55 protein-coding genes and 1 tRNA gene (2 of these 56 running past the window's edge) are annotated in these 56344 nt (G+C 70.1%); 23 read left to right on the forward strand and 33 right to left on the reverse strand.

Going from position 1 to position 56344, the window contains the following annotated elements:
- The 3 genes in view from L3Q67_RS11010 to L3Q67_RS11020 are tightly spaced (at most 36 nt apart) and all read right to left on the reverse strand, a layout consistent with a single transcriptional unit that may run on beyond the window.
- A protein-coding gene (locus L3Q67_RS11010) for an FUSC family protein (protein ID WP_499189413.1) crosses the window boundary here: on the reverse strand, positions 1 to 611 show its 5' portion. The gene continues 583 nt to the left of window position 1, outside the view; 611 of the gene's 1194 nt are visible here — the first part of the coding sequence; its start codon is at positions 609 to 611; the stop codon falls past the left edge of the window.
- Positions 612 to 639: 28 nt separating this feature from the next.
- On the reverse strand, positions 640 to 2730 hold the full coding sequence (locus L3Q67_RS11015) for a helix-turn-helix transcriptional regulator (protein ID WP_499189414.1): 2091 nt from the start codon (positions 2728 to 2730) through the stop codon (positions 640 to 642).
- Positions 2731 to 2766: 36 nt separating this feature from the next.
- Positions 2767 to 3840 (reverse strand): serine hydrolase domain-containing protein, encoded by a 1074-nt coding sequence (locus L3Q67_RS11020; protein WP_499189415.1) that lies wholly within the window; start codon positions 3838 to 3840, stop codon positions 2767 to 2769.
- Between the two features lie 46 nt (positions 3841 to 3886).
- On the opposite strand from L3Q67_RS11020, the gene L3Q67_RS11025 reads away from it, so the two are divergent.
- Positions 3887 to 4660, forward strand: a complete 774-nt coding sequence (locus tag L3Q67_RS11025) for a sporulation protein (RefSeq protein ID WP_499189416.1) — start codon at positions 3887 to 3889, stop codon at positions 4658 to 4660.
- A gap of 25 nt (positions 4661 to 4685) precedes the next feature.
- On the opposite strand, the gene L3Q67_RS11030 is transcribed toward L3Q67_RS11025, so the two are convergent.
- The 3 genes from L3Q67_RS11030 to L3Q67_RS11040 form a co-directional block, all read right to left on the reverse strand.
- Entirely contained in the window at positions 4686 to 5852 is a 1167-nt protein-coding gene (locus tag L3Q67_RS11030) for an SMP-30/gluconolactonase/LRE family protein (RefSeq protein ID WP_499189417.1), read from the reverse strand.
- 90 nt (positions 5853 to 5942) lie between these two features.
- On the reverse strand, positions 5943 to 6896 hold the full coding sequence (locus tag L3Q67_RS11035; protein ID WP_499189418.1) for a PALP domain-containing protein: 954 nt from the start codon (positions 6894 to 6896) through the stop codon (positions 5943 to 5945).
- Complete coding sequence (locus L3Q67_RS11040; protein ID WP_499189419.1) at positions 6896 to 7534, reverse strand: helix-turn-helix transcriptional regulator; 639 nt, start codon at positions 7532 to 7534, stop codon at positions 6896 to 6898. The genes L3Q67_RS11035 and L3Q67_RS11040 overlap by 1 nt, the downstream gene beginning before the upstream one ends.
- A gap of 110 nt (positions 7535 to 7644) precedes the next feature.
- Here L3Q67_RS11040 and L3Q67_RS11045 point away from each other — a divergent pair, with 110 nt between their 5' ends.
- A complete protein-coding gene (locus L3Q67_RS11045) occupies positions 7645 to 8088 on the forward strand; it encodes a DUF4262 domain-containing protein (RefSeq protein WP_499189420.1) in 444 nt (147 codons plus the stop codon).
- Here L3Q67_RS11045 and L3Q67_RS11050 read toward each other — a convergent pair.
- Complete coding sequence (locus tag L3Q67_RS11050) at positions 8082 to 8837, reverse strand: hypothetical protein (protein ID WP_499189421.1); 756 nt, start codon at positions 8835 to 8837, stop codon at positions 8082 to 8084. The genes L3Q67_RS11045 and L3Q67_RS11050 overlap by 7 nt on opposite strands.
- Positions 8838 to 8884: 47 nt before the next feature.
- Here L3Q67_RS11050 and L3Q67_RS11055 point away from each other — a divergent pair, with 47 nt between their 5' ends.
- Complete coding sequence (locus tag L3Q67_RS11055) at positions 8885 to 9394, forward strand: DUF2020 domain-containing protein (protein WP_499189422.1); 510 nt, start codon at positions 8885 to 8887, stop codon at positions 9392 to 9394.
- Between the two features lie 166 nt (positions 9395 to 9560).
- A complete protein-coding gene (locus L3Q67_RS11060; protein WP_499189423.1) occupies positions 9561 to 10013 on the forward strand; it encodes a DUF6918 family protein in 453 nt (150 codons plus the stop codon).
- Positions 10014 to 10079: 66 nt separating this feature from the next.
- Here L3Q67_RS11060 and L3Q67_RS11065 read toward each other — a convergent pair whose 3' ends face one another.
- The gene (locus L3Q67_RS11065) at positions 10080 to 10802 is read right to left on the reverse strand and encodes a hypothetical protein (RefSeq protein WP_499189424.1); all 723 of its coding nucleotides are present in this window, start codon (positions 10800 to 10802) and stop codon (positions 10080 to 10082) included.
- A 92-nt stretch (positions 10803 to 10894) separates the two neighbouring features.
- On the opposite strand from L3Q67_RS11065, the gene L3Q67_RS11070 reads away from it, so the two are divergent.
- Together L3Q67_RS11070 and L3Q67_RS11075 are read left to right on the forward strand one after the other, a co-directional pair.
- Positions 10895 to 11446 (forward strand): peptidylprolyl isomerase, encoded by a 552-nt coding sequence (locus L3Q67_RS11070; RefSeq protein WP_395906088.1) that lies wholly within the window; start codon positions 10895 to 10897, stop codon positions 11444 to 11446.
- Positions 11447 to 11494: 48 nt separating this feature from the next.
- Positions 11495 to 12475, forward strand: a complete 981-nt coding sequence (locus tag L3Q67_RS11075; protein WP_499189425.1) for a rhomboid family intramembrane serine protease — start codon at positions 11495 to 11497, stop codon at positions 12473 to 12475.
- On the opposite strand, the gene L3Q67_RS11080 is transcribed toward L3Q67_RS11075, so the two are convergent.
- Positions 12458 to 12886, reverse strand: coding sequence for a PH domain-containing protein (locus tag L3Q67_RS11080; RefSeq protein WP_499189426.1), 429 nt, complete (start codon positions 12884 to 12886; stop codon positions 12458 to 12460). The two genes, L3Q67_RS11075 and L3Q67_RS11080, sit on opposite strands and share 18 nt — an antisense overlap.
- A gap of 66 nt (positions 12887 to 12952) precedes the next feature.
- The gene (gene crgA / locus L3Q67_RS11085; RefSeq protein ID WP_209663390.1) at positions 12953 to 13219 is read right to left on the reverse strand and encodes a cell division protein CrgA; all 267 of its coding nucleotides are present in this window, start codon (positions 13217 to 13219) and stop codon (positions 12953 to 12955) included.
- Between the two features lie 141 nt (positions 13220 to 13360).
- Here crgA and L3Q67_RS11090 point away from each other — a divergent pair, with 141 nt between their 5' ends.
- The gene (locus L3Q67_RS11090) at positions 13361 to 14224 is read left to right on the forward strand and encodes a class E sortase (protein ID WP_499189427.1); all 864 of its coding nucleotides are present in this window, start codon (positions 13361 to 13363) and stop codon (positions 14222 to 14224) included.
- The gene (locus L3Q67_RS11095; protein ID WP_282772830.1) at positions 14224 to 14379 is read left to right on the forward strand and encodes a hypothetical protein; all 156 of its coding nucleotides are present in this window, start codon (positions 14224 to 14226) and stop codon (positions 14377 to 14379) included. Before L3Q67_RS11090 ends, L3Q67_RS11095 begins: the two co-directional genes overlap by 1 nt.
- 15 nt (positions 14380 to 14394) lie before the next feature.
- Here the strand turns inward: L3Q67_RS11095 and L3Q67_RS11100 are convergent, their stop codons facing one another.
- Positions 14395 to 15711, reverse strand: a complete 1317-nt coding sequence (locus L3Q67_RS11100; RefSeq protein ID WP_499191499.1) for a ferredoxin--NADP reductase domain-containing protein — start codon at positions 15709 to 15711, stop codon at positions 14395 to 14397.
- 146 nt (positions 15712 to 15857) lie between these two features.
- Between L3Q67_RS11100 and L3Q67_RS11105 the strand changes: the two genes are divergently transcribed.
- Positions 15858 to 16499, forward strand: coding sequence for a type 1 glutamine amidotransferase family protein (locus L3Q67_RS11105; RefSeq protein ID WP_499189428.1), 642 nt, complete (start codon positions 15858 to 15860; stop codon positions 16497 to 16499).
- 105 nt (positions 16500 to 16604) lie between these two features.
- Here the strand turns inward: L3Q67_RS11105 and pknB are convergent, their stop codons facing one another.
- The 7 genes from pknB to L3Q67_RS11140 all read right to left on the reverse strand — a co-directional run bounded on the left by pknB (position 16605) and on the right by L3Q67_RS11140 (position 26132).
- Positions 16605 to 18575 carry a Stk1 family PASTA domain-containing Ser/Thr kinase gene (pknB, locus tag L3Q67_RS11110; protein ID WP_499189429.1) on the reverse strand — a complete coding sequence of 657 codons (1971 nt, stop codon included), beginning with the start codon at positions 18573 to 18575 and terminating at the stop codon, positions 16605 to 16607.
- On the reverse strand, positions 18572 to 19921 hold the full coding sequence (locus L3Q67_RS11115; protein ID WP_499189430.1) for a serine/threonine-protein kinase: 1350 nt from the start codon (positions 19919 to 19921) through the stop codon (positions 18572 to 18574). Before L3Q67_RS11115 ends, pknB begins: the two co-directional genes overlap by 4 nt.
- A 4-nt stretch (positions 19922 to 19925) precedes the next feature.
- Positions 19926 to 21395 (reverse strand): penicillin-binding protein 2, encoded by a 1470-nt coding sequence (locus L3Q67_RS11120; RefSeq protein ID WP_499189431.1) that lies wholly within the window; start codon positions 21393 to 21395, stop codon positions 19926 to 19928.
- The gene (locus L3Q67_RS11125) at positions 21392 to 22840 is read right to left on the reverse strand and encodes an FtsW/RodA/SpoVE family cell cycle protein (RefSeq protein ID WP_499189432.1); all 1449 of its coding nucleotides are present in this window, start codon (positions 22838 to 22840) and stop codon (positions 21392 to 21394) included. The genes L3Q67_RS11120 and L3Q67_RS11125 overlap by 4 nt, the downstream gene beginning before the upstream one ends.
- On the reverse strand, positions 22840 to 24279 hold the full coding sequence (locus L3Q67_RS11130) for a PP2C family protein-serine/threonine phosphatase (protein WP_499189433.1): 1440 nt from the start codon (positions 24277 to 24279) through the stop codon (positions 22840 to 22842). Before L3Q67_RS11130 ends, L3Q67_RS11125 begins: the two co-directional genes overlap by 1 nt.
- Positions 24276 to 24746, reverse strand: a complete 471-nt coding sequence (locus L3Q67_RS11135; protein ID WP_499189434.1) for an FHA domain-containing protein FhaB — start codon at positions 24744 to 24746, stop codon at positions 24276 to 24278. The genes L3Q67_RS11130 and L3Q67_RS11135 overlap by 4 nt, the downstream gene beginning before the upstream one ends.
- A gap of 102 nt (positions 24747 to 24848) precedes the next feature.
- Entirely contained in the window at positions 24849 to 26132 is a 1284-nt protein-coding gene (locus L3Q67_RS11140) for an FHA domain-containing protein (protein WP_499189435.1), read from the reverse strand.
- A gap of 133 nt (positions 26133 to 26265) precedes the next feature.
- On the opposite strand from L3Q67_RS11140, the gene L3Q67_RS11145 reads away from it, so the two are divergent.
- Positions 26266 to 26348, forward strand: a tRNA-Leu gene (locus tag L3Q67_RS11145).
- Between the two features lie 374 nt (positions 26349 to 26722).
- Here the strand turns inward: L3Q67_RS11145 and L3Q67_RS11150 are convergent.
- The 7 genes from L3Q67_RS11150 to L3Q67_RS11180 form a co-directional block, all read right to left on the reverse strand.
- A complete protein-coding gene (locus L3Q67_RS11150; RefSeq protein ID WP_499189436.1) occupies positions 26723 to 27514 on the reverse strand; it encodes a hypothetical protein in 792 nt (263 codons plus the stop codon).
- 11 nt (positions 27515 to 27525) lie between these two features.
- Complete coding sequence (locus L3Q67_RS11155; protein ID WP_499189437.1) at positions 27526 to 27870, reverse strand: hypothetical protein; 345 nt, start codon at positions 27868 to 27870, stop codon at positions 27526 to 27528.
- Positions 27867 to 28499 (reverse strand): hypothetical protein, encoded by a 633-nt coding sequence (locus L3Q67_RS11160; RefSeq protein WP_499189438.1) that lies wholly within the window; start codon positions 28497 to 28499, stop codon positions 27867 to 27869. The genes L3Q67_RS11155 and L3Q67_RS11160 overlap by 4 nt, the downstream gene beginning before the upstream one ends.
- 37 nt (positions 28500 to 28536) lie before the next feature.
- Positions 28537 to 30663, reverse strand: a complete 2127-nt coding sequence (locus L3Q67_RS11165) for a serine/threonine-protein kinase (RefSeq protein ID WP_499189439.1) — start codon at positions 30661 to 30663, stop codon at positions 28537 to 28539.
- 105 nt (positions 30664 to 30768) lie between these two features.
- Positions 30769 to 31590: a hypothetical protein gene (locus L3Q67_RS11170; protein WP_499189440.1), complete on the reverse strand. Its 822-nt coding sequence runs from the start codon at positions 31588 to 31590 to the stop codon at positions 30769 to 30771.
- Positions 31587 to 31892 (reverse strand): hypothetical protein, encoded by a 306-nt coding sequence (locus L3Q67_RS11175; RefSeq protein WP_395906024.1) that lies wholly within the window; start codon positions 31890 to 31892, stop codon positions 31587 to 31589. The genes L3Q67_RS11170 and L3Q67_RS11175 overlap by 4 nt, the downstream gene beginning before the upstream one ends.
- Positions 31893 to 31938: 46 nt before the next feature.
- Positions 31939 to 32313: an FKBP-type peptidyl-prolyl cis-trans isomerase gene (locus L3Q67_RS11180; protein ID WP_209663373.1), complete on the reverse strand. Its 375-nt coding sequence runs from the start codon at positions 32311 to 32313 to the stop codon at positions 31939 to 31941.
- 169 nt (positions 32314 to 32482) lie between these two features.
- Here L3Q67_RS11180 and L3Q67_RS11185 point away from each other — a divergent pair, with 169 nt between their 5' ends.
- The 3 genes from L3Q67_RS11185 (at position 32483) to L3Q67_RS11195 (ending at position 37486) form a co-directional block, all read left to right on the forward strand.
- Positions 32483 to 35290, forward strand: a complete 2808-nt coding sequence (locus L3Q67_RS11185; RefSeq protein WP_499189441.1) for a penicillin acylase family protein — start codon at positions 32483 to 32485, stop codon at positions 35288 to 35290.
- A gap of 90 nt (positions 35291 to 35380) precedes the next feature.
- Positions 35381 to 36346: an SGNH/GDSL hydrolase family protein gene (locus L3Q67_RS11190; protein ID WP_499189442.1), complete on the forward strand. Its 966-nt coding sequence runs from the start codon at positions 35381 to 35383 to the stop codon at positions 36344 to 36346.
- 87 nt (positions 36347 to 36433) lie between these two features.
- The gene (locus tag L3Q67_RS11195; RefSeq protein ID WP_499189443.1) at positions 36434 to 37486 is read left to right on the forward strand and encodes a trans-sulfuration enzyme family protein; all 1053 of its coding nucleotides are present in this window, start codon (positions 36434 to 36436) and stop codon (positions 37484 to 37486) included.
- 38 nt (positions 37487 to 37524) lie between these two features.
- On the opposite strand, the gene L3Q67_RS11200 is transcribed toward L3Q67_RS11195, so the two are convergent.
- Positions 37525 to 38577 carry a patatin-like phospholipase family protein gene (locus L3Q67_RS11200; protein ID WP_499189444.1) on the reverse strand — a complete coding sequence of 351 codons (1053 nt, stop codon included), beginning with the start codon at positions 38575 to 38577 and terminating at the stop codon, positions 37525 to 37527.
- A 4-nt stretch (positions 38578 to 38581) separates the two neighbouring features.
- Positions 38582 to 39334: a FadR/GntR family transcriptional regulator gene (locus L3Q67_RS11205; protein ID WP_499189445.1), complete on the reverse strand. Its 753-nt coding sequence runs from the start codon at positions 39332 to 39334 to the stop codon at positions 38582 to 38584.
- Between the two features lie 86 nt (positions 39335 to 39420).
- Between L3Q67_RS11205 and L3Q67_RS11210 the strand changes: the two genes are divergently transcribed.
- Genes L3Q67_RS11210 through L3Q67_RS11245 form a run of 8 tightly spaced genes read left to right on the forward strand, consistent with a single transcriptional unit; the run spans position 39421 to position 47812 of the window.
- On the forward strand, positions 39421 to 40914 hold the full coding sequence (locus L3Q67_RS11210) for an ABC transporter substrate-binding protein (RefSeq protein ID WP_499189446.1): 1494 nt from the start codon (positions 39421 to 39423) through the stop codon (positions 40912 to 40914).
- Complete coding sequence (locus L3Q67_RS11215) at positions 40911 to 41858, forward strand: ABC transporter permease (protein ID WP_499189447.1); 948 nt, start codon at positions 40911 to 40913, stop codon at positions 41856 to 41858. The genes L3Q67_RS11210 and L3Q67_RS11215 overlap by 4 nt, the downstream gene beginning before the upstream one ends.
- Complete coding sequence (locus L3Q67_RS11220; protein WP_499189448.1) at positions 41855 to 42661, forward strand: ABC transporter permease; 807 nt, start codon at positions 41855 to 41857, stop codon at positions 42659 to 42661. The genes L3Q67_RS11215 and L3Q67_RS11220 overlap by 4 nt, the downstream gene beginning before the upstream one ends.
- 4 nt (positions 42662 to 42665) lie before the next feature.
- Positions 42666 to 43415: an ABC transporter ATP-binding protein gene (locus L3Q67_RS11225; RefSeq protein WP_499189449.1), complete on the forward strand. Its 750-nt coding sequence runs from the start codon at positions 42666 to 42668 to the stop codon at positions 43413 to 43415.
- Positions 43412 to 44170 (forward strand): ABC transporter ATP-binding protein, encoded by a 759-nt coding sequence (locus L3Q67_RS11230; RefSeq protein ID WP_499189450.1) that lies wholly within the window; start codon positions 43412 to 43414, stop codon positions 44168 to 44170. Before L3Q67_RS11225 ends, L3Q67_RS11230 begins: the two co-directional genes overlap by 4 nt.
- Entirely contained in the window at positions 44167 to 45603 is a 1437-nt protein-coding gene (locus L3Q67_RS11235; RefSeq protein WP_499191500.1) for an aldehyde dehydrogenase family protein, read from the forward strand. Before L3Q67_RS11230 ends, L3Q67_RS11235 begins: the two co-directional genes overlap by 4 nt.
- Positions 45604 to 45626: 23 nt before the next feature.
- The gene (locus L3Q67_RS11240) at positions 45627 to 46409 is read left to right on the forward strand and encodes an SDR family NAD(P)-dependent oxidoreductase (RefSeq protein ID WP_499189451.1); all 783 of its coding nucleotides are present in this window, start codon (positions 45627 to 45629) and stop codon (positions 46407 to 46409) included.
- 17 nt (positions 46410 to 46426) lie between these two features.
- The gene (locus tag L3Q67_RS11245; protein ID WP_499189452.1) at positions 46427 to 47812 is read left to right on the forward strand and encodes an amidase; all 1386 of its coding nucleotides are present in this window, start codon (positions 46427 to 46429) and stop codon (positions 47810 to 47812) included.
- On the opposite strand, the gene L3Q67_RS11250 is transcribed toward L3Q67_RS11245, so the two are convergent.
- From L3Q67_RS11250 to L3Q67_RS11275, 6 genes are read right to left on the reverse strand one after another with little or no spacing between them, the layout of a single operon-like run.
- Positions 47760 to 48992 carry an MFS transporter gene (locus L3Q67_RS11250; RefSeq protein WP_499189453.1) on the reverse strand — a complete coding sequence of 411 codons (1233 nt, stop codon included), beginning with the start codon at positions 48990 to 48992 and terminating at the stop codon, positions 47760 to 47762. The two genes, L3Q67_RS11245 and L3Q67_RS11250, sit on opposite strands and share 53 nt — an antisense overlap.
- Before the next feature lie 43 nt (positions 48993 to 49035).
- Positions 49036 to 50310 carry an aspartate aminotransferase type Ic gene (locus tag L3Q67_RS11255; protein ID WP_499189454.1) on the reverse strand — a complete coding sequence of 425 codons (1275 nt, stop codon included), beginning with the start codon at positions 50308 to 50310 and terminating at the stop codon, positions 49036 to 49038.
- 24 nt (positions 50311 to 50334) lie between these two features.
- Positions 50335 to 50718, reverse strand: a complete 384-nt coding sequence (locus L3Q67_RS11260) for a DUF4276 family protein (RefSeq protein ID WP_499189455.1) — start codon at positions 50716 to 50718, stop codon at positions 50335 to 50337.
- 42 nt (positions 50719 to 50760) lie between these two features.
- The gene (locus tag L3Q67_RS11265) at positions 50761 to 51786 is read right to left on the reverse strand and encodes an AAA family ATPase (RefSeq protein WP_499189456.1); all 1026 of its coding nucleotides are present in this window, start codon (positions 51784 to 51786) and stop codon (positions 50761 to 50763) included.
- 25 nt (positions 51787 to 51811) lie between these two features.
- Positions 51812 to 52666 (reverse strand): HpcH/HpaI aldolase/citrate lyase family protein, encoded by an 855-nt coding sequence (locus L3Q67_RS11270; protein WP_282769551.1) that lies wholly within the window; start codon positions 52664 to 52666, stop codon positions 51812 to 51814.
- On the reverse strand, positions 52663 to 53721 hold the full coding sequence (locus tag L3Q67_RS11275; RefSeq protein ID WP_499189457.1) for an HpcH/HpaI aldolase/citrate lyase family protein: 1059 nt from the start codon (positions 53719 to 53721) through the stop codon (positions 52663 to 52665). Before L3Q67_RS11275 ends, L3Q67_RS11270 begins: the two co-directional genes overlap by 4 nt.
- 106 nt (positions 53722 to 53827) lie before the next feature.
- Here L3Q67_RS11275 and L3Q67_RS11280 point away from each other — a divergent pair, with 106 nt between their 5' ends.
- Together L3Q67_RS11280 and L3Q67_RS11285 are read left to right on the forward strand one after the other, a co-directional pair.
- Positions 53828 to 55897: a serine/threonine-protein kinase gene (locus tag L3Q67_RS11280; protein ID WP_499189458.1), complete on the forward strand. Its 2070-nt coding sequence runs from the start codon at positions 53828 to 53830 to the stop codon at positions 55895 to 55897.
- Positions 55894 to 56344: the 5' end (the start) of a serine/threonine-protein kinase gene (locus L3Q67_RS11285; protein ID WP_499189459.1), read on the forward strand. It continues 1736 nt past the right edge of the window; 451 of the gene's 2187 nt are visible here — the first part of the coding sequence; the start codon lies at positions 55894 to 55896; the stop codon falls past the right edge of the window. Before L3Q67_RS11280 ends, L3Q67_RS11285 begins: the two co-directional genes overlap by 4 nt.

Here is a 56344-nt window from a genome sequence, read left to right on the forward strand (position 1 = left end):
ACATCGCTGAGCAGATCGCACAGGGAGTGCGCGAGCGTGTGGATGCCGTGTTCCGCGCTCCGGTACCGCATCGGCGGCAGGATCAGCAGGTTGACCAGCACACCGGTGCCGCAGCCGAGGACCACGAGCAGGATGATCTGGCCCAGCTGGGTGAACCGCTCCACTTCGGTGCTCGCGGAAACATAGGTGGAGAAGGCGAAGAACGCCGCCGTCACCACCTGCGAACCCTGCGAGCCGAGTGGCCGCCAGCGGCCGATGAGCAACGCGGTCACCGTCATGAGCACGAAGGTCACCACGCCCGGCCCGGCGAGCAGCCCGAGCACCAGTTGCAGCGCCACCCCGGCGGCCACCGCGCCGACGTACCGCAACGACTGCACGAACGACTGGTACACGGTCACCTGCATGATCAGCACCGCCGAGAACGGCGCGAACGCCGACGACCGCGCGTGCATCAGGTCGTAGGCGATCACCCACGAAACCGTTGCCGCGAGCGCACTCTTGCCGATCAGCTCGAGCGTGTGCCGCTCGTGGCTGTCCGACTTCGCTCGTTCGAACCACTGCCTGGTGCGCGCGACGAGATCCTGCCGCGCAACCGTCGTCCGCTGCGCCATGCCCGGCGGCTACCCGCCGCGGAGTCGATCAACCGCGACCAAGATCCAGCGCACGGAGCTGCGAGCGGGTGGAGATGCCGAGCTTCGGGTAGGTCTTGTACAGGTGGTAGCCGACCGTGCGCGGGCTCAGGAACAATCGCGTGCCGATCTCGCGGTTGCTCAAGCCGTGGGCGGCGAGTCGCGCGACCCGGAGTTCCTGGTCGGTGAGGGCGGCACCGGTTCGGGGTCGGCCGCCGCCGGTGGGGCGTAGTTGGGCTTCGGCGGCGGCGGCCCAGGTCGCGGCACCCAGGCGAGTGAAGGTTTCCAGTGCCGAGCGCAGGAGCGGCCGGGCTTTCGAGGGACGCCGGGTGCGGCGGAGCCATTCCCCGTGCAGGAGTTGGGTTCTCGCTTGCTCGAAGGGGTGATCACCGACGAAGGATTCCGCGTCGCCGAAGAGTTTGCCCGTGTCGTCATCATCGGAAAGCAGGGCGCGGCTGCGCGCCAGGCGGGCGTGCACCAGCGGTGACGTGGTGCGGTCGGCCCACGGGCGCCAGGCTTCGAGAGTCCGGCGTGCCTCGGCCGGATCGCCCGCGCGCACCAGGGCTTCGATCAGGTCGGCGGTGGCCAGGCGCGCCACCTGGTGGTGGGTGATCGACGACAGGTGTTCCGCCGCGGCGTCGAAATTCCCGTTCGACAGCTCGAAAAGGCCGGCCGCCCAGGTGGCGCGGGAGGCGGCGAGGTGGTTGTGCAGCGGGACGGCCAGGTCACGCGCGGCGGTCGTCTCGCGCAGGCAGGCGACGGCCGAACCGCGCGCGGCGGCCAGCAGCGCCAGAGTCGCGTGGAAATCGGCTCGCCGTACCCGCTGACCGGTGTCCTCTGTGGACCGAATACCTTCCTCCGCGCGTGCCTGCGCCCGGTCCCAGTGACCCAGGTCGAACTCCAGCTCGGACAACCACAGCATCGGCAACGTCAGAACCGCGTGCATCCCGTTGACCGCGAACTCGTCCAGCGCCGAACGGCCGAAGTCGTAGGCCTGCCGCGTGGACGGTCCCGACATGCTCAGCACCAGTGGCCAAAGCCATTGGTGTGCATCGCTCGTGCGCAGGCTCGAAGGTGCGGCGGCACGCAGGCGCCAGGGATCCGCGGTGTGGGCGTCGGCCGACAGCGAGGTCAGGCGAGCGAGCAGTCCGGCGTACTCGCCGAATTCGGGATCGGTGAAGCGCGCGGCGATGGGCTCCAGCGGCAGTCCGGCGTGGTGCGCGGCGGCCGCGGCCATGAACAACAAGCCGGGATCCGGGCCCGCGCGCAGCAGGTGGTCGTGTGCGGAGAGCTGGTCACCGTCGCCGAGGGCGATCAGGCCGTGCAGGCGGTCGAGCGTCCGCGCGACAGCCGGATCGTGTCGCTCCGGAGTGGCCTCGGCGACGAGCGTGCGGGCCAGTTCGGACTGGCCCGACTTCCAGGCGAGGTACGCGGCCGCGGCCGACCGGCGTTGGCGTTCCGGCTCGTGGGACAGCCGGGCGGCGGCCCGCAGAACCGTTGCGGCGGAGGCGATTCCCCCGCGCCGGGCGGCGTCGGCCGAGTGCGCTTCGAGCCGGGCCGCCAGTGATTCGTTGGGCAGGACCTCCGGCTCGGTCAGGATCGCTTGGTACGGCAGGCCGGGCAGCACCAGCGACGGCAGTCCGGGATTCCAGCCTTCCCGGGCGGTCAGCACGATCGCGACCGACGAAACCCGGCGTGCCGCGAACAGCAAGGCCGCGATCGACGACTGGTCCCAGAGATCCACATCGTCGACGGTGACCAGCAGCGGCGAAACCGACTCGAACAACCGCAGCACCGCCGTGTACAGCACAAGATCCGTGCACGGCGAATCGAGTGAACCCAGCGCCGTGTGGATCGCGTCCCGGTGCGCGGGAGCCAGCGACCCGGCTTCCGGCGCGAGCGGGCCGAGCAACTGGTGCAGTCCGGCGAAGGCGATCGTCGACTCCGACGCCGTTCCGTACGCGGACAGCCGCCGGAAGCCGTCCGCCCGGATCGACTTCAGCAGCGCGGACTTCCCCGCGCCTTCGACCACCAGAGCACCACCGCGCCCGGCGAGCAGGGCGTCGATCGCGGCCAGTTCGCGTTCCCGTTCCAGCAACACGCGGTCGACGGTAGCCAGTGCCCGCTGAGGACGGGCTCAGTCGAGCGACTGCAGCACCAGCGCGCGGATCAGCGGGTAGTAGCGGCGGGTCTGATCCGGCGCGTGCGTCAGGAAGACCACGCCCAGGTCCTCGGCCGGATCCGCCCACCAGTAGGTGCCGCCGGCGCCCGCCCAGGTGAACTCGCCGGGCGAACCGGCGGTCGGCCCGCCCGCGACACCCCGCCGCACGGCCACGCCGAGCCCGAAGCCGTAGCCCGGTTCCATGCGCCGCAACCAGGATTCGTCGGTGCCGGGCGGCAGTTGGTCGGTGGTCATGAACTCGCGGGTCTTGCGGTGGAGCAGTTCGCCGTAGCCGAGCAGCGCGCCGATGAACCGCAGGTAGTCCGGTGCCGTGCCGACCAGACCGGCGCCGCCGGAGTCGAAGCGGGCGCGGGACAGATCCGGAATGGCCGTGGGATCGAGAGCACGGGCGAACCGGCTTTCGTCGGAAACGCCGAATGCCGTGTCATTCATGCCGACCGGTTCGAAAACCTGCTCACGCAGGTAATCACCCAGCCGCCGGCCGGTGATGCCTTCGATGATCCGGCCGACCAGATCGAGACCCCAGCCGTAGTGCCACACCTCGCCCGGCTGGTGCAGCAGCGGCAACGGCGCGAGCCGGTCGACGAATTCCTCACCGGTGAAGGAGGTCATGCCGTCGCCGATGGCTTCGGTGTACAGCTCGTGCACCGGGCTCGAGCCGAGCATGCCCTCCACCATGCCGGAGGTGTGCCGCAGCAGGTCGAGCACGGTCGGCTGCCGCTTCGCGGGTGCGCCGCCGACCTGCCGATCCGCCAGCGCGGGCAGCAGTTCCCCGACTGGAGTGTCCAAAATGAGCAGTCCGCGTTCGTACAGTTTCAACGCGCCCGCGGTGACCACCGGTTTGGTCATCGACGCCAGCCAGAACAGCGTGTCCGTGGTCATCGGCGTGCGGGCCACCGGATCGCGGTACCCGAACGCCTCCAGGTACACCGTCTCGCCGCCGCGCAGGATGCCGACGACGGCACCGGGCATCCGGCCAGCCGAAATCTCCGCGTTCAGCGCACGCTCGATCACGTTGGTACGACACATGCCGACGATCATGGACACCGGGCGCGGAAATCGGAAGACTCGCGGCATGTTCAAAAAGCTGCTCGCCGCCGTCGGAGTGGGCGGAGCCGAGGTCGAGACCGAATTGTTCACCCCCGGTGTACAGCCGGGTGGGGTGATCGAGGGGGCCATCCGGCTGCGTGGTGGCGAAGTGCAGCAGGAAATCCCCGGTGTGGTGATCGAAATGGTCACGCGCGTGGAGCACGAGGTGAACGACCGCGAGGTCGACGCCCACCGCACCTTCGGCCGCACCGACGTCCGCCGCAACGTGCCACTCGGCCCGCGCCAGACCATCGAGCTGCCGTTCCGGCTGCCGGTGCCGCTGGAAACGCCGATCAACTTCTACGACAACCGGCAGCTGCACGGCACCATGGTGGCCGTCCGGACCACGCTGGAGATCGCCGGCGCCATCGACGCCACCGACAACGACCCGATCGGCATCGGCGCGCTCCCCGCGCAGCACGTGCTGCTGGCCGCGGTGGAGAGCCTCGGGTTCCAGCTGCATTCGGCGGACGTCGAGTCCGGGCACCTGCGCGGCACCCGCCAGCGGCTGCCGTTCTACCAGGAGATCGAGTTCCGCGGTTCGCCCCGCTACCCCCGGCTCAAGCAGCTCGAGGTCAGCTTCGTGGCCGGGCCGGACGGCATGGACGTGGTGGTCGAGGCGGACAAGAAGGCCGGGCTGCTCAGCAACGGCCGCGACCTGGTCAATCTGCTGCGGGTGGACTACCACACGATCGGCCAGGTCGACTGGGCCGCTGAACTGCACCGGATCGTCGAGCCGATGGGAAGTGGCTGGCTTTAATCTTCTTTTTCGGGCGTCCCCGGCTCTAAGACACTGCGTCGGTCAGGCAGGAAAGCTTGGCGCGGTTCGGTTTGTCGGCTCCGACTTCACCGCCGGTCGGCGGGAAGTTGTCGCGGCGGCCGCCGTCCGAATGCGCCAGGCAGAGCTTGCCGCCGGGCAGCAGCACCGGGCTGGTCGGGAACTCCAGCGGCCCGGTGTTGCGCAGGCGGGTCGCCGGGTCGGGGGCGTTGCGGAAGTACTCGACCACCTTGCCGCCGGTGGTCACCACGGCCACCGAGTTGCGCTCGTTGACCGCCACCCACACGTTGCCGCGCTGGTCGAGCGTGATGCCGTCCGCGCCTTCGAGGTACGGGTGGGCGACCTTGATGTTGTCCAGGCACAACGTGTTCGGCGTGAACGTGGTGTCGCAGCCGGTGGCCGAGCGCAGGTCGCCCTTCGAGTCGAGCGAAACGCGCCAGAGTGCGCCGCGAGCGGTGTCGGCGACCAGCAGTGAGCCGTCCTTGGCGAACACCAGTCCGTTCGCCACCAGGTGCTGGGAGCCTTCGGTGTTCGCCGCGGCGCGACCGGTCGGCGTGATGGTCACGGTGCCGGGCGGCAGCGCTCGTACGTCACGGCCGACCCCGCCGACGCCGTCGACCAGGTTCACCTCGTTGGCGATCGGCTGCACGCGGAACACTTCGGCGGGCACACCGTCCTTGCCCGCGCGCCAGACGCGGCCCTGGCCGGTGGTCCCGTCGGAAATCCACAGGTTGCCCCGGCGGTCGAACGCGACGCCGTTCGCACCCGGCACCCCCGAGGCGAACACCTCGGCGGCGGGCGGCTGCTGCTCGTCGGGGGTGAACGCGTAGACCTTGTCCGCGTTCGCCACGTACAACTTGCCCGCGGAGTCGAAGGTCAGCCCGGCCGGACTGCACGGCGACGGCAGCGTGCCGACGATCTTCGCTTCGCCGCCCTGAGACGGCACCTTGAACACCGGGCACGACGGGTTGCCGCCGCGGCCGGGGGAGTACAGGTTGCCGTGCTGATCGCTGGTCAGGCCTTCGAGCCCGAGCGGATTGGCGAACACGGTGGTGAACTGGGCGTCAGGATTCGGGACGACCTGGCCGCCGCCGGGCTTTTCGCCGACGGCCGCGCCGCCGAGGGTGACCGCCGCGGCGGCCATGGTGGTCAAGAGGACAAGACTTCGTCGCATGACGAGCCTCCACGTCTCGGGGGACCGGACTCCCTGCTTAGGCCCCGGGAGTGGATCGGTCAAGCCCACCGGCACCCTCGGCGGACGTGGTCAGGTCCGCAGCAGGGCGGCGAACCGGTCCGCCGCGACGTTCCCGCCGGACAGGATCACGCCGACCCGTTTGCCGGGCAGCCGCACCTGCTCGGCCAGCAGCGCCGCGACCGCCGCCGCGCCGCTCGGTTCGACGACGATCTTGGTGCGCTCGAACAGGAACCGCATGGCGTCGAGGATCTGCTCGTCGGTGACCGTGACGATCCGGCGGACGTGCTTGCGGTTGATCTCGAAGTTCAGCACGCCGGGCGAGGGCAGCGCGAGACCGTCGGCCACGGTTTTCGGCACCGGCACGGAGATCAGTTTTCCCGCTTCCAGGGACTGTTTCTGGTCGTCACCGGCTTCTGGCTCGACGCCGATCAGTTCGAGTTCCGGCCGCCGCGCGCTCGCCACGGTGGCCGCGCCCGCCATCAGCCCGCCGCCGCCCATCGGGGTGATGAGCGCGTCGAGATCCGGGCATTCGGCGAGGAATTCCAGCGTCGCGGTGCCCTGGCCGGCGATCACGTGCGGGTGGTCGAACGGCGGGATCAGCGCGTACCCGTTGTCGTCGGCCAGTTTCTCGCAGAGGGCGAACCGGTCTTCGGTGTAGCGGTCGAACCGGCGCACCTCGGCGCCGTAGCCGAGCACAGCGTCCACTTTGGACTCGGGTGCGTCTTCCGGCATCAGGATGGTGGCCTTGGTATCGAGCAGGCGCGCGGCCAGCGCCACGGCCTGGGCGTGGTTGCCCGAGGAGTGCGTGCACACGCCCGCGGCCAGTTGATCGCTGCTGAGCTGGGCGATCGCGTTGTAGGCACCGCGGAACTTGAACGCGCCGACGCGCTGGAAGTTCTCCGCCTTCAGGAAAACCTCGGCGCCGGTGCGTGCGTCCAGCGTGCGCGAGGTGAGCACCGGCGTGCGGTTGGCCTGGCCGGCCAGTCTCGCTGCCGCCGCTTCGACGTCTTCGATGGTGACCATCAGTTCTCCCCGGATTTCCGTATTTCGGTCAGGTAGCTGTACGCCGACGCGCGGGAGATCCCCAGCGCGGCGGCCACTTCGGGCATCGCCTTCTGCAGGCCGAAGACCCCGCGCTCGTCCAAGGCGCGGAACAGTTCGAGGCGCTCGGCGCGCGAAAGCCGGTCCACCGGGCGGCCGAGCTTGAGTTCCTCCGCCTGCACCACCGCGCGGACCAGTTCGGTGACGTCGTTGGTGAACGTGGTGGTGTCGTCGGGGATCGCATCCAGCGCGGAGAGTTCGCCCAGCAGCACCGCGGTGTGCCGCAGTTCGGTGATGTCGACGTTGACGCACAACGCGCCGAAGACCTCGCCGGCCTCGTCGCGCAGCAGCATGGTCGAGGACTTGACCAGCCTGCCGGAGGCGGTGCGCGTGACGTAGTTGACTTGGTCCTCGGCGTTCTTGCCGCGGGCGAGCAGGCCGAGGCCGATCTCGCTCATCGCCCCGCCGACCGCCCGCTCGGTCACCTTGCCGGCGACCGCGATCACGGACGCGTCCCGCCTGCGGTAGTCGTGCAGCACCACCTCGCAGTTCGGGCCGAAGGTCGCGGCGAGCCCGTCGAGCACGGGTCGCAGGGCGTTGAGCACGGCGTCGGCAGTCACTTGGACAGTATGTACAGCTTCTGGACGCATTGTCCAGTGAGCTTGCGGAAACTGTCGGTGGCACGCGGTAGTATCGAACAAAGGTTCGAAGCTGATTCCGGGGGTGCGTCTTGAACAACACCATTCTCGACGAGGACGACCGCACGTGGGAGTTCATCCGGATCTCCGGATGGGCGGTCAAGTACGTCCAGGGCTGGGCGGCCGACGGCCCGCCCTTCGGCTACACCGTGGGCCTGAGCGCGGTGGACCACCCGGAGCTGCTCATGTTCGGCTTCGGCGCCGAGAACACCGCGCTGATGCTGGACGAACTGGCCGCGCGGGTGGTCGGCGGCGAGCGCCTGCACGCGGGCAAGCTGGTCGCCTTCGACGAGCGGATCCACCGCGCCACGCTCGTCCCGGTGCCCGATTCGCGGCCGTACCTTCTCGACGCCAACCGGTTGTTCCGCTCGCCGGTGCCCGCCCTGCAGGTGGTCACCGATGATCGGCGCGGCTACTTCCCTTGGGAGGAGGGGTATTCACTGCCGGTGAGTCGACAGCCGCTGCTCGGTCAGTAGCCGCGCGGGGGCTGGCCGTACCCGGGCTGCTGCGGCGGGTACGGCTGCTGCGGCGGGTGCTGGGGGTACTGCTGCGGCTGGCCGTACTGCGGTTGCTGTTGGGGCGGGTACGGCTGCTGCGGTGGTTGTTGCTGCGGCGGGTATTGCTGCTGCGGTGGCTGCTGGCCGGGGCCCTGCTGGCCGGGGCCCTGCTGACCGTGTTGGCCCTGTTGGCCCTGCTGGCCGTAGCCCGGCTGCTGTTGCTGCCACTGCAGTTGCTGGTAGGCCTCACCGGGCTGCGGGAAGGTGAAGAACACCTTGGCCTTGATCGAGCCCTGCACCGCGGCGCCCCAGACCCTGCTGCCGGTGAAGGTGTGCATCTGCCCGCCGGTCAGGTCGACCGCGACCATGCGCGTGTCCGCGCCGTACTGCACGCTCGGTTTCGCCGTGGCGGCCTGGATCGCGTCCGGGTACACCCGTTCGCCGACCAGACCGGCGATGACGATCGACGCGGCGGTGAAGCCGACGGTGCCGACGACGTTCGCGCGGGCGTGCTGCGTGGCGTGCCCGGTGAAGTCGTGCAGGGCCGCGGCGGTGACGTCCGCCAGCGGAGCGGCGACCACCGCGTAGTTCATCGTCGACATCATGATCGACTCGGTGAACAGGCCGAGCACGGCGTTGACCGGGCCGATCTGGATCTGCCGCAGCTGACCGCCGGACCGCTGCACGCGTTCCGCGACCACGCCGAGGTACTGGTCAGGGGTGAGCACCTGCTCATACTGGCAGAGTCCGGCGGTTCTGGTTGACTGACCGGGCTATGCGCCCACACGTCTTCGCCGCCGCCGTGGTGCTCGCGCTGTCGTCCGGTTGCGCGCCACCGGCTCCACCACCAGCGCCGCCCACCACTTCCGCCGCGCCCGTGGCACCCGCGGCACCCGAACCGGCGGCGGACGGCAAGTGCCCGTACCTCGCGGAAACCGCGGTGGAGAAGGCGAACGGCCAGCGGGTGTCGAAGGTGCGGTTGTCCGCCGATCAACCGCCCACCTGCTTTTTCTACGCCCTGAACGGAAAACTCCAGCTCACCGCGCGCGTCTACGCCGGTGAGCCCGCGGTGGCCAAGGCCGTTGTCGACCAGGCGGCCCCGATCGCCACCTCGAACCCGGCCGACCAGCCGGCGGGCTGGCAGGGCGGTTCGCAGCCGGACGGCGAGGGCGCGGTCTACGCGGTGGCCAAGGGCGGCAACGCCGTCGTGGTCACCACGAACCAGGGGCAGACGGTGAAGGCCCGCGAAGTGGCCAAGCAAGCTATCGCGGCACTGGGGTGGTGAGCAATACGGGTTCCCACTCACCGGCGCAACTTGATCTTGTATTACCCTGGCCGCCACGCGCAGGCGTCGAGGACTCGCGCACAGTCAGCCGGAAACGTCGGTCGCTACCGGGCGTGAAGGCTGGACACACAGTCGGTTAATTCGATTCAATGAAGGATATGAAGCCGTGGCTGAAACCCTGAAGGAAATCCTGCTTGACTCCGGTCGTCGTCCGGCTGTCGTGACCGACCTGCAGACCCTGGTGGACGAAGAGGTCTCGGACAAGGGCGGTGTCTCGGGCGCGGTCGTCAAGACCGGCTACGCGGCCGTCAAGAAGATCAAGCCGGGCATCATCCCCGCCGCCGTCGACACCCTGCTCGACGACTTCGCGGCCGCGCTCGAGCCGTTCTACGGCGACTACAAGGCCAAGGGCGGCGCCGACTTCGGCACCTACCTGTCCGGCCGCTCGGACGAGGCCGCCGACGCGCTGCTGGGTGTCACCGACGCCCGTGCGGAGAAGAGCAGCCGCGACAGCATCAAGAAGGTCTACGGCAAGCTGCGCCCGAACGGCAAGAAGAACGTCGAAGAGGCCCTGCCCCGCCTGGGCAAGCTGATCGACAAGCACGCCGCCACCGCGTGACTCGCTGACTGAGCGATAGAGAGGGCCCCCGGGAAACGTCCCGGGGGCCCTCTTGTTCGTGGAGCGTCAGTTCTTCTTCTCGGTGCCGGAGGTCCGCTGGGCCTGCTGGCCGTTGGCCCCCTGCGCCTTCGGAGTGGCGGTCTTGCCCTGCGCCGGGGTCGGCGCCGGGGTGGGTGCGGGCTTCGGTGCCGGTGCCGGTGCCGCGGCCTTGGGCGCCTCGGGGGTGGTCGAGGGCTTGGGAGCCTGCGGCTTGGTGCCGCCGTCCCCGCCGGTGCGCGGCGGAGCGGGGGCGATGGGCGGTTCGGGCTTGGAGCGCAGTGCGAGCGCGGCACCGGCCGCCACCACGGCGATCCCGATCAGCCACGGCCACTTGCTGCGCTTCTTGTCGCCCTTGGCGGCGATCTTCGCCTCGATCAGCGCGGCCCTGAAGTCCTTCTTGGCGGCCTTGAAGTCCTTCTTGCCCCGCCGCTTGGACTGCCCAGCCGACTTGGCCGCCTTGATCGCGGCCTTCTTGGCCTTGCGGCCCGGCTTGCGCATCTCGGCGATGCGCTCGGCGGCCTCCTTGCGGGCGGACTGCGAAGTGCGCGCCAGGTCCTTGCCGGTCTTCTTGGCCTGCTTGGCCAGCTTCTTGCTGGCCCGGCGTCCTTCCTTGCGTGCCACTTCGGCGCCTTCGGCGAGCCGGAGCTCGGCCACCTGAGCGGCTTGGGTTCCGGCTTCTACAGCGCGCTTGCGTGCCGTGGACAGCCCGGTCTTCACCGACTCACCCACCGCTTCTGAGGCCCGGGTCATGGCCTTCACCTTCCGTCGATTCGTCTGGCATCTGTCTGGTTCCCCTTAACCTATCGTGCCCCTTTTCCGCGGATCCCGCCGCAGATGGCACGATTGGCCCCGTGACCGAAAGCAACGGATCCCCCGCCGGTGGCGCGCGCAAGGCGACGCTGCACACCAACCAAGGCGACATTCACCTGAACCTGTTCCCCGACCACGCGCCCAAGACGGTGGCGAACTTCACCGGCCTGGCCGACGGCAGCAAGGACTACACCCAGCCGAACGCGAAGGGCGAGAACTCGGGCCCGTTCTACGACGGCTCGATCTTCCACCGCGTGATCGACGGCTTCATGCTCCAGGGCGGCGACCCGACCGGCACCGGCCGCGGCGGCCCCGGCTACAAGTTCGGCGACGAGTTCCACCCGGAGCTCCAGTTCAACAAGCCGTACCTGCTGGCCATGGCGAACGCGGGCCCCGGGACCAACGGCTCCCAGTTCTTCATCACCGTCTCGCCGACCACCCACCTGAACTTCAAGCACACCATCTTCGGTGAGGTGGCCGACCAGGAGTCGCGCAACGTGGTCGACCAGATCGCCCGCACCGCGACCGGCCCGGCGGACCGCCCGCTGAACGACGTGGTCATCGAGCGCATCTCGCTGGGCTGAGCTCACAGCGCTGAAGCAGGGGGTGGATGCGGGTAAGTTGGACACATCGTGACTCAGCCCCCGTATCCCCCGCCTTCAGGGCCCGCGTACGAGCAGGCCCTGCCCGCCTGCTGGTGGCACCCCAAGCGGCAGACCGGTCTGCGCTGCGTCCGCTGCGACCGGCCGGCCTGCCCGGACTGCCTGCGGGAGGCCTCGGTCGGCTCGCAGTGCGTCGACTGCGTCCAGGCCGGGCAGGTCCACGACCGGACGCAGCGCAAGCAGTACGAGGCCGCCGGGTATGGCGCCCGCACGGTGGCCGGTGCCCGGGTCCGCAAGCCCGTCGTGACGCCGGTGCTCATCGCGGTCAACGTGCTGGTCTTCATCGCCACCGTGGTCCAGACGGGCAACCCGATGAACAACTCGGGTGCCGACCTGATGACCCAGGGTTCGCTGTGGCCCTACGGCATCACCTTCTTCGACGAGTGGTGGCGCCTGGTCACCTCCGGCTTCCTGCACTTCGGCCTGCTGCACATCGCGATGAACATGCTCGCGCTGTGGGTGCTCGGCCGGGACATGGAGACGCTGCTCGGCCGCGGCCGGTTCCTCGCCGTCTACTTCCTCTCGCTGCTCGGCGGCTCGGTGGCGGAGTTCGTCTTCGGTGACGTCGGCCAGCCGACGGTGGGTGCCTCCGGCGCCATCTTCGGGCTGATGGGCGGCGTGCTGATCGCGGTCTTCCGGCTCAAGCTGAACCCCACCATGGCGCTGGTCACCATCGGGCTGAACCTGGTGCTGACCTTCTCCATCCCGAACATCTCGTTCCTCGGCCACCTCGGCGGCTTCGTGATCGGCGCGGTCGCGGTGGCGGCGATGGTTTACGCGCCGCAGGTGAACCAGCTGCGCTACCAGGTCATCGCGCTGGTGCTGATCGCGGTCGCGCTGGCCGCGATGATCCTGGTCCGGGACGCCCAGCTCGGCGATCAGGTGTGCGGGGTCGTGCGCGGCAGCGGCGAGATCGTCTGCGAGGACCCGGTCTCAGCTGCGAGCTCGTAGCGCGCTGAGAACGTCGAGCACGTCGCGAGGATCGGTGCCCAGTTCCACCCAGCCCAGCACCAGCAGGTGCGGCGGGATGTCCTCGCACTCGATCTCCAGCGTCGGCACCTCACGGCCGAGCCGTCGGGTGTTCACCAGCCGGACGCGGACCTGGGACCACGCGAGGCGGTGGTCGCCGGTGAGCGTGCGCACCCGGACGCCGTGCGCGTCCGCGCTCAGCTTCGGCCGGATGGCGCTCCCGTTGGCCGCGAAACCGGCCAGTGCGAGCGCGGCGACGCCGAACAGCACCGGGCCCGCGCGGTCGCCGGAGAAGCCGGTGAGCACGGCGGCGGCGGTCGCCAGGGCGGCGAGCAGCCAGCCGACCCCGACGAGCGCTGGTCTCGGCGCCCAGCTTGCCGACTGGTTATCCACAGGGCTTATCCACACTGGGGACTAGTCACACTGGTGTTATTCGCTGTCAAGCCGCCACTCGGCCGATCAACGCCACTTCATCGTCATGAGCAGACCGGAGATCATCAGCGCGAAGCCGATGGCGAAGTTCCAGTTGCCCAGCTCGGTCATGAAGGCGATCTTGTCGCTGGCGAGGTAGTTCACCACGAGCCAGGCCAGCCCGAGCAGCATCAGGCCGAACATGACGATCTTGTAGATCAGGGGGGACGGACCGGCTGCCCGCACCTTGACCGGCGTGCGCCGGTCGGTGGGCGGGGTGTAGGCGGTCTTCTTGCGGACCTTGGACTTGGGCATCGGAGTCCTCGCTGCTCATGGGCTCGTTCGGGTGGCCGGTGCGCAACCAGGGCCACCCCGACACGTTAACGTAATCGGGGCCGGGCAAGAACGGGGGACGACTACTCCGTCCGGCCGAGATTTGGCGCGAAGGGAGCCCCTGTGGCGGTGTCCGACGGCGAGCGCGAGCTCGTCGGGCCCGATTCCGGCCCGGTCAGGACGGCCGAACGCGCCGATCCCCGCTGGCGAACCGGCGTTCGCACGGTCGGTGAAGTTTTGATAACGCTCGGTATCGTCGTGCTGTTGTTCGTCACTTACGAGCTGGTGGTGACCGACTGGTTCTCCGCCGAGAAGCAGGCCGACGCCGAAGCCTCGCTCGACGGGCAGTGGGCCGACCCGCAGCGGCAACTGCACCTGGACCCGGCGGACGGCCAGGCTTTCGCGCGCCTCTACATCCCCGCGTTCGGCCCGGACTACCGCTTCACCATCCAGGAGGGCGTCGGCGCGGACGCGCTGGAGGTCGGGCCGGGGCACTACAAGGACACCGCGTGGCCGGGTGAGCCGGGCAACTTCGCCGTCGCCGGGCACCGGGTCGGCAAGGGCGCCCCGTTCAACGACCTCGACCTGCTCGAGTCGTGCGACGCCATCGTGGTCGAGACGGCCACCGACTTCTTCGTCTACCGGATGCTGCCGAAGCAGGACGAGCTCGCGGGCTGGGCCGAGGGCCGCGGGCGCGACGCGAAGTGCGCCGGCGTGCCCACGCTGCGGGACGTGCCGGACTACGAGGAGACCGTCGGCCGCCGGATCGTCAGCCCGGACCGCGGGGACGCGGTCGCGCCGGTGCCGTACCGCGCGGACAGCCTCACCTCACCCGCCCTGCGCGCGCCACTGGTCACGCTGACCACCTGCCACCCGCAGTTCTCCGACCGGGAGCGGCTGATCATCCACGGCGCGCTGGTCAAGCAACTGGCCAAGGCGCCGGGCGCGGGCTATCCGGAACTGCTCAAGGCGATCGGGGAGGCCTGATGTACGGCTGGATCTGGCGGCGCCTGCCCGGCCCGTTCGCGGTGCGGGCGACCACCGCGGTGGTGCTGGCCCTCGCGGTGGTCGCCCTGCTGATGTTCGTGGTGTTCCCGTGGCTGGAACCGCTGCTGCCGTTCAACGACGTGGCGGTGCAGTAGCCCGTCAGCCCGTCGTCAGCCGCGGGAGACGCGCAGCATCTCCTCGCGCTCGACCACCTTCACCCGCTCGCGGCCCTGCGGCTCGCCGAGCGAGCGCTCGTACGCGTCGAGCCTGCCCCAGCCGCCCCAGGTGGTGAAGGGGACGCCCCGGTCGGTCAGGAAGTCCATGATCGCGTCGGGTTCGTTGCGGCTCGCGCCGGTGAGCGTGTCGGCGTCGGCGAGCAGGCTGGCGATGGTCTCGGCCGCGTCGCCCTTGGTGTGCCCGATCAGGCCGACCGGGCCGCGCTTGATCCAGCCGGTCACGTAGACGCCGGGGACCTGGTTCTCGTCGATGTCGAGCACGCGGCCCGCCTGGTTCGGCACGGTGCCGGTGAGGTGGTCGAACGGGATCTCGGCCAGGTGCGAGGAGAGGTAGCCGACGGCCCGGTAGACCGCCTGGACGTCCCAGTCGTGGAAGACGCCGGTGCCGCGCACGTTGCCGTCGCCGGTGAGTTCGGTCCGCTCGGTGCGCAGGCCGGTCACCCGCCCGTCGCCGAGCACCTCGGCCGGCGAGTGGAAGAAGTGCAGGTGCAGCCGCTTGGGCCGGTTGCGGGAGTCGCGGATCGCCCACTCCTGCAGCGTCTTGACCACCATGTCGACCTGCTTCGAGGAGCGGATCGCGGACATCGAGCCCTCGTCGAACTCGATGTCCTCGGGGTCGACGATCACCTCGACGTTGGGCGAGTGGTCCAGCTCGCGCAGCTCCAACGGGGTGAACTTGGCCTGCGCGGGCCCGCGGCGGCCGAACACGTGCACGTCGGTGACCGGGCTGGCCTTGAGCCCCTCGTGGACGTTCGGCGGGATTTCGGTGCTGAGCAGCTCGTCCGCGGTCTTGGCGAGCACCCTAGCCACGTCCAGCGCCACGTTGCCGACGCCGAGCACGGCCACGCTGGTCGCCTCGAGCGGCCAGGTGCGCGGCACGTCCGGGTGGCCGTCGTACCAGGAGACGAAGTCGGCGGCGCCGTAGCTGCCCGGCAGGTCGATGCCCGGGATGTCGAGCGGGCGGTCGGCCGAGGCGCCGGTGGAGAAGATGACCGCGTCGTAGAACTCGCGCAGCTCGTCCAGCTTGAGGTCGGTGCCGTAGTCGACGTTGCCGATCAGCCGGATGCCCGGGCGGTCGAGCACCTTGTGCAGGGCGGTGACGATGCCCTTGATGCGCGGGTGGTCGGGTGCCACGCCGTAGCGGATCAGCCCGAACGGCGCCGGCATGCGCTCGAAGAGATCGATGTGGGTGGGTGTATCGGACTTGTCCAGGATGTCGGCGGCGTAGATGCCGGCCGGGCCGGCGCCGATGATCGCCACACGCAGTGGACGGCTCAATGCACTACCTCGTTCGAGTCGCAGATGGGTCTACGCTTCCACGGTAAGGTGAGCCGATCCTAACTTTCACTGTGATCTGGCGTACCCGTCCACCATGCGGACGCCGCTAAGCTGACGGCATGCGCGTGCTCGTCGTCGACAACTACGACAGTTTTGTCTACAACCTGGTCCAGTACCTGGCCCAGCTCGGCGCCGACTGCACGGTCTGGCGCAACGACGTGGTGGACACCACCAAGCTCGGCGAGTTCGACGGCGTACTGGTCTCTCCCGGCCCGGGTACCCCCGAACGCGCTGGTCAGAGCATCGAGGTGGTCCGCGAATGCGCTTCGCGGGACCTGCCGATGCTCGGGGTGTGCCTCGGCCACCAGGCCCTCGGCGTCGCCTTCGGCGCCACGGTCGACCGCGCGGAGGAACTGCTGCACGGCAAGACCAGCCGCGTCGACCACTCGGGCTCCGGCGTCCTGGCCGGCCTCCCCAGCCCGTTCACCGCGACGCGATACCACTCGCTGACCGTGCTGCCCGACACCATTTCGGATGAGTTCGAGGTCACCGGCAAGACCGAGTCGGGCATCGTGATGGGCATGCGCCACCGCTCCCTCCGGCTCGAAGGCGTCCAGTTCCACCCCGAATCCGTCCTCACCGAAGGCGGCCACCGCATGCTCGCGAACTGGATGGCCACCGCGGGCCACCCGGTCGCCGACGTCACCGTGCGAAACCTCGAATCCGCCACGCGCGCCCTGCAAAAGGCCGCCATCGCCTGACCAGCGAGCGCGGCTTCAGACGCCGAACGCTATGAATGGGGCATTACTTGCATTGAACGCAAGTAATGCCCCACTCATAGCACTCAGTCGCGGGGGCGGAGGGGGCTAGCTGCCGCCGGGGATGCCGGGGATGGAGGGGCCGCCTGGGCGGTTCAGCTTTCCGACGAACAGGGTGATCGTCTGGTCCTTGGTGATCGTGGAGCCGCCGGAGGGGTCGGTGTTGGTGACCCGGCCATCCAGGTCGTCGTCGTTCACCTCGTCCTCCAGGGTCACCAGCTGACCGCTCCAGCCGGCTTCCTTGAGCGCCTTCTTCGCCTGCTCCAGGGTCGCGCCCTGCACGTCCGGCATGGAGAGCTGCTCCTTGGCCCCGGTCGAGACCTCCAGCGTGATCGAGGTGCCCTCGTCGACCGTGCCACCGACCGGGTTCTGCGCGATGACCTCGTCCTTCGGCTTCTCCGAGGTGACGTCCTTGCGGTTCACCTTCAGGTTCAGCTCCTCCAGCGCCTTCTTCGCCTCGCTGAACTTCTTGCCGACCTGGCTCTGCGCGAGCACCTGGTTCGGCCGCTTCCCCACGGTCAGCTTGATCGAGGTGCCCTGCTCGGCCTCGACGCCCGAGCGCGGGTTCTGCTCGATGACCTTGCCGTACTCACTGGGGTCCCTGGTCTCGACCTCTTCGATGTTCGTGTCGATCTCGAAGCCGGCCTCCTTGGCGGCGTCGGACGCCGGGCCCTGCTCCTTGCCGACCAGGTCGGGCACCTTGACCTTCTGCGGCGCGGTGCCGATCTGCACCTTCACCACCGAGCCCTTGGCCACCTCGACGCCCACCTGCGGGTTGGTCGCGACGACCTTGTTGATCTGGTCGCTGTTGCACTGCGACGTAGTACCGGCCTGCGGTGCCTTGCAGATGACCGGTTCCTTCTCCGGCTGGAGGCCCGCCGCGCGCAGCGCCTCGAACGCGTTCGCTTCCTGCTGGCCCTGGACCGACGGGATCGCGACGAGTTCCTTCTTCTCGTCGAACACGCCGGCGAGGTACATCATCCCGGCCACGAGCAGCACCCCGACCACGGCGAGCGCGGCGAAGATCTTGTTGCGCTTGCTGCGTCTGGCCCTGTCCTCGGCGTCCGCGTCGTAGCCGTCACCGGCGTACCCGTCGTCGTCGTAGGCGGCGGGCGTGCGACGGCTGTTCATCACCTGCGTGCGCTCGTCCTCCGACATCACCATCGGCGCGAGCGGGTGCTGGCCGGACAGCGTGCGGACCATGTCCGAGCGCATCTCGGCGGCCGACTGGTACCGGTTCGCCGGGCCCTTGGCCAGCGCCTTGAGCACCACCGCGTCCAGCTCCGGCGACACCGCCGGGTTCACCGACGACGGCGGGTTCGGGTCCTCCCGCACGTGCTGGTAGGCGACCGCGACCGGCGAGTCACCGGTGAACGGCGGCTCCCCGGTGATCAGTTCGTACAGCACACAACCGGCGGCGTAGACGTCACTGCGGGCGTCGACCGACTCCCCGCGCGCCTGCTCCGGCGAGAGGTACTGGGCCGTGCCGATCACCGCGGCGGTCTGCGTCATCGCGGCCTGGCCGTCGTGGATGGCGCGGGCGATGCCGAAGTCCATCACCTTGACCGCGCCGTTGGCGGTGATCATCACGTTGGCCGGCTTCACGTCGCGGTGCACGATGCCGTGCCGGTGCGAGAAGTCCAGCGCCGCGCAGACGTCGGCCATCACCTCCATGGCGCGCTTCTGCGTCATCGGACCTTCGGTCTTGACGATGTCGCGCAGCGTGCGCCCGGAAACGAACTCCATCACGATGTAGGGGAGCGGACCGTACTCGGTCTCCGTCTCACCCGTGTCGTACACCGCGACGATGGCGGGGTGGTTCAGCGCGGCGGCGTTCTGCGCCTCGCGCCGGAACCGCTCCTGGAACTGGGGATCCCTGGCCAGATCGGCGCGCAGGATCTTGATGGCGACCTCGCGGCCGAGGCGGACGTCGTGCCCATGGTGGACCTCGGACATGCCGCCGTAGCCGAGCGTGTCGCCGAGCTCGTAACGATTGGAGAGCAGTCGGGGTGTGCTCATCGGTGCGTGCCGTTCCGTTCCATCCATGTTGGGTCCATCATCCCTGGCAAGCCGTCGTCTCCGGGTGAACGCACGGAACCCTCCGTCGCGTTGTCTCCGTCCTCGATCTGACCCGGCCCCGGTTGGGGCGTGTGGTGCGGCGGCCCCTCGCTGGGCTTCGCCGGCCGTTGCACCGTCGGCTCGTACCCCGGTTCACCCACCGGTTCGCTGGTCTCGACGTTCCCCGACGGTGTGTCGCGCCCGGAGCCGCTGAGCAGCTTCGGGATCACCAGCGCGGCTGTCACGAGCACCGCGACGACCACCAGTGCCAGCAGGATCCACAACCCCGTGTGACTGCGCCGCCGCGGTGGGACCATCGGCCCGACGCCGGTCGTCGGGCCAGGTGGAAGCGCCGGCGGCGGTACCGGCTGCAGTGCCGGGTGCGATACGGGACCTACCGGCGCGTGCGAGTTTACCGGCATCTGCTGCCCCGCGGCCTGCGCGTAGGCGGAGGCGAGCCCGATCGGCGGTGGCAGTGGCCGCCCGGCGCGCACCGCGGCGGCGGCGTTGGCGAACTCGCCGCCGTTGTTGTAGCGCTGCCGCGGGTCCTTGACCAGCGTCGCTTCGATGAGCGCGCGCAGACCGGGCGGCACGTCCGGCGGCAGCGGCGGCGGGATGTCGCGGATGTGCATCATGGCGACCGTCACGGCGTTCTCCGACAGGAACGGCCGGTAACCGGTGAGGCACTCGAACCCGCAGACCGCCAGCGAATAGACGTCGCTGGCCGGTTCGGCGTCCGCACCGAGCGCCTGCTCCGGCGCGATGTAGTGGGCGGTGCCCATCACCATGCCGTTGCGGGTGACCGGCGCCGCGTCGGCGGCCTTGGCGATGCCGAAGTCGGTCAGCTTCACCTGGCCGGTCGGGGTGACCAGGATGTTGCCCGGTTTGACGTCCCGGTGCACCAGCCCGCGCTCGTGCGCCGCCTGCAGCGCGCGCCCGGCCTGCTCCAGCAGGTCCAGGGTGAATTCGGGGGAGAGCCGTCCCTGCTTGGCCAGGATGGCCGCCAGCGGGTCGCCCTCCACCAGCTCCATCACCAGATACGCGATGCTCAGCTCGTCGGCCACGGTCTCGCCGTAGTCGTGCACCGCGGCGATGCCGGCGTGGTTGAGCGAAGCCGTGGTCCTCGCCTCGGTGCGGAAGCGGTGCAGGAACTCCGCGTCCCCGGAGAGTTCGGCCTTGAGCACCTTCACCGCCACGGTGCGGTCGAGCCGGGTGTCGCTGGCCTGCCAGACCTCACCCATGCCGCCGACCGCGATCCGGCTGGTGAGCCGGTAGCGCTCGGCGAGCAGCTGACCCGTGGACAGCATCGGCTCATCCACCCCCGAGCGCGGCGGCGATGGCGGCGCGGCCGATCTCGGCGGCCACCGTGCCACCGGTCGCGGCCAGGCCGCGGTCACCACCGGACTCGACGATCACCGCGAGGGCGATCTTCGGGTCGTCGGCCGGCGCGAAGGCGGTGTACCAGGCGTGCGGCGGGGTGGCCTTCGGGTCGTTGCCGTGTTCGGCGGTCCCGGTCTTGGAGGCGATCTTCAGCGCGTCGTTCTTGCCGCCGCCCTTGGTGTTGGCTTCCGAAGCCAGCATCATTTCGCGCAGGATGCCCGCGTTGCTCGCCGACATCGCGGGGTCGTCGGTCAGCTCCTCGGGGTTGAACCGCTCCATCTCCGAAAGGTCCTGGGCCAGCAGCGACTTGATCAGCTGCGGCTTCATCACCGTGCCGCCGTTGGCCACGCCCGCGGACAGCAGCGCCACCTGCAGCGGCGTCAGCCGGACGTCGCGCTGGCCGATGCCGCTCTGGTACAGCTGCGGCTTGCCCGCCAGGTCACCGAGGCCGGAGGGGGCCACGCGCATCGGCACGGTCAGGTCGGCCTGGCCGATGCCGAACTTCTCCGCGGTGTCGGTCAGCTTGTCCTTGCCCAGGTTGCCGGCGATCTCGGCGAAGGCGGTGTTGCAGGAGTAGGCCAGTGCGTCCTTGAGCGTGCTGCCCTGGCAGGTGGCGCCGCCGAAGTTCTCCAGGTCGGCGCTGGTGCCGGGCAGTTTGACGTTGGCCGCGGTGGTGATCTGGCTGTCCGGCTTCATGCCGTTTTCGAGCGCGGCGGCGGTGGTGACGATCTTGAAGGTGGAGCCGGGCGGGTAGGTCTCCGAGATGGCCCGGTTCAGCATCGGCTTCGTCTTGTCGGCGTCCAGCGCCGTCCAGGTCTTCTCCTGCTCCTTGCCGTCGTGCGAGGCGAGCCCGCCCGGGTCGTAGGAGGGGGTGGAGACCATGGCGAGCACCTCGCCGGTCTTCGGGTCCAGCGCCACCAGCGCGCCGGTGTAGCCCTTCTTCGTCATGCCCTCGTAGGCGGCCTTCTGCACGGCCGGGTTGATGGTCAGCGCCACGTTCCCGCCCCGCGGGTCGCGGCCGGTGACCATGTCCGAGAGCCGCCGCACGAACAGCCGCGGGTCGGAGCCGTTGAGCACCTCGTCCTGGGCGCGTTCCATGCCGCCGGCGCCGTACCGGATCGAGTAGAAGCCGGTGACCGGGGCGAACATCGGGCCCGCCGGGTAGGTGCGCAGGAACTTGTACTTGTCGTCGGTCGGCTCGACCCCGGCCAGCACCTGGAGGTTGGACGCCGCGATGATCTTGCCGCGCTGGCGGGAGTACTCGTCCAGCAGCACGCGGGCGTTGTGCGGGTCGGTGCGGTAGTCCTCGGCCTTGATGAACTGCACGTAGGTGGCGTTCACCAGCAGCAGCAGCAACATCACGAGCATGGTCACGCCGACGCGGCGCAGTGGTGTGTTCATTTCGGACGCTCCACCATCACCGTATGAGCTTCGGCCAGCGGCGCCTGCTGTTGCGGGCGCGGCTTCACGCTGGTCTGCGGGCGGCGGGCGGCATCGGAGATCCGCAGCAGCAGCGCGATCAGGATGTAGTTCGCCAGCAGCGACGAACCACCGTAGGACAGGAACGGGGTGGTGATACCGGTCATCGGGATCAGCTTGGTGACCCCGCCGACGATGACGAAGAGCTGCATCACGATGGCGAAGGACAGGCCACCGCCGAGCAGCTTGCCGAAGGTGTCGCGCACGGCCAGCGCGCTGCGCATGCCGCGCATGGCCAGGATCAGGTAGACCATCAGGAGCGCGCAGAGCCCGATGAAGCCGAGCTCCTCGCCGATCGCCGCGGTGATGAAGTCGGTGCTCGACGCGGGCACCATCTCCGGCCGCCCGGCACCGAGACCGGTGCCGCCGATGCCCCCGGTGCCGAGCCCGAACAGCGCCTGCACGATCTGGTAGCCGTCGCCGGTCGGGTCGGCGAACGGGTCGAGCCAGTTCGCCACGCGGGTCTGCACGTGGGTGAACAGCTGGAAGGCGATCAGCGCGCCGCCGATGAACAGGCCGAGGCCGACGATCACCCAGATGATCCGCTCGGTGGCCACGTACAACATCATCAGGACCACGCCGAAGAACAGCAGCGAAGTGCCGAGGTCCTTCTCGAAGACCAGGATGCCGAGGCAGGCCACCGCGGCGATCAGGATCGGGCCGAGGTCACGCGCACGTGGCAGCTCGATGCCCAGCACCCGCTTGCCCGCGACCATGAACAGGTCCCGTTTCGACACCAGGAACGACGCGAAGAAGATCATCAGCAGGATCTTCGCGAACTCGCCGGGCTGGATCTGGGCGAAACCGAGCCGGATCCAGACCTTGGCCCCGTTGACCTCGGACATCGAGCTGGGCAGCACCGCGGGTAGGCCCAGCGCGATGATGCCGACCAGGCCGAAGGTGTAGGCGTACTTGGTGAGCGTGCGGTGGTCCTTGACCAGTAGCAGCACGGCGAGGAACAGCACCAGCGCGATGACCGTCCACATCACCTGCTTCGGTGCTTCCGGCGAGAACTCGCGGCCGAGCTGGAGCGCCCGTTCGGTCAGCGCCAGGTCGATCCGGTAGATCATCACCAGGCCCAGCCCGTTGAGCAGGGCCACGCAGGGCAGGATCAGCGGGTCGGCGTAGGGCGCCCACCGGCGCACCGCCAGGTGCGCCACGGTGAGGATGGCCATGTAGGCCAGCCCGTACCAGAGGATGGCGAGGCTCAGCTCCTGCTCCTGGTTCGCCTCCACCAGCATGAACGCCGCGGTCACGATGAACGAGGCGAAGCCGAGCATGGTCAGTTCCGTCCCGCGCCGGGTCGGCAGCTCACGCGGGGGATTGGTGACGTACTGACCGGCGGGATCGGAGGTGGGCTGGGCCATCAGCGGACGCCGCCCGTGGCGAGCCGGCAGTCCACCCCCGGGCGATCCGGACTCGGGGTTTCCACCGGCGCGGAGGACGGTTCGACCGGCGGCGCCGAGGACGGCGGCGGCTGGACCGGGGTCTGCTGCTGCGCGCCGAAGCCGCCGATCAGGCCGCCACCGGAACCCGGGACCTCACCCGGGATCCCGCCGCCCTGGCTCGGGGGCTCGGGGCAGATCGGCAGCCGCTTGTCCCACAGCGAGTCGATGTAGTCGCGGGCCGCGGCCAGGCTGTCCATCCGGACCCCGTTGCGCACGTCCTCGCGGGGCGCTTCCTGCAGGTCGGACAGCAGCAGCCGGTCGCACAGGTTGGCGCCGGGCGCACACGAGTCCTCCACCTGCTCCTGCAGGTCCAGACCCAGCACGCTGCCGGAAACCCCCTGGTAGATGACCACCTCGTCGCCTCCGCCCGCGCCCACGTAGTACTGGCTCAGCACCCAGTACCTGGTCGCGATGGTGCCCGCGGCGAGCACGATCAGCACGAGGATCAGCACGCCGAAGACGCGGAACAGCTTCCGCCGCCGGGCCTTCGGAGCCGGGGGCGGGGCGGAGTCCTGGCGCCGCGGCTGGGGCGGGGGCGCGGTCAGCGCCCTGGCCCGCGCGGCCGGGGAGTCGCCCTGGTGGTTGTAGTCGTCACTGCCGTCGCCCGCGGCGCCACCGACGATCGGCGCGTTCTCGCCGTAGTCGACGTCGACCACGTCGGCGATGATCACCGTGACGTTGTCCGTGCCGCCGCCCTTGAGCGCCAGCTCGATCATCCGGTCCGCGCAGTCCTGCGGGTCCGGGATGCGCATGGCCTCGGCCATGGTCTCGTCGCTGACCATGCCGGACAGCCCGTCGGAGCAGACCAGGTAGCGGTCGCCGGCGCGGGCCTCGCGCACGGTCAGGCTGGGCTCCACCTCGTGCCCGGTCAGCGCCTTGAGCAGCAGCGAACGCTGCGGGTGGGTGGCCGCTTCCTCTTCGGTGATGCGGCCCTGTTCGAGCAGTTCGTTGACGAAGCTGTCGTCGCGGGTGATCTGGGTGAACTGCCCGTCGCGCAGCAGGTAGGCGCGGGAGTCGCCGACGTGCACCAGGCCGAGCCGCGAACCGGAGAACAGCACCGCGGTGAGCGTGGTGCCCATGCCGTCCAGGTCGGGGTCGTTGGCGACCAGCTCGGCGATCGCGCCGTTGCCGGCGGCGACCGCGTCGCGCAGCTGCGAGAGCAGGTCGTCACTGGGTTCGTCGTCGTCCAGCGGGGCGAGGGAGGCGATGACGACCTTGCTGGCCACTTCACCGGCGGCGTGCCCGCCCATGCCGTCGGCGAGCGCGAGCAGGCGGGGGCCGGCGTAGACGGAGTCCTGGTTGTTGGATCGCACCAGGCCACGGTCACTGCGGGCCGCGTAGCGGAGGACGAGGGTCATGGGCGAAGCTCGATCACCGTCTTGCCGATCCGGATGGGGACCCCGAGTGGAACTCGGAGGGGTGCTGTGACCTTAGCCCGGTCGAGGTAGGTCCCGTTCGTCGAGCCCAGATCTTCCACGTACCAGTCTTCCCCACGCAGTGATAGGCGAGCGTGCCGGGTCGAGGCGTAGTCGTCGTCGAGCACCAGCGTCGAGTCGTCGGCCCGCCCGATCAGGATCGGGCGGCCGTCCAGCGCGATCCGCGTGCCGGCCAGTGCGCCGTGCGTGACGACCATCTGCCGGGGCACCTTCCCGCCACGCGGTGGCTTCTTCTCCTTGTTCTTGTTCCGGCGCAGGCTGGGCAGCGCCACCCGCAGGCCCGACGCCGCGTAGAGGTCGGAGCGGACCACCCGCAGCGCGGCCAGCACGAACAGCCAGAGCAGGACGAGAAATCCCACCCTGGTCAGTTGGACGACCAGCTCTGGCACCTTGTGTGTCAGCTCCTCAGTACGGCTTCTTGCGGCGACGACGGTACGTCGCAACGCTCCCGCGGACTCTCATTCTGCGGGAGCGCTCGGACGGGGCCTACGTCAGCCCTGGGTGCGGAACACCAGAGACGAGTGACCGACCCTGATCACGTCGCCGTCGGCCAGCTGCCAGGTCTGCACCGGGGTGCCGTTCACCGTGGTCCCGTTGGTGGACCCGATGTCGGCCAGCGTGGCGCTCTGCCCGTCCCAGGTGATCTCCAGGTGGCGCCGGGAGACCCCGGTGTCCGGCAGCCGGAAGTCGGCGTCCTGCCCGCGGCCGACCACGTTACCGCCCTGCTTGAGCGAGTAGGTGCGGTTGGACCCGTCGTCGAGCTGCAGGCTCGCGGCGAGCTGGCGGTTCGGGCTCTGCGTGGCAGGCGGCTGGTAGCCGGCCTGCGCGTACGGGTCCGGCGCGGCGGGCTGGCCGTAGGCCTGCTGCTGGCCGCCGTACTGGTCGTACCCCGGCTGCTGCTGTCCGGCGTACCCGCCCTGGTCGTAACCGGGTTGCTGACCGGCGTAACCGCCCTGGTCGTAGCCAGGCTGGCCACCGCCGTAGCCGCCCTGGTCATAGCCGGGCTGCTGCTGTCCGGCGTACCCGCCTTGGTCGTATCCGGGCTGGCCACCGCCGTAGCCGCCCTGGTCATAGCCGGGCTGCTGCTGGCCGCCGTAACCGCCCTGCTCGTAGCCAGGCTGCGGCTGGCCACCGGCGTAGCCGGCCTGGTCATAGCCGGGCTGACCGCCGCCGTAGCCACCTTGGTCGTAGCCGCCCTGCTGCTGGCCGCCGTAGCCGGCCTGGTCGTAACCGGGCTGGCCCTGCTGTCCGTAGCCGTACTGGCCCTGCTGGCCGTACGGGTCACCCTGGTCGTATTGGCCGTAGCCGGGAGGCTGGCTCATTGCTGGGTCTCCTGCGTTGCTGGGTCGTGCTGACCGTCCAGGACTTCCGTTGCCGGGGGCCGTGATCTCGCTGGCCTTGACATCGGGATCGACGGACGAGCGTGTCTTGAACTGTCCAGTATGCAGCGCCTCGGTGCGCTCGAGCGAAACTACGACGTCACCATAGGTGTCCCACCCCTGCTCGGCGAGATGCTCCGCCACCGCTTCGGCGAGCACACGGGTGACGCGCTGTTCGTCACCGGCCATGCGGTCGTGGTCGGTCGGGCCCAGCGACACGATGTAGTGGTTGGGCGCGAGCTCACGGCCTCCGGCCAGCTCACGAACGTTGTCCTCACTCTCACGCTCCAGTGCCTGCGCCACTTCCTGAGTGACGACATTGCCACCGAACATGCGCGCGAAGGTGTTGCCAACCAGGCCCTCCAGGCGCCGATCAAAACGCTTAGCGCGGCCCACCGGGCAAACCCTCCCCTCACGCGTCTGTGCTTCCGCACCGATCCTATCCGGGTGCGGGCTGTTCTACACGGCCCCCGGTGAAACCGCCGCAGACGGCCTGATAGGCTGCTCTCGCTGTCGCAGTGAACCACTCGGGCGAGTGGCGGAATGGCAGACGCGCACGGTTCAGGTCCGTGTGTCCGAAAGGACGTGAGGGTTCAACTCCCTCCTCGCCCACTCTGTTCAAGGCCCCCGCGAGCTTCGCCGCGGGGGCCTTTCCCGTTGTCCTTCCTTTGTTGGGGGGCCGAGCCCCCCAAACCCCCTGCGGTGCGAGCTTCTGCTGACCCAGCGTGGTTCTTTGCGTGATCACCAGCGACGTTGTGGGCGGGCTGTCTTGTATGACGGCCGGTGTGTGGTGGGTTGCGTTGTGTGGTTGTTCGGGTGGTGGCTCTGCCTGGTGGGCGTTGTTCGGGGGGTGGCTCTGTCTAGTGGGCGCTGGTCGGGTTGTGGCTCTGCCGGTGGGCGCTGGTCGGGTTGTGGCTGGTCGGGGGTTGATCGGTGTTTGGGGGCGTGGGTTTGCGGGCGGGTGTGGGGTGAGTCATAGGTGTGGGTCAGAGGTTCAGGCGCCAGTGGGAGCGGTCGTGGTCGGAGATGGAGCCGTCGCCCAGGTCGGTGGTGGTTTTGGGCCAGGTGGTGCCCAGGTTGGCGAGGCTTTCGGTGAGGGCGGCCTGGGCGTCCTTGGCGGTCTGGAACTGGGTGAGCAGGCCGTCGACGGCGGCGGTGAGCAGGTCCAGCAGCTCGCTGAGCACCGCCGACACCAGGGCGATGACCCCCAGTGCGCCGCCGAGGGGGCCGCCGACGGCGGCGGCGCCGACGATGCCGAGCACAGCGGTGACGCAACTGGCGTAACCGAGGCCCACCGCGGTCCAGAAGCTTTCGACGGCGTTCGCCATGCCGCGCAGGTTTTCCCGCAGTCCGGCGGCCAGATCCGCGACCTCGTCCAGCTTCTTCTGCTGCACCGGGATCAGCTGCCGGTACGCCGTGGCGCCGTCGCTGTGCCACCGGTGCGCGGCGGTCAGCTTGCCCAGTTCGTCGTCGGAGATGGCGGAGACCTTGGTGTTGACCAGCTCGCTCCAGCCATCAGCGGCTTCGCGCAGGGTCGACGGCGAGCCCATGTTCGTGAACCACGGTGCGGCCTGGTCCTTCAGCTGTTTGATCACCTTCTCCAGCGCGACCAGCTGGTTCTTGGCGGGCTGGAGCAGCTTCTCCAGCAGGTCGGGGAACTGCCCGATCTGCTTGCGCACCTCCCGGACGAAAGCGTCGAGCTCCTTCTCCAGCTTCTCGCGGTAGGCACAGGCCTCCCGCAGCACGCGATCCACATTCGGCGTCACCAGCATGTCCATCGGAAGGCCCCTCAGTAGTACTTGTGGAGTTCGTGCAGGTGGTCGCGTTCGTCCGCCTCGTAGGCGTTCGCCGCCTTGCGCAGGTTGGCGGCGATCGTGCCGAAGTAGACCTCGGCCTGGGTGAGCATCCCGGCGAGCTGCTTCCTGGCGGCTTCCAAGTCTTCGTCGAGGCCGGTGGGCGCGCCGACGTAGCCGAGCGCGCCTTCCTTCAGCGCCAGGCCCTGCGCGGACTGACGCGGGGTGGCGAGCAGTTTCGCCGCGTGGTCCCAGACGCCGGCGTCGTGCCGGAGGTCGCCGAGCGCCACCTGGATGTCGCGCGCGCTCGGCTTGTTCGGGTCGAACTTCTCCGCGGTCACGCCGACGGTCCCTTCGCTGGCAGGAGGCCGACCCGGCGCAGCAGCGCCTGCGGATCGGCGGTGAGGGCACGCAGTTCGGCGACGGCGGAGGTCCGCGGACCGTGGATCAGTTCGCTGCCGTCGTCCTTGCGGCGCAACTGGGTCAGCACGTCGCTCAGTTCCTCTTCGATCTCGGCGTTCGGCGCACTGCGTGCCCACTTCGCGTCGATTTCGAATTCGCGGACCTGACCGTGGACGCTGGATCCGGCGGCGTGCCCGCCCCGGCTGTCCACCCACTCCGGCCGGTCGTCGAAGGCCGCGATCTGACGGGCGAACGCGTCGAGATCGGCCTGCACGGCGTCGAGCAGGCGCAGCGCGTCGGCCGGGGTGATCGGGCTCTGGTCCGGATCCGGGTGCACCGGTTCGCGTGCGGGTGCGGTCACGGTGATCGCCGCCGTCTGCACCGCGGTGAGCACTTCGGTGTGCAGCGAGCGCGGGTCGATCCGCTCCCGCCAGTCCGCGGCCAGCCGCACCCGGTCGCCGGTGACCGTGACGAGCGCCTCCTGGCGCACCGGCTCCGGCACGGCTGCGGGTTCGTCGCCGTAGTCCCACGCATCCGTGAGGCTCCAGCCCTCTTCTTCGTCCCTCATGGCAACTTCCCCCTCTTTTCAGTCGGTTCAGGCGGTGTCAGCCGGTGATGAACCACGAATTGCCGCGCCACTCCAGGGTGAAGCCCTTCGGGTCGACGCCGGTGATGTTCGCCAGCGCGGCCTGCGGCGCGTGGATCCGGGTCGGGCCGTCCTGCCGGAGCTTGGCCGGATCGACCTTCGCGTTCCTCGCCTCGGTGATTTCCTGCGGTGTGAGGTAGTCGAAAAGCGCGGTGAACGCCTCGACGCAACTGGCGAGGTCGCCTTCCGATTCCCACGCGGGCTTGCTGATTTCGCACACCACTTCCAGGTCCTTCGCTGCCGTGGCGTGGAAGTACCGCTCGAGCACGATCGCCGCGCCCTCGGGCGTCTGCGGCACCGATTCGCCACCCGCCGCCGGTTTCGAGGAGCTCTTCGGCGGCGCCTGCGTGGCGGGCACGGTGCCCGGCGGCAGTTTCGCGGCGAACGCCGGGCCGAGCAGGTCGGCGAGTTCGGCGTAGGGCACGGTCACTTCGCGGACCCCGCAGGTCCGCCCGAGGTTCACCATCAGGTCGAGGCCGTCGGCGGCGGCGATCGGCTGCACGACCGGTGGCGCGCTGCGGACCGCCCGGAAGCTGTCGGCGGAGAACGGTTCCACGCCGGGGCAGTCGGCGATCCGTCCGGCGATCCGCTCCTGCAGTCGTTGTGCGCCGGAATCGGTGACGTCGGCGAAGAAGTCCGTGATCTCCACGATTTCGCCGGTTTCCAGGTCGACGGTCACCGACATCGGCGCCACACTCGCGTCCGAGCCGGGCGTGCTGAAGTCGTGCCTGAGCGAAACCAGCCGCGGTCCCCGCAGCCGGAATTCGGCGGTGCCCTTCGAATTCGGGGAGGAGTTCGGGCCGTAGGAGGTGAGCAGGTAGCCGCCGAACCGTTCGTCCGGGTTCCGCAGTGCTTCGTTGACCTTGCGCTCCACGTCCGCGTTCGGCAGCCCGGTCACCTGGCCGTGCTGGACCTCCACCGAGATCGGCGTGCCTTCCACGTCCCTGGTGGTGGTGCGGATGGCGAAATCGGGGCCGGGTTGCGCGGGCGCGGCGATCGGCGTGGGTTCCGGCGGCGGTGGCGCGTCGCCCTGGTTGGCGATGACCACCGCGGCGCCGGCCCCGGCGAGCACTGCCAGCGTGGCCAACCCGGCGACCACTTTCGCCGTGGTGGTACCGAGAACCGCCTTGCCGGCGCCCGCCCCGACGGTGGCCGCGGTTCCGCTGCCCGCCATCGCACCGGTGGCCGGCGCGAGGTGCGCGGCGGCCGCCAGCAGAGCCACCGGCGAAAGCGCCATCACCGCGGCGGCTCGACCGGCCAGCCGCGCCAGGCCGCGGTTTTCCCAGTCGTCGCCGTAACCCGCGCGGGCCGCACGCTCCACTTCGGACACGAACTCGGCGGCGTTGCCCGGCCGCTGCTCCGGTTTCTTCGCCATGCCACGGCGGATCAGCTCGCGGATCGGTTCCGGCGCCTGGCCGAACGGGATCGGCGCGTACTCGTGCAGATCCCGCAGCACGGTCGAATCGTCGGCGGCGTACGGCCGTTCCCCGGTGACGGACTGGAAGAACACGCAGGTGGCCGCGTAGACGTCGGTCGATGGCGTGGCGACGGAGTAGGACCACTGCTCGGGCGCCATGTACGCGGGCGTGCCCGCCGGGACGCCGGTGGACCCGGCCAGCACGGCCAGGCCGAAGTCGACCAGCTTGCTCTGCCGGTCGGCGCCGACGAGCACGTTGTCCGGTTTGTAGTCGCGGTGCACGGTGCCGACCGCGTGCGCGGCGGCGAGCCCGAGCAGCGAGCCCTTCAGCACGGCGAGCGCGGCTTCCGGTTCGAGCGGCCCTTCGGCCAGCACCGCCTTCAGCGACACCCCCGGCACGGCCTCCATCACGATCGCCGCGCCCTCGGGCCGTTCGACGAATTCGTGCAGCCGCGCGACGTGCGGGCTGATCACCCGCGCGGCCTGCCGGGCCTCCTCGCGGAAGCGGGCCACGTGCTCGGGATCCCCCAGGTGCCGGGCGAACAGGTACTTGATCGCCACTTCGGTGCCGGACTGGTCGTGCCGCGCCAGCACCACGCGCCCGAACGACCCTTCGCCCAGCCGCGCCAGTTCGGTGAATCCCGGCAGCATCCAGTCCGGTGATGTCATGTAAAGCCCCCTCGATCAGGCACGTGTGACAGTGCTCAGCCCCTTGTCACATGTGACGCACCGAAGGTACTGCCGGATCCCTCGCGGAACAAGGTTCTTCACACGTCAGGTGCCCTTGCGGAACCGTTCGGTCAGTTCGAGGCCCTGCACGCGGCCGATCTCCGGGTCGCGGGCGAAGTGGCGGATCAGCTCGTCGCGGCGCACGTCGACGGTGGATTCGACCAGGTCGGCGTACCCGGCCGCGGCGGATCGGGCGCGGCGCCGGCTGGTCAGGGCCAACGCGACGCCGACCACCGCCGACGGCCACCACCACGCCCCGAGCGCCAGGTAGAGCAGCGACCAGCCGCCCAGCGCGCAGGCGGCGTCGAGCCGGGCGCGCGCGGCGGACAGCGGCTCGCGCATGGAATCCGGCAGCAGGAGCCAGAGCCGCGGCCAGGTGCCGGCCAGATCGAGCCCGTAGTCCTGCCGGACGCGGACCGCGGGCGCGCACAGCCGGTCGCCGATCCAGGTCGGGCAGATCGGCGGGCTCAGCGCGAGGCGGTTGCGTTCTTCGTTGTGTTCGCCGTCGTTCAGCGCGTCCCACCGCTTACGGCGGCGGGCGGTCAGCGAAGTGGCGAGCGAGCGGCCCAGCCGGGACCACTGCCCGGTGAGCAGGTTTTCCACGCCGCCGCCGAGCGCCTGTGCGAGATAACCGGCCGCCGCGGCGGCGGCCACCACGAGGATCGCCACCAGCAACGTTCGCGTGGTGCCGTCGGACCACCCCGACAGCCGGGCGCCGATCGTGCCGAACTCGGCCCACCGCGCGTGCCCCAGCAGCGCGGCGACCACGGCGAAGCCGGTGAACACCAGTCCCGGCACGGCGAGCAGGGCCAGCCAGCGCTCGGCGGCCTTCTTGCCGAATTCGGTGACCAGCGTGGTGACGATCATCCGTCGGCCACGAAGCGCAGATCCCGCTCGAACAGCGGGCAGACCGGCAGCTCGTCTCCAGCGCGGCGGTAGACGACCCGGCCGCATTTGCCGGTGGGACAAAGGAAAGCGCCGCTGACGCCGGTGGACGGGCCGTACACCTCGGTCATCTGGACGCCGGGGCCGAGTAGCTGGGAAACCTTCGCGTCGACCGGTTTCCCGTCGCGCGCGGCGAGCACCGCCTGCTCGACCAGAACCCGATCGCCGTCCTTGAGCCGTCGGCGCAGTTCGGGCAACCGGGTGCAGAACTCGGTCAGCAGCACGGTCGGAAAGCCTACCGCGCCGCTGACCGCCGCCGAAGCGGAAAGCTCAGCGCACGCCGACGAGGTCCACCACGAAGATGAGGGTCTCGCCCGGCTTGATCTTGTCGCCGGCCCCGCGGTCGCCGTAGCCCAGGTGCGGCGGGATGGTCAGGCGGCGTCGCCCGCCCACCTTCATCCCGGCCACGCCCTGGTCCCAGCCGGGGATGACGTAGCCGGCGCCGAGCGGGAAGTCGAGCGTCTGCCCGCGGTTCCACGAGGCGTCGAACTCCTCCCCGGTGGAGTACGCGACTCCCACGTAGTGCACGGAGACCGTGCTCCCGGCCTGCGCCTGGGGACCGTCGCCCTCGGTGAGGTCGACCACCGTCAGCTCGGCGGGCGGGGCCCCTTCCGGAGCGTCGACCTCGGGCTTCTCCAGTGCCATACCGCGTTCCTCCCTGTTCGTTCGAAGAGGACCCACCGTAGGCGATGGCCGCGGGCCGCGCCGGAGGTGGCGATACTCCGTCGGGACGACACAATGTGAGAGGTATTCACAAACCCGCCTCCGCCTGCGTACCGTGCTGCACGTCACACCGTCGAAGGGAGCCGGTGGCATGCGCCGACGCATCGGGACGTTCATCGGGCTGGGGGCGCTCGCGGCGACCCTGGTGGTCGTGCCACCGCAGGCGGTGGGCCAGGCGCCACCGCCGATCGACTACTGCCATGGCCAGTGCGGCGACATCCTGCCGCCCGGCCAGAACGGCAACGCCACGCTCGCCGGCATCCTGGCGCACCGGGTGCTCGGCACCCGGCCCGCGCATTCGGCCGACCAACTCGGCAAGTACGCCGACCTCGGCGCGAACTACCGCGGCCTGACCACCGAGACCATCGGCAAGTTCTTCAACGACGCCTCCTTCGGCGTGCCCGCGGGCCAGGTGGAGAGCACCATCAAGCCGCGGTCCGACGTGACCATCGTGCGGGACAAGGCGACCGGCGTCCCGCACATCACCGGCACCACGCGGTCCGGCACCGAGTTCGGCGCCGGGTACGCCGCCGCGCAGGACCGGCTGTGGCTGATGGACGTGATGCGCCGCGTCGGCCGGGGCCAGCTGTCCTCGTTCGCCGGTGGAGCCGAGGGCAACCGCGAACTCGAGCGCCAGTTCTTCGCCAGCGCGCCCTACACCGAGGAAGAACTGCAACGCCAGATCGACGAGGTGAAGAACTCCGGCCCGCGTGGCGCGCAGGGGTACGCCGACGCGGCCGCCTACGTCGAAGGCATCAACAAGTACATCAGCGAATCGCACTCCGGCCGGTACTTCCCCGGCGAGTACGTGCTGACCGGGCACATCGACGCGATCACCAACGCGGGCAAGATCGAGCCGTTCAAGCTGACCGACATGGTGGTGCTGTCCGCGGTGGTCGGCGCGCAGTTCGGTGGCGGTGGCGGCGGCGAGGTGCAGGCCGCGATCGCGAAGCTGGCGATCCAGGAGCGCTACGGCGTCGAGCAGGGCGAGGAGGTCTGGCGCAGCCTGCGGTCGGAGAACGACCCCGAGACGGTGTACACGCTGCACGAGGGTCAGAGCTTCCCGTACGGCAAGACGCCGGTGAACCCGCAGGGCGCGGCCATGCCGGAGCCGGGCTCGGTCAGTCCACAACAGACGGTCTTCGACGAGGTCGGCGGCCAGGGCGCTTCGGTGAAGCCCGCCGCACCCGCGGCGCAGGAACCGGCCCGCGACATGTTCGCCGACGGCGTGCTCCCGGCGGATCTGCTGAGCGAGAAGCACGGCATGTCCAACGCGCTGGTGGTCTCCGGGCAGCACACCGCCAGCGGGCACCCGGTCTCCGTGTTCGGCCCGCAGACCAGCTACTTCGCGCCGCAACTGCTGATGCTCCAGGAACTCCAGGGCCCCGGCATCAGCGCGCGCGGTGCTTCGTTCGCCGGCGTCAGTCTCTACGTGCTGCTCGGGCGCGGCCAGGACTACGCGTGGAGCGCGACCAGCGCGAACCAGGACATCATCGACACCTACGCGCTGGAACTGTGCGATCCCTCGGGCGCCCCGGCGACCAAGGAGTCGAACGCCTACCTGTTCAACGGCCAGTGCACGCCGATGGAGATCATCGAGCGCAAGAACTCGTGGAAGCCGACGCTCGCCGACGGCACCCCGGCCGGGTCGTACACGCTGCGGGCCTTCCGCACCAAGTACGGGCCGGTGACGCACCGCGCGATCGTCGAGGGCAAGCCGGTCGCCTACGCGGCCCTGCGCAGCAGTTACTTCCACGAGGTCGACGCGCTGCTCGGGTTCCAGGAGTTCAACGACCCCGGCGCGGTGAAGTCCGCCGCCGACTTCCAGCGCGCGGCTTCGCACATCAACTACACGTTCAACTGGTTCTACGCCGACGCGCAGGACACCGCCTACTACAACTCCGGCGCGAACCCGGTGCGGCACCCGAACGCCGACCCGAGCATGCCGATCAAGGCGGGCGCGGGACTGGAGTGGCAGAACTGGAACCCGGCGACCAACCGTGCCGACTACACCCCGTTCGAGCAGCACCCGAATTCGATCAACCAGGACTACTACATCAGCTGGAACAACGCGCAGGCCAAGGACTACGCGGCCAGCGGGTACGAGAAGTCCGCCGTGCACCGCGGGGATCTGCTCGACCGCCGGGTCCGGGCGCTGATCGACAGCGGCACCAAGGTGACCAGGGTGAACCTGACCCAGGCGATGGCCGCGGCGGGACTGGCGGACCTGCGTGCGGAGAAGGTCCTGCCGCAGCTGTTGCGGGTGATCGAAAGCGCGGCCGTCACCGATCCGGCCGCCGCGGCCGCGCTCACCAAGCTGAAGGACTGGCAGAGCCGGGGCGCGCTGCGGGCGGAGACCAGCCCGGGCAGCAAGGCCTACGCCGACGCCGAGGCCATCAAGATCATGGACGCCTGGTGGCCGCTGCTGGTCCGCGCCCAGTTCGAGCCGGGGCTCGGCACGCCCGCCTTCACCGCGATGACCGGCGTGCTGAAGATCAACGAATCGCCGTCGGGCTGGCAGAACGAGGTGCCGGGCAAGCACGTCGGCCAGGGGCACCAGGGTTCGGCGTACCAGGCGGGCTGGTGGGGTTACGTGCACAAGGACCTCCGGTCGGTCCTCGGTGACCAGGTGGCCGGCCCGCTCGGCGCCGAGTACTGCGGTGGCGGGGATCTGGCCCAGTGCCGGACGCTGCTGCTGACCACCGTGAAGCAGGCCGCCGCGCAGCCGATCACCGAGGTCTACCCGGGCGACGGCGACTGCTCGGCCGGGGACCAGTGGTGCGCCGACTCGCTGATCCACCGACCGCTCGGCGGCATCACGCACGACAAGATCAGCACCCAGAACCGCCCGACCTACCAGCAGGTGGTGGAGTTCGCCGCCCGCAGGCAACCAGCCTGATGGCGGGTGTCCGGCGGGACTCGAACTCCGCATACTCCATGTACGATATGAAGTCACTCGCTTACTGAGGGCCAACGAGGGAGTTGGGGCGTGTCCATTCGAAAAGGCGCGTTGGTCGCCGCTGCGCTGCTGACCGGGATCACCGCGGGTACGGGGGTCGCCTCGGCGGCACCCGCCTACGAGCACTACGTCGCGCTGGGGGACTCCTACACCTCGGGTCCGCTCATCCCGTTCATGCGGCTCGATCCGCTGGGCTGCGCGCGCTCGACGAACAACTACCCGTCGTTCCTGGCGCGCAACCTGGACGTGGGCTCGTTCACCGACGTCAGCTGCGGTGGCGCGGACACCACGAACATGACCGCCGCGCAGTCGGTGCCGCTCGGCTCGAACCCGCCGCAGTTCAACGCACTCGAGGCGGACACCGACCTGGTGACCATCGGGATCGGCGGCAACGACTACGGCGTGTTCGGCACCCTGATCGGCGACTGCCCGCCGCTGCGCGAGCAGGACCCGACCGGTTCGCCGTGCCGGGACAAGTTCACCGTCGACGGCGTGGACACCATCAAGCAGCGCATCGAGCAGACCGGCACGCGGGTGACCGCCGTGCTCGACGGCGTGCACGAGCGCTCCCCGGACGCGAAGGTGGTGCTGGTCGGTTATCCGCGGATCGGCCCGCCGACCGGGACCTGCCCGAACATCCTGCCCTTCGCCGACGGTGACCTGCGCTGGCTGGACAGCGTGGAGCAGGAACTGAACGGGGCACTCGCCAAGGCCGCGGCCGAGGACGGCGACACCACCTTCGTCGACATGTACCCCGCCTCGCTCGGGCACGACGCCTGCGCGCCCGGCGGCGCCGCGTGGATCCAGGGCAAGGACATCAACCTGCTCGCCGCGCTGAACTACCACCCGCGGCGGTCGGGGATGATCGGCGTGGCCACCCAGGTCCAGGCCGCCCTCACCGGCAAAACCCCGGCGAAGCTGAAGACTCCGGCGTACGACGGTCCGGTCGCGGATCGCAAAACGGTGGAAAGCCTGGGTGCGCGCCACCTCCGTTGAGAGCGGTGGTGGGCTCGCGGGTGGGATTACGGCCGTTAGGGCGGCCCTCCCCATGCACGCCCGCTGACCTGCGGTTAGGTTGGCCGGGTGGACTTCGAAGACTGGTCACCCCGTACCCGGGCGGTGGCGGCGGGACGGCCGCAGGAGCCCGGTGAGCCGCTGAACACCCCGATCGTGCCGGTGAGCACCTTCCACGCCGGTGGGGCGCGGGCGTACTCGCGTGAGGACGGCACCCCGAGCTGGGCCTCGCTGGAGGAGGCGATCGGCCTGCTCGAGGGCGGGCACGCGACCGCCTTCGCCTCGGGCATCGCGACCACGGCGGCGGTGATCGACCTGCTGCCGGTCGGGGCCGAGGTGGCCGTGCCGCGGTTCAGCTACGCAGGCACCCGCGGCCTGCTCGGGCACGCGGCGAAGAACGGGCGCCTGCGGGCGGTCGAGCTGGAGCCGTCGGACCTGGCCGCGTGGACGGCCGCCGCCGAGTGGGCCGACCTGGTCTGGCTGGAGTCGCCGACGAACCCCACGCTCGACGTGATCGACATCAAGGCGGTGGCCGACGCGGCCGCGGGGCACCTGGCGAAGGTGGTGGTGGACAACACCTTCGCCACCCCGCTCGGCCAGCAGCCGCTTGCGCTCGGCGCCGACATCGTGGTGCACAGCGCGACCAAACTGATCGGCGGCCACAGCGATCTGCTGCTCGGCCTGACCGTCACGAAGGACGAGGAGCTGGCGAAGGCACTGCGTGACGCGCGTACCCGCAACGGCGCGACGCCCGGCGCGCTCGAGGCGTACCTCGCGCTGCGCGGGCTGCGCACACTGCCGGTGCGCCTGACGGAAGCCTCACGCAGCGCGGAGTTCCTCGCGGAACGCCTCGGTCAGCACCCGAACGTCACGCGCGTCCGCTACCCGGGCTCCGGGCAGATGATCGCCTTCGAACTCGACGGCGCCGAGGCAGCCGACGCCGTGTGCGCGGGCCTGCGCCTCATCCGGCACGCCACCAGCCTCGGCGGTGTCGAGAGCTGTGTGGAACGCCGCGCCTGGCTGGCCGGCGACGCCCACGTGCCGCCGGGCCTGGTCCGGTTCTCGGTCGGCCTCGAAGATCCCGAGGACCTCTGGCGAGACCTGCAACGCGCTCTCGGTTAAACGGTGTGCGAGTGCAGATCGCGCTCGCGTTCCAGAGGTCAACCCAGCGGGGATTCCGGATAGGGGTAGCCGGTCGGGGGTTCGGCGTTCGTCACCACGTGTTTGCGCAGGGCGGCGTCGGTGACGGCGTAGCCCCAATTGATCAGGCCGCGCTGCAGGTCGGCGTCGAGCCGGTGCAGGCGGGTGGGGACGGCGGCCAGCTGGTCCGACTTCGCCTTCGGGGCGGGCAGGGTGTCCGGCATCTCGAAGTCGTCGATGTCGCTGTGGGCGGCCCAGTAGGCACCGGCCGCCTCGCCTTCGACGTAGCACTCGATGAGGCCGCGCTTGCGCAGCGAGCGCACCTGGTTGTCGATCACGTCGAGCACCCGCAGCAGGTGCAGCGCCCAGTTCCGCTTGACCCGTGGCTGGAAGTCGAACTTCTGCCCGGCGTCGCTGACCAGCACCGTGTCGCAGCGCGGCACCACCGGGTCGAGGCCGAGGTTGTCGAACACCCCGGCGTCGCTGAGCACGGCCTCTTCCGGCAGCCCGCTTTCGCGTTCACTCGCGCTGGTCGGCACCTTCACCGGCGACAGGAACGGCGGGAAGGCCGAGGACGCGGCGACAGCGGTGGCCAGCAGGATCGGCTCGCCCGTCGCGGTTGGCGGCTCCTTGTCGCGGTAGAACCACCAGAGTTCGCCGTTCTGCAGATTCGTCGCGTTGAAGACGAACTGCGGTGACTCCGGCAGTTCGCTCATCCGCCGATCGCCGAACAGGTGCTTGCGCAACACGGCGACCACCTCGTCGCCGATCGACCGGCCCGGCAGCAGCAGCCCGCGCAGGATGACGCGGACGTCGATGTTCCGGTTCGCCAGCCGCCGCAACGGCTCCACCACGGCCGGCACGAAATTCGTCGCCACCCCGTCGGAGAACTCCAGTTCCGGCCACGCCTTCGCGAGCGCGCCCGCGGTGATCGAACCGCCGGACACACTGGAGATCACGTCGAGCCGGGACAGCACCCCGAGTTCGTTCAGCCGCCACAGCGCGCCGGTGTGGAAGAGCATCGCGCGATATCCGCCGCCGGACAGGCAAAGTCCGACGCTCTCAGTGCTCACCGGGTCATTCTGCCGTGCCCAGCAAGGGGAACAACAGGGGCCGGTCCCGCACTGGAACGTAATCGGAGTAATGGTCGTAGATCGCGCGCCGCGCCAGTCGTTGCGCCCGCTCACCATCCCGGACGCGCACCGCATCGAACACCTCGCGGTGGTGCGCCAGCCAGGCCGACATCAGCGCGCGGCGGTCGTCCGCGTGTGAAAGCTTGTCCTCGATCAGGTCGAGCACGATGCCGCGCACGACTTCACCGCACACCACGATCAGCGTGTTCTGCGTGGCCCGCGCGATGATCTCGTGGAAGGCGATGTCGGCGCGGCTGAACTCCTCGTACCCGGCTTCGGCGGCGACGGTCATCGCCGCCATCGCCGTCTCCAGTTCGGCCAGTTGCTCGTCCGTGCGCAACCGCGCGGCCAGCAGGTACGCCGAACCCTCCAGCAGCATCCGGAACTGCAGCAGTTCGGTCAGGCTCATGGTTTCCGCGCGTGCCAGCCGGTGCATGGACTTGTGCAGGTTCGCCGGGGACGCCGGCAGGATCTCCGGCCCGCGTGGATCGCCCGGCTTCGACCGGATCATGCCGCCCGCCTGGAGCACCCGCAGCGCCTCGCGGACGGTCGACCGGCTCACGCCGAACTGCATCATCAGCTCGCGTTCGCTGGGCAGCCGTTCCCCGGCTTTCAGGCGGCCGCTGAACACGGCCTGTTCCACCTGCTCGACGACCCGCTCGTAGGCGCGGACCGGAGCGACCGGCTCGAACTCCATCCTGGGCACCTCTTGACCTCGGGGTGGGTGCGGTGCTTCCCTGCTTGCAGCTACTGGTCCGACCAGTCTACTGGGTTGGAGGAGTGATGAAAGCCCGACTTGTCGCCGCCGCCCTCGCGCTGCTGCTGGTGGCCTCGGGCTGCTCCGCGGGCTCGTCGGCCTTCGTGCCGGACGACGGGTCCACGCTGGCCGTCGGCTTCGCCGCCGAGCCGCAGAACTTCGACTTCACCCGCACCGATGGTGCCGCCATCCCGCAGGCGCTGCTGTACAACGTCTACGAGGGCCTGGTGAAGCTCGACGACCAGGGCCGGGTGGTGCCGCTGCTGGCCGACTCGTGGACGGTCAGCCAGGACCGGCTGGTGTACGACTTCGCGCTCAAACCGGGCGTCACCTTCAGCAACGGCGCCGAGTTCACCGCCGAGGACGTGAAGTTCTCGATCAACCGGGTCAAGACCGACTGGACCATCTCCATCAAGTCCAAAATGGACGTCGTGGACCGGGTGGAGGTCCTCGATCCGTTGCGCGCCAGGGTGGTGCTGACCAAGCCGAGCAACGCGTGGCTGTTCGACATGGCCAGCCGCGTTGGCGCGATGTTCACCCCGACCGGCATCGCGGACCTGGCGAACAAGCCGGTCGGTACCGGGCCCTACGAAGTGGCCTCCCGGCGGCGTGGTGATTCGATCCTGCTCCAGGCGAACCAGCGTTTCCGCGGTCCGGAACCGGCCTACCGCACGGTCTACCTGAAGTACTACAAGGACCCGACCGCGTTGAACAACGCCCTGCTGAGCAACGGGATCGACGTGATCGGCACGATCACCGCGCCCGACTCCATCCCGCAGTTCGAGGCGGACAGCCGGTTCAACGTCATCCAGGGCACCACGAACAGCGAAGTGGTGCTGGCGTTCAACAACGCCAAGGAGCCGCTGAACGACGTGCGCGTGCGGCGCGCGCTGACGCTGGCGATCGACCGCGAGGCGCTGCTCGCCACCGCGTGGGCCAACCGCGGCACGCTGATCGGCAGCATGGTCCCGCCCACCGATCCTTGGTACGAGGACCTTTCCGCCGCCTACCCGCACGACCCGGCACAGGCTCGCGCGCTGCTCGCCGAGGCGGGCAAGCCCGCGCTGAACCTGCGGTTGCGCATCCCGAACCTGCCGTACGCGGTCTCCAGCGCGCAGGTGGTCGCGTCGCAACTGGCCGAGGTCGGCGTGACGGTGACCATCGAGCCGCTGGACTTCCCGGCGGTGTGGCTCAAGCAGGTCTTCACCGACCACGACTACGACCTGTCGATCATCCAGCACGTGGAAGCCCGCGACATCACCACGTTCGGCAGGCCGTCGTTCTACTGGGGTTACGACAGCCAGAAAACCCGGGACCTGCTGGCGAAAGCCGACGCGGGTACCCCGGAGGAGCAGGTCAGCGCGATGCGCGAGGTGGCGCGGACGCTCAGCGACGACGCCGCCGCGGACTGGCTGTTCCTGTTCCCGAACGTGGTCGCCGCCAAGAAGAAGGTGACCGGGATCGTGCGCAACCAGGTCAGCGAGTCGTTCGACCTGACCACGCTGGGGAGGTCGGAGTGACCGCCCGGATCCTGCGCCGCACGGCGATCTTCCTGGTGAGCCTGCTCGCCGCCTCGATCGTGGTCTTCGTGTTCACCGCGGTGCTGCCCGGTGACCCGGCCCAGGTCGCGCTCGGCGTGAACGCCACGCCCGAACTGCTCGCGCAGACGCGCCAGGAGTTCGGCATCGACCGGCCGCTGCCCGCCCAGTACTTCGACTGGATGGGCGGCGTGCTCAGCGGTGACTTCGGCAAGTCCTACGTCACGCGCGACGCCATCGGGCCGCAGCTCGCCGACCGGCTCGGCGTGACGTTGTGGCTGGTCGGCGCGGGCATGCTGGTGGCGCTGCTGATCGCGGTCCCGCTCGGCACGCTCGCCGCGGTCCGCCACCGCCGGGCCAGCGGCACGGCCATTTCGACGGTCTCCCAGCTCGGTATCGCGGTGCCCGCGTTCCTCGCGGGAATCCTGCTGGTGCAGGTGTTCGCGGTGCAGTTGCAGTGGCTGCCCGCCGGCGGCTGGACCCCGCCGATCCAGGACCCCGGCGAGTTCCTGCGCGGGCTGATACTGCCCGCGCTGTCGCTCGGCGTGGTGCAGGGCGCGGTGCTGACCCGGTACGTCCGGTCGTCCGTGCTCGACGTGCTCGGCGAGGACTACCTGCGGACCGCGCGGTCCAAGGGGCTGATGCCGGGGCGGGCGCTGATCCGGCACGGGCTGCGCAACGCGGCGATCCCGGTGGTCACCGTGCTGGGCCTGCAGCTGACCACGTTGCTGGTCGGCGCCGTGGTGGTGGAACGGGTGTTCGTGCTGCCAGGACTCGGCAGCATGCTGCTCGACGCGGTCGCCGCCCGTGACCTGCTGACCGTGCAGGGCATCGTGCTGGTGCTGGTGGCCGGCGCGCTGCTGGTGAACTTCCTGGTCGACCTGCTCTACACCGCGCTCGACCCGAAGCTGCGAGGTGCACGGTGAAGATCGGCGGTGTTCTCGTCGGGCTGGTGGTGCTGGCCGCGTTGCTCTCGTTCCTCTGGACGCCGTACGACCCGACGGTGGTCAGCGCGGGGGAACGGCTGCTCGGGCCGACCGGCGACCACGTGTTCGGCACGGACAAGTTCGGCCGGGACGTGGCCAGCCAGATCATGGTCGGCGCGCGCACCACGTTGTACGTCGGCGTGGTCGCGGTCGGGGTGGCCGCGGTGATCGGCACGCCGCTGGGCATCCTGGCCGGGATGTCCCGCCGCTGGCTCGGCGAGTTCATCATGCGGGTCAACGATCTCGTGCTCGCGTTCCCCGCGTTGCTGCTGGCGATCCTGTTCGGCGCGGTGTTCGGCGCCGACACGTTCACCGCGATGATCGCGATCGGCATCGCCACCGTGCCGTCGTTCGCGCGCATCGCCCGGTCCGGCACCCTGCGTGTGATGAACACGGAGTACGTGCTCGCCGCCCGCGCGGCCGGTCGCTCGCGGTGGCACATCGCGGTCCGGCACGTGTTCCCGAACATCTCGGGCCTGCTGATCGTGCAGTCCTCGGTGTCGTTCGCGATCGCGGTGCTCGCCGAGGCGGCGCTGTCGTTCCTCGGGTTCGGCACGCGGCCGCCGACGCCGTCGTGGGGGCGGATGCTCCAGGAATCGCAGGAACTGCTCGCCGTGCAGCCGCGGCTGGCGCTGGTGCCCGGCATCGCCATCGCGATCGCGGTGCTCGGGTTCAACCTGCTCGGGGACGGGCTGCGCGACCGGTTCGACCCGAAGCTGGAGGTCCGCCGTGTTGCGAGTTGAGAACTTGAGCATCGAGACCGGCGGGTACGGCCTGGTGCACGACGTTTCGTTCACTGTGGACGGTGGTGAGCGGGTCGGGCTGATCGGGGAATCGGGCTCCGGCAAGTCGCTGACCGCGTCCGCGGTGCTCGGCCTGCTGCCGTACGGCGTGACCGCCACCGGCACCGTCGAACTCGACGGCCGTGACCTGCTCGGCGCCTCCGAGCGGGAGCTGAGCGGGCTGCGCGGGCGCGAGGTGGCCATGGTGTTCCAGGAGCCGATGACCGCGCTGAACCCGTCGATGCGGATCGGCAACCAGGTCGCCGAGGTGATGCGGGTGCACCGCACGCGGCCGGATCGGCGGTCGGCGAAACGCGCCGCGCTCGACCTGCTCGACCAGGTGCGCCTACCCGATCCGGAGCGGATCGCCCGCGCCTACCCGCACCAGCTCTCCGGCGGCCAGCGCCAGCGCGTGGTGCTCGCGATCGCGCTGGCGAACAACCCCGGGCTGCTCATCTGCGACGAGCCGACCACCGCGCTGGACGTCACCGTGCAGGCGCAGATCCTTGACCTGATCCGGGCCGGGGTGGACGGCAAGGCGCTGCTGTTCATCACCCACGACCTGGCCGTGGTCGCCCAGGTCTGCCAGCGCGTGCTGGTCATGCTGGACGGCCGGATCGTCGAGGAAGGCCCGGTGCGCGACGTTTTCCTGACGCCGCGGCACGAGTACACGAAGAAGCTGCTGGCGGCGTCGGACCTGGAGGCGCGGCGATGATCGAAGTCCGTGACGTGTGGCGGGTCTACCAGCGGACCGAGGCGCTGCGCGGGGTGTCGTTCACCGTGGAGGCCGGGCAGCGGTTCGGCATCGTCGGTGAGTCGGGTTCCGGGAAGTCCACTTTGGTCAGGCTGCTGGCCGCGCTGGACCAGCCGACCTCCGGGGAGATCCGCTTCCAGGGGCAGCGGGTCGACGGGGTGCCCGAGCGGCGGCTGCGCTTCCTGCGGTCGTCGCTGCAGATCGTCTTCCAGGACCCGATGGGCTCGCTGGATCCGCGGATGCGCGTGCGGGACATCATCGCCGAACCGCTGGGCCGTGCCGCGGACCGGGCAGAGCGGGTCGCCGAACTGCTCGACGCCGTCGGCCTGCCCGCCGACGCCGGGCAGCGCTACCCGCACCAGTTCTCCGGCGGACAGCGCCAGCGGATCTCCATCGCCCGCGCGCTCGCGCCCCGGCCCGCGGTGCTGCTGGCCGACGAGGCAGTCAGCGCGCTGGACGTGTCCGTGCGCGGCCAGATCCTCGACCTGCTCGCCGATCTCGCGGACCGCTTCTCGCTGACGCTGGTCTTCGTCTCGCACGACCTGTCCGTGGTGCGCCACCTCTGCGACACCGTGGCGGTGATGCGCGCGGGCGAGATCGTCGAGCTGGGCCCGGTCGACCGGGTCTACGACACGCCGGAGCACGAGTACACCCGCGAACTGGTCGCGGCCGCACCGACGCTGCGGAAGGTATTGAGCGAAATCGGGGAGAACTGATGCGGTATCCGGACGGCCTGCCGATCGGTACCGGCTGGGTGTCCACTTCGGACACCGAGCCGGTGCGGTTTCCGTTCGACGGCAGTGTGGTCGCACAAGCTCCGGTGGGCACGGCCGAGCTGGCCCGCCGGGCGCTGGACGAGGCGGTGGCGATCGCGCCCGAGGTGGCGGCGCTGCCCTCGCGCACCCGGCGCGCGGTGTTGAGCGGGGTGCGCGACCGGCTCGCCGAACGGCAGGACGAACTGGTCGAGCTGCTGGTCGCCGAAACCGGGAAACCGCTGGTGGACTGCCGCGTCGAGGTGGCGCGGACGCTGGTCACCTGGGAGGCCGCGGCCGAAGAAGTCGCGCGCCTGCACGGGGAAACCGTGCCGCTGGACCTGCTGCCCTCCGGCGACGGGCTGGTCGGCTTCTGGACGCGCAAGCCGATCGGCGTGGTGGTCGGCATCGCCGGGTTCAACTACCCGCTGCTGCTGGCCTCGCACAAGATCGCGCCGTCGATCGCGGCGGGCTGCCCGGTGGTGGCCAAGCCGGCGCCCGCGACTCCGCTGGCCACGTTGTGGCTGGTCCACCTGGTGCGCGAGGCGGCGGCGGAAGCGGGCGCGCCGGTGTCGATGGTCCAGCTGGTCACCGGGGACGTGGAGGTCGGCTCGGCACTGGTCACCGATCCGCGCGTGGGCGCGGTGTCGTTCACCGGCTCGGCCGCGGTCGGGCACCGGATCGCGCGGGACGCGGCTCCGCGCAAGACGTTGCTGGAGCTGGGTTCGAACGCCGCGCTGGTGGTCGCCGAGGACGCCGATCTGGACGCGGCCGCGGATGCCGTGCTGCGCGGTGGTTTCTACGCCTCCGGCCAGGCGTGCATTTCGGTGCAGCGGCTGCTGGTGGTCGATTCGGTGGCTGATGAGTTCACCGAGAAGCTGCTCGCGCGGCTCGGTGAGGTGGTCATCGGCGATCCACGCAAGGAGACCACGCGGGTGTCCGCGCTGATCGACGAGCGGTCGACCCGGCGCGTGCTGGATTGGGTGGAACAGGCGGTCGGCGCGGGCGCGAAGGTGCTCGGTGGTGGCGGGGCCGAGGGCGGGATCGTGCGGCCGACCGTGCTCGCGGACGTGCCCGAGGACGCCGACTGCTGGGCGGAGGAGATCTTCGGGCCGGTGGTCTGCCTGCGCCGGGTGTCCGATGTGGACGAAGCATTCGAACTGGTCAACGCGTCGCGGTACGGGCTGCACGCCAGTGTGTTCAGCCGTTCGCTGAACACCGCGTTCCGCGCGCTGGACCGGCTGGAAGTGGGTGGTGTGGTGGTCAACGAGGTGCCGGGGTTCCGGTCGGACACGATGCCGTACGGCGGGGTCAAGGACTCCGGGATCGGGCGGGAAGGGCCGCGGTTCGCCGTCGAGGAACTGACCGTGACGCGGATGGCGGTGATCCGGCCGTGACTTCGAGCTTTTCTCGGGGGTCCGTGGGTCGCCCCCCGGCTTGGGATTACGAGAAACTGTTCCGGCTGGACGGACGGCACGCGGTGGTGCTCGGCGCGGGCAGCGGCATCGGCCGAGAGGCGGCACGGGCGCTGGCCGCACAGGGGGCTTCGGTGGTCTGCGCCGACCGCGACGCCGGGACCGCGATCGCCACCGCCGAGATGATCGGCGGCGAGTCCTACGAGATCGACCTGCTCGACGCCGGTGCCGTGCAGCGGGCCGCCGCCGACCTCGGTGACATCGACATCCTCGTGCTCACCGCCGCGATGAACGTGCGCAAACGGATCCTCGACTACACGCGCGAGGAGTTCGACCGCGTGGTCGGGCTGAACCTCGGCGCCACCTTCGAGGTGGTGCGGGCGTTCGGCGCGGGCATGGTCGAGCGCGAGCGTGGCAGCATCATCGGCTTCTCGTCGATCCGCGGCACCACGGTCGAACCGGGACAGGGTGTCTACGCGGCCACCAAGGCCGGGCTGGTGCAGTTCTTCCGCACCGCCGCCGCCGAGTTCGGGCCCGCCGGGGTGCGCGTGAACGCGATCGCGCCGGGCGTGGTGGAAACCCCGCTGACCGCGCAGATCAAGGCCGACGCGGACTGGTACCGGGCGTACGCCGAGAAGGGCGCGCTCGGCCGGTGGGCGAAACCGGAGGAACTCGCCGGCGCCGTGGTCTACCTGGCTTCCGACGCGTCGACCTTCGTCACCGGCTCGGTGCTCGCGGTGGACGGCGGCTGGACCGCCGTCGACGGCCGCTTCACCCCGCCCGCCTGAGTTCTGGAGGAAACCGCATGACCGAGTTGCCCGATCTCTCCGCCACCGAACTCGTCGCGGCCTACCGCGCGGGCACGGTCTCGCCGGTCGAGGTGACCGATGCGGTGCTCAACCGCATCGAAGCCCGCGAACCGGAACTGCACGCGCTCTACGCCTACGACTCGTCGTCCGCGCGAGCGCTGGCGAAGGAGTCCGAGGCGCGCTGGCACGCGGGCGAGCCGCTCGGGCCGATCGACGGCGTTCCGTTGACGCTCAAGGAGAACATCGCCACCGAGGGCACGCCGACGCCGCTGGGCACGGCCGCCACCGAGCTGCGTCCCGCGACCGAGGACGCGCCGGTGGCCGCGCGCATCCGCGAGTCCGGCGGCGTGCTGCTGGCGAAGACCACCATGCCGGACTACGGCATGCTCACCTCCGGCCTGTCCAGCTTCCACACCGCGTCACGGAACCCTTGGGACACCACGCGCACGCCCGGCGGGTCGAGCGCGGGCGCGGGTTCGGCGGCGGCCGCCGGGTACGGCCCACTGCACGTCGGCACGGACATCGGCGGCTCGATCCGGTTGCCGGCCGGCTGGTGCGGCCTCGCCGGGCTCAAGCCGAGCTTCGGCCGGGTGCCGGTCGATCCGCCGTACATCGGCCGGGTCGCCGGGCCGATGACGCGCACGGTGGCCGACACCGCGTTGCTGATGGACGTGATCGCGCGGCCGGACGCCCGCGACCACATGAGCCTGCCCCCGGCGGAAATCCCGTGGCACGAACTGGATTCCGAGGTGCGCGGCCTGCGCATCGGCCTGCACGTGGACCCGGGTGCGGGGCTGCCGGTCGACCTGGCCACGCTCGCCGCGGTCACCGAGGTGGCCCGGCTGCTGGAGGGCGCGGGCGCGGTGGTCGCGCCGGTGGACCCGTTCCTGACCAGGGACCTGCTCGACGGCCTCGACGTGTTCTGGCGCATCCGGGCCTGGTCGGACATCAGTTCGCTGCCCGCCGAGCGGCAGGACAAGGTGCTGCCGTACATCGCGGACTGGGCGCGGGCGGCGGCCGGTGTCGACGGGCTGACCGGGTACCGCGGCTTCTCCTGCGTCGACACGATCAACGCGGCGACCCTGCGCGCCACCGAGCCCTATGACTTCGTGCTGTCGCCGACCTGCCCGGTTTCCGCGCCACCGGCGGACCACGCGTCGCCGACGAACGATCCCGAAAAGCCGTTCGAGCACATCGCGTTCACCGTGCCGTACAACATGTCCGGCCAGCCGGCGATCTCGGTCAACTGCGGCTACACCGCCGAGGGCCTGCCGATCGGGCTGCAGATCTCCGGCCGCCGGTTCGACGACCTCGGCGTCCTCCGGCTGGCTACGGCAGTGGAGCGACTTCGGCCCGAGCAGCGTCCGTGGCCTGCTTCATGAGGTGACGTCCCAGCAAGCGCCAAACCAGGGCGGTGAGGATGGTCATCACCACCGCCGAACCCCAGAACGGCGCGGTGATGCCGAATTCCTTCGCGACCGGGCCGCTGATCAGGCTGCCCAGCGCGGCGCCACCGACGGCGAACACCATGTAGGCGCTGTGCACCCGGCCGCGCAGGTTCTCCGGGACCACCCGCTGGCGCCAGGAAATCGAGATCACGCCCCAGATCGAGCCGTGCACCCCGAAGATCACCAAGGTCGCCATGGCGATCCACGGCTCCCGCGTCAGCGCGAGCCCGACGTGGGTGAGCGTCTCGATGATCAACCCGATGCGCAGCAACGCCGAGTCGGAGAAGCGCTCGCGCAGCCTGCTGACGATCATCGTGCCGAGCAGACCGCCCACGGCCGTCGCGGTGAGCAGCAGGCCGAAGCCGACGTCGCCGAGGCCCAGCCGTTCGCGGGCGTAGAGCACGAAGATCGCGAACCCGGCGAACAGCGTCACGTTCATCAGGCAGAGGGTCACCGCGAGCATGCGCAGCACCCGGTGGTTCGCCAGCCATCGCACGCCCTCGGCGATCTCGGTGCGGATCGGGCGCTTCTCCGTGACGGGCACGGTCCGCTGCCCGCCCTTGATGCCGAGCACGAGCAGCCCGGCGACCACGAACATCACCGCGTTCAGCCCGAACGGGATCGCGGCGGTCAGCGCGAACAACGCGGCACCCAGCGGTGGCGCGGCGAACTGGTTGGCCACCATGTGCACCGCGGCCAGGCGGGCGTTCGCCCTGGGCAGCAGCGGTTCCGGCACCAGGCTCGGCACGATCGTGCTGGAGGCGTTGTCCGCCAGCGTCTCCGCGGTGCCGACCAGGAAGAAGGCCAGGTAGATCAGCCAGACGGTGACCACCTCGGTGGACACGGCCAGCGCGAGCCCGCCGATCACCAGCGCGCGGAACCCGTTGACCGCGGCGATCAGCTTCCGCCGATCCAGCCGGTCCACGAAGACGCCGCTGACCAGTGACAACAGCAGCCACGGCAGTTGCTGGGCGAAGGCGGCCCCGGCCACCAGGCGTGGATCGCTGGTGAGCGAGGCCACCAGCAGGGGACCGGCGGCCAGCGCCACCCCGTCCCCGATGTTGGTCGCCGCGTTGGCCGAAAAGAGCCGCGTGAAATCCGCCCCCAGTTTCATCACCTCGCACGGTATTGATCCGTGCGAGGTGATGCCAGCCGTTTTACTTCTCGGCCACCGCGAGCCGGACGCACACCGCGAGCCCGCGGGTCGCGGCCTCGACCTCCTCGATCTTCGGGAAGGTCGGGGCGAGGCGGATGTTGCGGTCGTGCGGGTCCTCGCCCCGGGGGAAGGTCGCGCCCGCCGGGGTGAGCTTCACGCCGGCCTCACCAGCCAGCTCGACCACGCGCTTCGCGCAGCCGTCCGGCACGTCGAGGCTGATGAAGTAGCCGCCCTCGGGCTTGGTCCAGCTCACGCCGTCCGTCCCGCCCAGCTCCTCCTCGAGGATGGAGAGCACCAGGTCGAACTTCGGCCGGATGATCTCGCGGTGGCGGCGCATGTGCTCGGACACGCTCTTGGCGTCGGGCAGGAAGCGCGCGTGGCGCAGCTCGTTGACCTTGTCGGGGCCGATGGTGCGCTTGCTCAGGTGCGCGAGCAGCCACTTGACGTTCGCGTCGGAGCCGCCGAAGAACGACACCCCGCTCCCGGCGAGGGTGATCTTGGAGGTCGAGGCGAACACGAACGGGCGGTCCGGGTGACCGGCCTCGGCGGCGAGCCGCAGCACGTCGGCGATCTGCACCTCGGTGTCGGTCAGGTGGTGCACCGCGTAGGCGTTGTCCCAGAAGAGCCGGAAGTCCGCCGCCGCCGCGGGCATCGCGGCCAGCTCGGCGACCACTTCGGCGGAGTAGGAGACGCCGCTCGGGTTGCTGTACTTCGGCACGCACCACATGCCCTTGATCCGCGCGTCCTCGGCGACCAGGCGCTTGACCTCGGCGAGGTCGGGGCCGTTGTCGTCCATCGGCACCGGGATCATCTCGATGCCGAACTGCTCGCAGATGGCGAAGTGCCGGTCGTAGCCGGGCACCGGGCAGAGGAACTTGATCCGCTGCCCGAACCAGGCGGGCCCGTCCGTGGTCCCGCCGAGCAGCGCGGTGACGACGGTGTCGTGCATCAGCGCGAGGCTGGAGTTGCCGCCGGTGAGCAACTGCCCGGCGGGGATGCCGAGCACCTCGCTCCAGATCTCGCGCAGCTCGGACAGCCCCTGGAGACCGCCGTAGTTGCGGGTGTCCGTGCCGTCGGCCGCCCGGAACTCGGCGGCCCCCGGCAGATCGAGCAGGGCGGTGGACAGGTCCAGCTGGTCGGGCGCGGGCTTGCCACGGGTCAGGTCGAGCTTCAGTCCTTCGGCACACAGCCGTTCGTGCTCTGCCCGCAGCGCGGTGAGATCGGTCAAGGTGCTTCCTAACGGGGAGGGGCCGTCTTCGTCCTGATTGTCGGCCATCCCCTCCACCCCCGCCCCGCCAGGTCAGCCGAGCCGCGCCAGCCACTGCGCGAAATGCGGGCAGCGCTGCGTGAGCCGTTCAAGCCCGAGATCTTCGATGGCCAACGGCCCCTCGACCACCTTCGCGTAGCCGCCGCAGTAGGCGATGAGCCGTTTCGACGGCGCGGTCTCGGGCGAGTCGTTGACGAGTTCGGCCCCGCCCGCCGCCGCGGTGTCGGCCCTGAGCCGCTCGGCCAGCTCGGGTGTCCCACGCAGCTCGGCGAGCTCATCCCCGGCGGCGAACACCCACGTCTCGGTCTCCTGGAGGATGAGGTTCGGGATGAACCGGTGATCGCCGATCCTGGCCGCCAGCGCCCGCTCGACGTGGCGCACCCGATCGGCTGCCGAACCGGTTGGCCGGTCCGCCATGCCGGGTGCGTCGGCCGGGAAGCTCGATCTTGGCCCAGCTGGTCACGCCACCCCGGCGGGCGTTCTCGGTCGGTCGCCGATCACGTGCCGCTCCGGGGCGGGTCTGGTGAAGACCGAGCCACCTTGCTCGTCCCGTTCGACCACGATCAGGTCCGGCACGCTGAACTGGTTCATCAAGGTGACCGACTGCGTGGCGAGCAGGACCTGGCTGCGCGCGGCCGCCTGCTTGATCAGGTCGGCCAGCAGCACGATGGCCGACGGGTGCAGCCCCAGTTCCGGCTCGTCGAGCACCACGACGGCGGGCAATCTCGGCTGCTGGAGCAAGGTCACCAGGCAGACGAACCGCAGCGTGCCGTCGGACATCTGGTTGGCCGAGAACACCGCGTCGGAACCTTGCTGCCGCCAGCGCAGGAGCACCCGATCGCTGCTCTCCGGAACCAGCACGAAGTCGTCGAAGAAGGGGGCGATCAGCCGGATGGTGCGGACGATGCGCCGGTAAGCGGCCTGTTCCTGGGTGTCCTCACCGGACTGCAGGCCGAGCAGCACCGCGGCCAGGTTTCCGGCGTCGTCGCGCAGGGAGATGTTGTCGGCTGTCGGTACGCGCTGTTTGACCGGTGCGTCACGGCTGGTGTCCTGGAAGTGGAACACCCGGCAAGCGCGAAGCAGTTCGGGGATCGGCTCGCCGTGCAGATGCGACTCGCGGTGGCCGCCTCGATACGGCGACTCGTGCAGCTGCGCGGGCGAGACCTTCTCGACATCGAAAATCAGCTCATCGTCGGCGGCGGGCACCAGCACAGCGAGGTAGTCGCCGTCATCCGTGTGCACTCGCAGCCGGATGCGTCGTTCCGCGGCACCGTGGTGCACCAACGCCGAGGCGCCGCCGGAAAGTCCGACGAAGAGTCCGAGCCGCTGGTCCGCGATCCGCCCGAGCAGTTCGAAGGCGTGCACGAAGTTGCTCTTGCCCGCTCCGTTGGCGCCGACCAGCACGTTCAGGGCGCCGAGTTCAACCGTGGCGGAACGGATCGAGGTGAAGCCCTCGATCTCGATCGAACGCAACCGGCTGGTCATGCGCCAACTCTAGGCGGTGGGCCCGCTACTCCGCCTTGCCGATCGCCTCCGCCAGGTCCAGGATGCGCCGCGCGTTCTCGACGTGCAGGTTTTCGATCATCCGCCCATCGACGGTGACCACCCCGCGGCCCGCGGCCCGGGCTTCTTCGAAGGCGGCGGTGATCTTCTGCGCCGTGGCGATTTCCTCGTCCGAGGGCGCGAAGATGCGGTTGCACGGCTCCAGCTGCGAAGGGTGGATCAGCGTCTTGCCGTCGAAGCCGAACTGGCGGCCCTGCAGGCATTCCGCTTCGAAGCCCGCGGTGTCCTTCACGTCGTTGTAGACGCCGTCGAGGATGACCTTGCCGGCGGCGCGGGCGGCGAGGAGGGCCAGCGACAGCCCGCCCAGCAGGGGCGCCCGGCCCGGCACGAACTCCGCGTGCAGTTCCTTCGCCAGGTCGTTGGTGCCCATGACCAGCACGGTCAGCCGCTCCGAAGCCCGCGCGATCTCCTCGGCGTGCAGCATGGCCACCGGGGTTTCCAGCATCGCCCAGATCTTCGTCTCCGCGGGTGCGCCGCCCAGTTCGAGCGCGCGCTCGATGTTGTGCACCTCGCGCGCCGAGTTGACCTTCGGCACCACGACCGCGGCCGGGCCCGCCTGCGCGGCGGCGCGGAGGTCGGCGTCGTGCCACTCGGTGTCCAGGCCGTTGACCCGGATGGTCACCTCACGGGAACCGTAGGAACCGGCCGCCGCGCACACCCGCTCGCGGGCCGCTTCCTTGGCGTCCGGCGCGACGGCGTCCTCGAGGTCGAGGATGAGCGCGTCCGCCGGGAGGGTCTTCGCCTTCTCCAGCGCGCGTTCGTTCGCCCCGGGCATGTAGAGCACGGACCTGCGTGGTCTCAAGACTGCGCCTCCCTGTAGGCCTCGGCCAGTTCCGGGTCGGACGCGGCCAGCGCGTCGGCCAGCTCCGCCACCACCCGGCACTGCTTCACCGAGGCGTCGTCCTGCATCTTCCCGTCGATCATCACCGCGCCGGTGCCGTCGCCCATCTCGGCGATCACCCGCCGCGCCCAGGCCACGTCCTCCGGCGACGGCGAGAACACCCGCTTCGCGATGTCGATCTGCGCCGGGTGCAGGCTCCACGCGCCCACACACCCGAGCAGGAACGCGTTGCGGAACTGGTCCTCGCAGCCGACCACGTCGCGGATGTCGCCGAACGGCCCGTAGTACGGCAGGATCCCGTGCATCGCGCACGCGTCGACCATCCGCGCCACGGTGTAGTGCCACAGGTCCTGCTGGTAGGTGGTCCGCCCGGTGGTGAGGTCCTCACCGACCGGGTCGGTGCGCACCAGGTAACCCGGATGTCCGCCCCCCACCCGGGTGGTCTTCATCCGCCTGCTCGCCGCCAGGTCCGCCGGTCCGAGCGAGATCCCCTGCATCCGCGGGCTCGCCCCGGCGATCTCCTCGACGTTGGCCACGCCGGACGCGGTCTCCAGGATCGCGTGCACCAGCAGCGGTTCGGTCAGCCCGGCCCGCGCCTCCAATTGCGCCAGCAGCCGGTCGACGTAGTGGATGTCCTGCGCGCCCTCCACCTTCGGCACCATGATCACGTCGAGCTTGTCGCCGATCTCGGTGACCAGGGTGATCAGGTCGTCCAGCACCCACGGCGAATCGAGGCTGTTCACGCGGGTCCACAGCTGGGTGCTGCCGAAGTCGTTGGCCTTGGCGATCTCCACCAGCCCGGCCCGCGCGGCCTCCTTGCGCTCGGCCTTCACCGCGTCCTCGAGGTTGCCGAGCAGCACGTCGACCTTCTTGGCGATCTGCGGCGCCTTCGCGGCCATCTTCTCGTTGCTGGGGTCGAAGAAGTGGATCATCCGCGAGGGCAGCGCGGGGATCTGCCGCACCGGCTCCGGCGCCCCTACGGCCAGTGGGGCGAAGAAGTCCTTCGGCGAGCGCATCGAAACCTCCGGCGGGTTGGCGTACCGACGGGTAACCCTAACTCTGGTCGACGGGAACCGCTGCGGTGCACATCACCTCCAACCGACTGGGACAGGGGAGGCGCGGGTGAGCGAGCCGGGGTTCACGGAGCTGGAGTCCCTCGGCGACGGCAACTTCGGCCGCGTGGTCCTCGCCCGCCAGGACCGCACCGGCGCGGTGGTCGCCATCAAGTACCTCTTCGACTGGTTCCCGCTCGACGACTTCCGCCCGGAAGCCGCCCGCTGGCAGGGGCTGAACAGCCGGTTCGTCGTCCAGCTGCACGAGTTCATCGAGCGGGCCGAGACCGCGGCGCTGGTGATGGAGGCCGTGCCGGGTGTTTCGCTGGAGCGCCTGATCAAGGAGAACGGCGCGCTCCCGCCGCAGGCCGCGCTCACCGTGTTCAAGGACACCCTGCTCGGCTTGGCCGACGCGCACGCCGCCGAGCTGGTGCACCGCGACGTCAAGGCGAGCAACGTGCTGGTGACCGACGAGGGCCACGTCAAGCTGGGCGACTTCGGCACCGCCGCGCTGGCCGGTGAATCCGGCACCCCTGCCGCCGACATCTACGCCGCCACCTGCGTGTTCTTCGAATGCCTCACCGGGCACCCGCCGTACGAAGCCGAGGACCCGGACGCCCTGCTGCACCTGCACCGCTACGCGCCCATCCCGTTCGGCGAGGTGCCGGAACCGCTGTGGACCCTGCTCAACTGGGGCATGGCGAAGGACCCGGCGTACCGGCCCGCCAACGCCGAGCAGTACGCCGACGTGCTGGAGAAGGTGGCGACCGAGACCTACGGCAAGAAGTGGGAACGCCGGGGCCGGGAACTCCTGACCGCCGAGCCCGTCGAACCGCCGCCGTCCGGGATGCTGGTCAAGAGCGGCGCGGTGGTGCTCGGGCTGGCGGTGGTCGCCGCCGGGGTGGTCTTCGTGGTGACCGCGGAGGAGGATCCGCCGCCCGCCGGCCCGCCCCAGCCGCTGCAGCAGGTGCTGACCGTGGCCGTCGAACCGGTGTCCGAGCAGGAAGCCACGTTCACCATCGAAGGCGAGCTCGTCCGGGTCACCGGCTACCTGGATCCCGCCGTCGGCGAACGGGTCAACCAAGCACTGCGGCAGCCCTTCGACGACCACCGCGAGAACTCGCGCGCCGTCTACGCGGACGGGAAGCTCGCGGGCAAGGCGTCCACCTCGAAACCCCGGATCGTGCTGGAAACCGAGGAACTGCTGTCCGTGCGCTACGACAACAGCTACGGCGGCGAACGGCCGTACACGCAGACCACCACCATCGCGCTCAAGGACGGCAGACCGCTGGGCGTGCGCGAGATCCTGGCCCCGGAGGCCTTCACCGCCACCGGTCTCACCCAGTTGTCGCAGCGGCTCGACCTCGACCGGCTCTGCGACGACCAACCCGGCTTCACCCGCGAAAAGCCCCTCGGCGTCAGCGATTTCGACGACGCCCGGCCCAACATGGGTTCCGGCGTGGAGATCGCGCTCGCCCCGGACGGCGTGGTCTTCGCGCTGCATCCCGAAGCCCGCCCCGGACGTCCGGCCTGCAAACCCGAAACCGTGCTGCTCCCGTACGCGCGGATGACCGACCTGCTCTCCCCGGAGGTACTCAAACTGCTCCCCGACCAGCGGCTGGTGCCCACACCGCCGACCACGACGACCCCGCCGCCGAAGGACGAGGCGTTCCGCTTCGGCCCGCTGAACCTGCGCCTGCCGACCCGGTTCTCCCAGCAGAACCAGGGCCTGGAGAAGGTGGTGGTGGACGGCACCGGCTGCGCCGATCCGAAGCGGTACTTCAACTGCAAGTACTTCCTCGTCACCGACAACACCCAGGCCAGCGAGGAACAGCCGAAGTACGAGCCCGGCAAGCCGTACGTGCGCAGCGCGGCCGGTCGCGCGTGCAACGCCGCCGGTCGCAAGGACCTCAAGCAGGAAGGCGCGGCGACGCTGGTGGAGAGCTCCACGGTGAAGGTCGGCGACCAGGACGCGACCTACGAGAAGTGGTCCGTGCAGTGCGTCGAGCCCGGCGGTACGGAAGCCGGAGCCGAGCTGACCCAGCGGATCTGGTTCGTGCCGTCGAAGAACTACGTGATCGCCGACGAGTGGGGGGTGGCCGACCTGGACGCGGCGCTCGCCAAGGCGGTCTGGCGGTGAGCGAGTGGGCACTTCCCGGCTTCACCGAACTGAAAGCACTGGGGGAAGGCGGTTTCGGCCGCGTCGTACTGGCACGCCAGGACGGCACGGGCGCGGAAGTCGCGATCAAGTACCTGTACGCCGAGCACCTGGCGGACCCGCGCCTGGTGGACGCCTTCCGCCAGGAGGCACGGGTGCTCGCGCAGGTGGTCAGCCCGCACGTGGCCAAGCTGCACGAGTTCGTCGAGACCCCGCGGGGCGCGGCGATCGTGATGGAGGCCGTGCCCGGCGTCCCGCTCAGCGCGATCCTGACCGCGGAAGGGCAGCTCGCGCCCGAAGCCGCGCTGGTCGTGTTGAAGGGCTCGCTGCTGGGGTTGTCCGCCGCGCACGCCGCCGGGGTGGTGCACCGCGACTACAAACCGGACAACGTGCTGGTGCGGCCGGACCGCCAGAGCAAGCTGGTCGACT

It is taken from the genome of Saccharothrix sp. AJ9571, assembly GCF_021725495.1.
Taxonomy (GTDB): domain Bacteria; phylum Actinomycetota; class Actinomycetes; order Mycobacteriales; family Pseudonocardiaceae; genus Amycolatopsis; species Amycolatopsis magusensis.

Bases quoted from the DNA above. Each gene is read 5' to 3' on its own strand.
- L3Q67_RS11180 (WP_209663373.1), bottom strand. From the start codon at position 32,313: ATGGCACTGGAGAAGCCCGAGGTCGACGCTCCGGAAGGGGCCCCGCCC.
- L3Q67_RS11160 (WP_499189438.1), bottom strand. From the start codon at position 28,499: ATGAGGGACGAAGAAGAGGGCTGGAGCCTCACGGATGCGTGGGACTAC.
- L3Q67_RS11030 (WP_499189417.1), bottom strand. From the start codon at position 5,852: ATGCGACGAAGTCTTGTCCTCTTGACCACCATGGCCGCCGCGGCGGTC.
- L3Q67_RS11025 (WP_499189416.1), top strand. From the start codon at position 3,887: ATGTTCAAAAAGCTGCTCGCCGCCGTCGGAGTGGGCGGAGCCGAGGTC.
- L3Q67_RS11245 (WP_499189452.1), top strand. From the start codon at position 46,427: ATGACCGAGTTGCCCGATCTCTCCGCCACCGAACTCGTCGCGGCCTAC.
- L3Q67_RS11260 (WP_499189455.1), bottom strand. From the start codon at position 50,718: ATGGCGGACCGGCCAACCGGTTCGGCAGCCGATCGGGTGCGCCACGTC.
- L3Q67_RS11250 (WP_499189453.1), bottom strand. From the start codon at position 48,992: ATGAAACTGGGGGCGGATTTCACGCGGCTCTTTTCGGCCAACGCGGCG.
- L3Q67_RS11055 (WP_499189422.1), top strand. From the start codon at position 8,885: ATGCGCCCACACGTCTTCGCCGCCGCCGTGGTGCTCGCGCTGTCGTCC.
- L3Q67_RS11210 (WP_499189446.1), top strand. From the start codon at position 39,421: ATGAAAGCCCGACTTGTCGCCGCCGCCCTCGCGCTGCTGCTGGTGGCC.
- L3Q67_RS11230 (WP_499189450.1), top strand. From the start codon at position 43,412: ATGATCGAAGTCCGTGACGTGTGGCGGGTCTACCAGCGGACCGAGGCG.
- L3Q67_RS11165 (WP_499189439.1), bottom strand. From the start codon at position 30,663: ATGACATCACCGGACTGGATGCTGCCGGGATTCACCGAACTGGCGCGG.
- L3Q67_RS11120 (WP_499189431.1), bottom strand. From the start codon at position 21,395: ATGAACACACCACTGCGCCGCGTCGGCGTGACCATGCTCGTGATGTTG.
- L3Q67_RS11265 (WP_499189456.1), bottom strand. From the start codon at position 51,786: ATGACCAGCCGGTTGCGTTCGATCGAGATCGAGGGCTTCACCTCGATC.
- pknB (WP_499189429.1), bottom strand. From the start codon at position 18,575: ATGAGCACACCCCGACTGCTCTCCAATCGTTACGAGCTCGGCGACACG.
- crgA (WP_209663390.1), bottom strand. From the start codon at position 13,219: ATGCCCAAGTCCAAGGTCCGCAAGAAGACCGCCTACACCCCGCCCACC.
- L3Q67_RS11205 (WP_499189445.1), bottom strand. From the start codon at position 39,334: ATGGAGTTCGAGCCGGTCGCTCCGGTCCGCGCCTACGAGCGGGTCGTC.
- L3Q67_RS11105 (WP_499189428.1), top strand. From the start codon at position 15,858: ATGCGCGTGCTCGTCGTCGACAACTACGACAGTTTTGTCTACAACCTG.
- L3Q67_RS11115 (WP_499189430.1), bottom strand. From the start codon at position 19,921: ATGCTGTCCACGGGTCAGCTGCTCGCCGAGCGCTACCGGCTCACCAGC.
- L3Q67_RS11185 (WP_499189441.1), top strand. From the start codon at position 32,483: ATGCGCCGACGCATCGGGACGTTCATCGGGCTGGGGGCGCTCGCGGCG.
- L3Q67_RS11275 (WP_499189457.1), bottom strand. From the start codon at position 53,721: ATGCGCTCGCCGAAGGACTTCTTCGCCCCACTGGCCGTAGGGGCGCCG.
- L3Q67_RS11170 (WP_499189440.1), bottom strand. From the start codon at position 31,590: ATGATCGTCACCACGCTGGTCACCGAATTCGGCAAGAAGGCCGCCGAG.
- L3Q67_RS11125 (WP_499189432.1), bottom strand. From the start codon at position 22,840: ATGGCCCAGCCCACCTCCGATCCCGCCGGTCAGTACGTCACCAATCCC.
- L3Q67_RS11065 (WP_499189424.1), bottom strand. From the start codon at position 10,802: ATGACCCGGGCCTCAGAAGCGGTGGGTGAGTCGGTGAAGACCGGGCTG.
- L3Q67_RS11150 (WP_499189436.1), bottom strand. From the start codon at position 27,514: ATGGACATGCTGGTGACGCCGAATGTGGATCGCGTGCTGCGGGAGGCC.
- L3Q67_RS11130 (WP_499189433.1), bottom strand. From the start codon at position 24,279: ATGACCCTCGTCCTCCGCTACGCGGCCCGCAGTGACCGTGGCCTGGTG.
- L3Q67_RS11020 (WP_499189415.1), bottom strand. From the start codon at position 3,840: ATGTGTCGTACCAACGTGATCGAGCGTGCGCTGAACGCGGAGATTTCG.
- L3Q67_RS11095 (WP_282772830.1), top strand. From the start codon at position 14,224: ATGTACGGCTGGATCTGGCGGCGCCTGCCCGGCCCGTTCGCGGTGCGG.
- L3Q67_RS11255 (WP_499189454.1), bottom strand. From the start codon at position 50,310: ATGGCCGACAATCAGGACGAAGACGGCCCCTCCCCGTTAGGAAGCACC.
- L3Q67_RS11035 (WP_499189418.1), bottom strand. From the start codon at position 6,896: ATGGTCACCATCGAAGACGTCGAAGCGGCGGCAGCGAGACTGGCCGGC.